Annotated in this window: 57 protein-coding genes and 1 tRNA gene (2 of these 58 running past the window's edge); 26 read left to right on the top strand and 32 right to left on the bottom strand. The window is 66.4% G+C overall.

All coding sequences use genetic code 11. From position 1 onward, the window contains the following. On the bottom strand, positions 1-1504 hold the 5' portion of the coding sequence (locus SK854_RS17565; RefSeq protein WP_319976180.1) for a bifunctional metallophosphatase/5'-nucleotidase. It extends 209 nt beyond the left edge of the window; only the first 1504 of its 1713 coding nucleotides appear in the window; it begins with the start codon at positions 1502-1504; its stop codon lies off the left edge, out of view. A gap of 164 nt (positions 1505-1668) precedes the next feature. Here SK854_RS17565 and SK854_RS17570 point away from each other — a divergent pair, with 164 nt between their 5' ends. Together SK854_RS17570 and SK854_RS17575 are read left to right on the top strand one after the other, a co-directional pair. Continuing rightward, positions 1669-2100 (top strand): MarR family winged helix-turn-helix transcriptional regulator, encoded by a 432-nt coding sequence (locus tag SK854_RS17570; protein WP_319976929.1) that lies wholly within the window; start codon positions 1669-1671, stop codon positions 2098-2100. Between the two features lie 28 nt (positions 2101-2128). Further along, positions 2129-2213: transfer RNA gene (locus SK854_RS17575), tRNA-Ser, on the top strand. A gap of 76 nt (positions 2214-2289) precedes the next feature. Here the strand turns inward: SK854_RS17575 and SK854_RS17580 are convergent. The 8 genes from SK854_RS17580 to SK854_RS17615 all read right to left on the bottom strand — a co-directional run bounded on the left by SK854_RS17580 (position 2290) and on the right by SK854_RS17615 (position 8299). Next, positions 2290-3567 carry a tyrosine-type recombinase/integrase gene (locus SK854_RS17580; protein ID WP_319976181.1) on the bottom strand — a complete coding sequence of 426 codons (1278 nt, stop codon included), beginning with the start codon at positions 3565-3567 and terminating at the stop codon, positions 2290-2292. After that, complete coding sequence (locus SK854_RS17585; protein ID WP_090074583.1) at positions 3567-3746, bottom strand: helix-turn-helix domain-containing protein; 180 nt, start codon at positions 3744-3746, stop codon at positions 3567-3569. Before SK854_RS17585 ends, SK854_RS17580 begins: the two co-directional genes overlap by 1 nt. 18 nt (positions 3747-3764) lie before the next feature. Continuing rightward, complete coding sequence (locus SK854_RS17590) at positions 3765-5375, bottom strand: replication initiator (protein ID WP_319976182.1); 1611 nt, start codon at positions 5373-5375, stop codon at positions 3765-3767. After that, positions 5372-6727 (bottom strand): FtsK/SpoIIIE domain-containing protein, encoded by a 1356-nt coding sequence (locus tag SK854_RS17595; protein ID WP_319976183.1) that lies wholly within the window; start codon positions 6725-6727, stop codon positions 5372-5374. Before SK854_RS17595 ends, SK854_RS17590 begins: the two co-directional genes overlap by 4 nt. Before the next feature lie 104 nt (positions 6728-6831). Then, the gene (locus SK854_RS17600; protein WP_319976184.1) at positions 6832-7116 is read right to left on the bottom strand and encodes a hypothetical protein; all 285 of its coding nucleotides are present in this window, start codon (positions 7114-7116) and stop codon (positions 6832-6834) included. Positions 7117-7272: 156 nt separating this feature from the next. Beyond that, positions 7273-7539: an AMED_5909 family protein gene (locus SK854_RS17605; protein ID WP_319976185.1), complete on the bottom strand. Its 267-nt coding sequence runs from the start codon at positions 7537-7539 to the stop codon at positions 7273-7275. Between the two features lie 2 nt (positions 7540-7541). Then, entirely contained in the window at positions 7542-7820 is a 279-nt protein-coding gene (locus tag SK854_RS17610) for a hypothetical protein (protein WP_319976186.1), read from the bottom strand. A 2-nt stretch (positions 7821-7822) separates the two neighbouring features. Beyond that, positions 7823-8299: a hypothetical protein gene (locus tag SK854_RS17615; RefSeq protein ID WP_319976187.1), complete on the bottom strand. Its 477-nt coding sequence runs from the start codon at positions 8297-8299 to the stop codon at positions 7823-7825. A 249-nt stretch (positions 8300-8548) separates the two neighbouring features. On the opposite strand from SK854_RS17615, the gene SK854_RS17620 reads away from it, so the two are divergent. Further along, positions 8549-9391: a GntR family transcriptional regulator gene (locus SK854_RS17620; protein WP_319976188.1), complete on the top strand. Its 843-nt coding sequence runs from the start codon at positions 8549-8551 to the stop codon at positions 9389-9391. Beyond that, positions 9388-10095, top strand: coding sequence for an HAD family hydrolase (locus tag SK854_RS17625; protein WP_319976189.1), 708 nt, complete (start codon positions 9388-9390; stop codon positions 10093-10095). The genes SK854_RS17620 and SK854_RS17625 overlap by 4 nt, the downstream gene beginning before the upstream one ends. On the opposite strand, the gene SK854_RS17630 is transcribed toward SK854_RS17625, so the two are convergent. The 4 genes from SK854_RS17630 to SK854_RS17645 form a co-directional block, all read right to left on the bottom strand. After that, positions 10092-11444: a hypothetical protein gene (locus SK854_RS17630; protein WP_319976190.1), complete on the bottom strand. Its 1353-nt coding sequence runs from the start codon at positions 11442-11444 to the stop codon at positions 10092-10094. The genes SK854_RS17625 and SK854_RS17630 overlap by 4 nt on opposite strands. A 37-nt stretch (positions 11445-11481) precedes the next feature. Further along, positions 11482-12495: a hypothetical protein gene (locus SK854_RS17635; RefSeq protein ID WP_319976191.1), complete on the bottom strand. Its 1014-nt coding sequence runs from the start codon at positions 12493-12495 to the stop codon at positions 11482-11484. Between the two features lie 43 nt (positions 12496-12538). Next, positions 12539-13096 (bottom strand): hypothetical protein, encoded by a 558-nt coding sequence (locus SK854_RS17640; RefSeq protein WP_319976192.1) that lies wholly within the window; start codon positions 13094-13096, stop codon positions 12539-12541. A 110-nt stretch (positions 13097-13206) separates the two neighbouring features. Further along, complete coding sequence (locus tag SK854_RS17645) at positions 13207-15186, bottom strand: AAA family ATPase (RefSeq protein WP_319976193.1); 1980 nt, start codon at positions 15184-15186, stop codon at positions 13207-13209. An 853-nt stretch (positions 15187-16039) separates the two neighbouring features. Here SK854_RS17645 and SK854_RS17650 point away from each other — a divergent pair. Next, positions 16040-16483 (top strand): hypothetical protein, encoded by a 444-nt coding sequence (locus SK854_RS17650; protein ID WP_319976194.1) that lies wholly within the window; start codon positions 16040-16042, stop codon positions 16481-16483. Positions 16484-16539: 56 nt separating this feature from the next. Here SK854_RS17650 and SK854_RS17655 read toward each other — a convergent pair whose 3' ends face one another. Together SK854_RS17655 and SK854_RS17660 are read right to left on the bottom strand one after the other, a co-directional pair. Continuing rightward, positions 16540-18048 carry a M28 family metallopeptidase gene (locus tag SK854_RS17655; protein WP_319976195.1) on the bottom strand — a complete coding sequence of 503 codons (1509 nt, stop codon included), beginning with the start codon at positions 18046-18048 and terminating at the stop codon, positions 16540-16542. A 78-nt stretch (positions 18049-18126) separates the two neighbouring features. Continuing rightward, on the bottom strand, positions 18127-18759 hold the full coding sequence (locus SK854_RS17660) for a GNAT family N-acetyltransferase (protein WP_319976196.1): 633 nt from the start codon (positions 18757-18759) through the stop codon (positions 18127-18129). A 45-nt stretch (positions 18760-18804) separates the two neighbouring features. On the opposite strand from SK854_RS17660, the gene SK854_RS17665 reads away from it, so the two are divergent. Further along, positions 18805-19770, top strand: coding sequence for an NAD(P)H-quinone oxidoreductase (locus SK854_RS17665; RefSeq protein WP_319976197.1), 966 nt, complete (start codon positions 18805-18807; stop codon positions 19768-19770). Here the strand turns inward: SK854_RS17665 and SK854_RS17670 are convergent. Both SK854_RS17670 and SK854_RS17675 read right to left on the bottom strand, forming a co-directional pair. Beyond that, positions 19754-20398, bottom strand: a complete 645-nt coding sequence (locus SK854_RS17670) for a class I SAM-dependent methyltransferase (protein WP_319976198.1) — start codon at positions 20396-20398, stop codon at positions 19754-19756. The genes SK854_RS17665 and SK854_RS17670 overlap by 17 nt on opposite strands. Positions 20399-20415: 17 nt before the next feature. Next, entirely contained in the window at positions 20416-21615 is a 1200-nt protein-coding gene (locus SK854_RS17675) for a cysteine desulfurase-like protein (protein ID WP_319976199.1), read from the bottom strand. Between the two features lie 81 nt (positions 21616-21696). Between SK854_RS17675 and SK854_RS17680 the strand changes: the two genes are divergently transcribed. From SK854_RS17680 to SK854_RS17720, 9 genes are all read left to right on the top strand, one after another. Then, the gene (locus SK854_RS17680; RefSeq protein ID WP_402903606.1) at positions 21697-22182 is read left to right on the top strand and encodes a bacterial proteasome activator family protein; all 486 of its coding nucleotides are present in this window, start codon (positions 21697-21699) and stop codon (positions 22180-22182) included. A gap of 56 nt (positions 22183-22238) precedes the next feature. After that, positions 22239-23090 (top strand): class I SAM-dependent methyltransferase, encoded by an 852-nt coding sequence (locus SK854_RS17685; RefSeq protein ID WP_319976200.1) that lies wholly within the window; start codon positions 22239-22241, stop codon positions 23088-23090. A 59-nt stretch (positions 23091-23149) separates the two neighbouring features. Beyond that, the gene (wzm, locus tag SK854_RS17690) at positions 23150-24064 is read left to right on the top strand and encodes a galactan export ABC transporter permease subunit Wzm/RfbD (RefSeq protein WP_319976201.1); all 915 of its coding nucleotides are present in this window, start codon (positions 23150-23152) and stop codon (positions 24062-24064) included. A gap of 17 nt (positions 24065-24081) precedes the next feature. After that, entirely contained in the window at positions 24082-24900 is an 819-nt protein-coding gene (gene wzt, locus SK854_RS17695; protein WP_093594700.1) for a galactan export ABC transporter ATP-binding subunit Wzt/RfbE, read from the top strand. A gap of 3 nt (positions 24901-24903) precedes the next feature. Beyond that, the gene (gene glfT1 / locus SK854_RS17700; protein WP_319976202.1) at positions 24904-25806 is read left to right on the top strand and encodes a galactofuranosyltransferase GlfT1; all 903 of its coding nucleotides are present in this window, start codon (positions 24904-24906) and stop codon (positions 25804-25806) included. A gap of 76 nt (positions 25807-25882) precedes the next feature. Beyond that, entirely contained in the window at positions 25883-26077 is a 195-nt protein-coding gene (locus SK854_RS17705) for a hypothetical protein (RefSeq protein WP_319976203.1), read from the top strand. 40 nt (positions 26078-26117) lie between these two features. Further along, the gene (locus SK854_RS17710; RefSeq protein WP_319976204.1) at positions 26118-27347 is read left to right on the top strand and encodes an ABC transporter substrate-binding protein; all 1230 of its coding nucleotides are present in this window, start codon (positions 26118-26120) and stop codon (positions 27345-27347) included. Further along, entirely contained in the window at positions 27344-28222 is an 879-nt protein-coding gene (locus tag SK854_RS17715; RefSeq protein WP_319976205.1) for a carbohydrate ABC transporter permease, read from the top strand. The genes SK854_RS17710 and SK854_RS17715 overlap by 4 nt, the downstream gene beginning before the upstream one ends. Beyond that, positions 28219-29031 (top strand): carbohydrate ABC transporter permease, encoded by an 813-nt coding sequence (locus SK854_RS17720; protein WP_319976206.1) that lies wholly within the window; start codon positions 28219-28221, stop codon positions 29029-29031. Before SK854_RS17715 ends, SK854_RS17720 begins: the two co-directional genes overlap by 4 nt. Here the strand turns inward: SK854_RS17720 and SK854_RS17725 are convergent, their stop codons facing one another. From SK854_RS17725 to glf, 3 genes are all read right to left on the bottom strand, one after another. Beyond that, on the bottom strand, positions 29032-29775 hold the full coding sequence (locus tag SK854_RS17725) for a class I SAM-dependent methyltransferase (RefSeq protein ID WP_319976208.1): 744 nt from the start codon (positions 29773-29775) through the stop codon (positions 29032-29034). It lies immediately after the preceding gene. Between the two features lie 85 nt (positions 29776-29860). Then, positions 29861-31765 carry a glycosyltransferase gene (locus SK854_RS17730; protein WP_319976209.1) on the bottom strand — a complete coding sequence of 635 codons (1905 nt, stop codon included), beginning with the start codon at positions 31763-31765 and terminating at the stop codon, positions 29861-29863. A gap of 171 nt (positions 31766-31936) precedes the next feature. Next, on the bottom strand, positions 31937-33121 hold the full coding sequence (glf, locus tag SK854_RS17735; protein WP_319976210.1) for a UDP-galactopyranose mutase: 1185 nt from the start codon (positions 33119-33121) through the stop codon (positions 31937-31939). Between the two features lie 189 nt (positions 33122-33310). Between glf and SK854_RS17740 the strand changes: the two genes are divergently transcribed. Continuing rightward, positions 33311-35278 carry a DUF6541 family protein gene (locus tag SK854_RS17740; protein ID WP_319976211.1) on the top strand — a complete coding sequence of 656 codons (1968 nt, stop codon included), beginning with the start codon at positions 33311-33313 and terminating at the stop codon, positions 35276-35278. Here SK854_RS17740 and SK854_RS17745 read toward each other — a convergent pair. After that, a complete protein-coding gene (locus SK854_RS17745) occupies positions 35268-36173 on the bottom strand; it encodes an LLM class flavin-dependent oxidoreductase (protein ID WP_319976212.1) in 906 nt (301 codons plus the stop codon). The two genes, SK854_RS17740 and SK854_RS17745, sit on opposite strands and share 11 nt — an antisense overlap. Before the next feature lie 54 nt (positions 36174-36227). Between SK854_RS17745 and SK854_RS17750 the strand changes: the two genes are divergently transcribed. Then, positions 36228-37040 (top strand): HAD family hydrolase, encoded by an 813-nt coding sequence (locus tag SK854_RS17750; protein WP_319976213.1) that lies wholly within the window; start codon positions 36228-36230, stop codon positions 37038-37040. 52 nt (positions 37041-37092) lie between these two features. On the opposite strand, the gene SK854_RS17755 is transcribed toward SK854_RS17750, so the two are convergent. Then, the gene (locus tag SK854_RS17755; RefSeq protein WP_319976214.1) at positions 37093-38106 is read right to left on the bottom strand and encodes a lysylphosphatidylglycerol synthase domain-containing protein; all 1014 of its coding nucleotides are present in this window, start codon (positions 38104-38106) and stop codon (positions 37093-37095) included. Between the two features lie 228 nt (positions 38107-38334). Between SK854_RS17755 and SK854_RS17760 the strand changes: the two genes are divergently transcribed. The 8 genes from SK854_RS17760 to SK854_RS17795 all read left to right on the top strand — a co-directional run bounded on the left by SK854_RS17760 (position 38335) and on the right by SK854_RS17795 (position 47073). After that, on the top strand, positions 38335-39432 hold the full coding sequence (locus tag SK854_RS17760) for a DegT/DnrJ/EryC1/StrS family aminotransferase (protein WP_319976215.1): 1098 nt from the start codon (positions 38335-38337) through the stop codon (positions 39430-39432). Next, entirely contained in the window at positions 39429-40409 is a 981-nt protein-coding gene (locus tag SK854_RS17765; RefSeq protein ID WP_319976217.1) for a Gfo/Idh/MocA family protein, read from the top strand. Before SK854_RS17760 ends, SK854_RS17765 begins: the two co-directional genes overlap by 4 nt. 4 nt (positions 40410-40413) lie before the next feature. Continuing rightward, positions 40414-41616, top strand: a complete 1203-nt coding sequence (locus SK854_RS17770) for a glycosyltransferase family 4 protein (protein ID WP_319976218.1) — start codon at positions 40414-40416, stop codon at positions 41614-41616. 1 nt (position 41617) lies between these two features. Beyond that, on the top strand, positions 41618-42799 hold the full coding sequence (gene lhgO, locus SK854_RS17775; protein WP_319976219.1) for an L-2-hydroxyglutarate oxidase: 1182 nt from the start codon (positions 41618-41620) through the stop codon (positions 42797-42799). Positions 42800-42937: 138 nt separating this feature from the next. Then, entirely contained in the window at positions 42938-44302 is a 1365-nt protein-coding gene (locus SK854_RS17780) for a C40 family peptidase (protein WP_319976220.1), read from the top strand. Positions 44303-44329: 27 nt separating this feature from the next. Beyond that, positions 44330-45727: a glucosaminidase domain-containing protein gene (locus tag SK854_RS17785; protein WP_319976221.1), complete on the top strand. Its 1398-nt coding sequence runs from the start codon at positions 44330-44332 to the stop codon at positions 45725-45727. A gap of 180 nt (positions 45728-45907) precedes the next feature. Further along, a complete protein-coding gene (locus tag SK854_RS17790) occupies positions 45908-46456 on the top strand; it encodes a hypothetical protein (protein ID WP_319976222.1) in 549 nt (182 codons plus the stop codon). Between the two features lie 26 nt (positions 46457-46482). Further along, the gene (locus SK854_RS17795) at positions 46483-47073 is read left to right on the top strand and encodes a hypothetical protein (protein ID WP_319976223.1); all 591 of its coding nucleotides are present in this window, start codon (positions 46483-46485) and stop codon (positions 47071-47073) included. Between the two features lie 58 nt (positions 47074-47131). Here the strand turns inward: SK854_RS17795 and SK854_RS17800 are convergent, their stop codons facing one another. From SK854_RS17800 to serS, 8 genes are all read right to left on the bottom strand, one after another. Continuing rightward, the gene (locus SK854_RS17800) at positions 47132-48358 is read right to left on the bottom strand and encodes an acyl-CoA reductase (protein ID WP_319976224.1); all 1227 of its coding nucleotides are present in this window, start codon (positions 48356-48358) and stop codon (positions 47132-47134) included. Beyond that, positions 48355-49410, bottom strand: coding sequence for a LuxE/PaaK family acyltransferase (locus SK854_RS17805; protein WP_319976225.1), 1056 nt, complete (start codon positions 49408-49410; stop codon positions 48355-48357). The genes SK854_RS17800 and SK854_RS17805 overlap by 4 nt, the downstream gene beginning before the upstream one ends. Beyond that, the gene (locus SK854_RS17810; RefSeq protein ID WP_319976226.1) at positions 49407-50780 is read right to left on the bottom strand and encodes an AMP-binding protein; all 1374 of its coding nucleotides are present in this window, start codon (positions 50778-50780) and stop codon (positions 49407-49409) included. Before SK854_RS17810 ends, SK854_RS17805 begins: the two co-directional genes overlap by 4 nt. Continuing rightward, positions 50777-51511 carry an SDR family NAD(P)-dependent oxidoreductase gene (locus SK854_RS17815; protein ID WP_319976227.1) on the bottom strand — a complete coding sequence of 245 codons (735 nt, stop codon included), beginning with the start codon at positions 51509-51511 and terminating at the stop codon, positions 50777-50779. The genes SK854_RS17810 and SK854_RS17815 overlap by 4 nt, the downstream gene beginning before the upstream one ends. Next, the gene (locus tag SK854_RS17820) at positions 51504-51743 is read right to left on the bottom strand and encodes an acyl carrier protein (protein ID WP_319976228.1); all 240 of its coding nucleotides are present in this window, start codon (positions 51741-51743) and stop codon (positions 51504-51506) included. The genes SK854_RS17815 and SK854_RS17820 overlap by 8 nt, the downstream gene beginning before the upstream one ends. A gap of 29 nt (positions 51744-51772) precedes the next feature. After that, complete coding sequence (locus SK854_RS17825; RefSeq protein WP_319976229.1) at positions 51773-52471, bottom strand: UDP-N-acetylglucosamine acyltransferase; 699 nt, start codon at positions 52469-52471, stop codon at positions 51773-51775. 110 nt (positions 52472-52581) lie between these two features. Then, positions 52582-53952, bottom strand: a complete 1371-nt coding sequence (locus tag SK854_RS17830; protein ID WP_319976230.1) for a hypothetical protein — start codon at positions 53950-53952, stop codon at positions 52582-52584. A gap of 97 nt (positions 53953-54049) precedes the next feature. Next, entirely contained in the window at positions 54050-55297 is a 1248-nt protein-coding gene (gene serS / locus SK854_RS17835; RefSeq protein ID WP_319976231.1) for a serine--tRNA ligase, read from the bottom strand. Positions 55298-55445: 148 nt separating this feature from the next. Here serS and SK854_RS17840 point away from each other — a divergent pair, with 148 nt between their 5' ends. After that, entirely contained in the window at positions 55446-55904 is a 459-nt protein-coding gene (locus SK854_RS17840; protein WP_319976232.1) for a hypothetical protein, read from the top strand. A 54-nt stretch (positions 55905-55958) separates the two neighbouring features. Here the strand turns inward: SK854_RS17840 and SK854_RS17845 are convergent, their stop codons facing one another. Next, positions 55959-56411 (bottom strand): DUF350 domain-containing protein, encoded by a 453-nt coding sequence (locus SK854_RS17845; protein WP_319976233.1) that lies wholly within the window; start codon positions 56409-56411, stop codon positions 55959-55961. Between the two features lie 21 nt (positions 56412-56432). Beyond that, a protein-coding gene (locus SK854_RS17850) for a glutathionylspermidine synthase family protein (RefSeq protein WP_319976234.1) crosses the window boundary here: on the bottom strand, positions 56433-56486 show its 3' portion. 1110 nt of this gene lie beyond the right edge of the window; 54 of the gene's 1164 nt are visible here — the last part of the coding sequence; the start codon falls outside the window, past its right edge; it ends in the stop codon at positions 56433-56435.

Consider the following 56486-nt stretch of genomic DNA (forward strand, 5'->3'; position numbering starts at 1 on the left):
TGATGCCGGAGATCTTCGAGCCGATCGGCGCGGACAGCGACCAGCTGTAGGTGAAGCCGGACGAGGGCTGCAGGATCGTGGTCTTGCCCACGACGAACTGCTGCTCCAGCGCGGTCTTGATCTGCGCGCCGGTCAGCGTGACCGTCTGCAGGATGTTGCTGAACGGCTGAACGCTGAACGCCTCGTCGTACGTCACCACACCAGGGCCCTCGGTGCCCTTCGGCGCGTAGGTGAGGTCGGCGCGCACGCCACCGGGGTTCATCAGCGCGATCACGGCACCGTTGGACTTGGTGGCCTCGAGCTGGGAGTCGGCGATCAGGTTGCCCAGCGGCGAGTCACCGGAGGCGGCCGCGGCCCGGACGATGTCCGCGCCGATCGAGCCGATCGGCCGGTTCGCGATCGGGCCGGACTTCGTCTTGGCCAGGTCGATCACGGACTGGATCACCGGGTCCGGCGCGACCGTGCGCGTGACGATCTTGTTGTCGGCCTTCGTCTCGCCGCGGACGACGTCGCGCGTCCGGCGGTCGATCTTGAGGTCGACGACGCTCAGCTCACGCCCGAAGGCCAGGCCCTCGATGAACGGCCGCGGGTTGCCGGCCGGGTCCTTGACCACGCAGTTGTAGTGCTGGTGGCTGTGGCCGGAGAAGACCGCGTCGATCTTCGGGCTGACGTTCGTCGCGATGTAGCTGCCGGGGTTCTCCGGAGCCACGTTGCACGCGTTGGGGCCGCCACCCGTGGACGTGACCTGGTCACCCTGGTGCACGAGCAGCACGATCGACTTCACGCCGATGGCGTCGAGGAGGTTGGCGTACTTGTTGGCCGCCTTCACCTCGTCGCCGAACTTGATCTCCTTGATGCCGTTCGGGTCGACCAGGATCGGCACGTCCTTGAGCGGCATGCCGATGAAGCCGATCGGGATCCCGTCACGGATCTCCACCCAGAACGGCGGCAGAGCAGGCAGCCCGGACTTGGCGTGCGTGACGTTCGCACCGAGGATCGGGAAGTTCGCGCCCTTGTACTTGTCGCGGAACTGGCAGCCGTCCACCGGGTGGCAGCCACCGCGCTGCATGCGCAGGAGCTCCTTGTAGCCCTCGTCGAACTCGTGGTTGCCCGCCGCGGTCGCGTCCATGCCGACCTCGTTGAGCACCTCGATCGTCGGCTCGTCGTGGAACAGCGCCGACACCAGCGGCGATCCACCGATCAGGTCGCCCTGCCCGACGATGACGGAGTTCTTGACCTCCTTCTGGAGGTTCTTGATGTGCGTCGCGTTGAAGGCGGCGCCACCGGCGTCGACGGTCGTGCCGTCCGGCAGGATGACGCGCCCGGACGAGCCGGTGGGCGGCTCGAGGTTGCCGTGCAGGTCGTTGATACCGATCAGGCGCACGTCAACCGTGCCCCGACCGCGCAGTGACTGGGCATCGGCCTGGGCTGCCCCGGTAGAGCTGATGACAGTGGCCGCGGCGGCGGTGATCGCCAGAACGGAAAGCCGTCTGAACGAACTCATGCAAGGAGCCTTTCGATGGCGTGGTTAACGCGCGTGTACGGCGCAGGAGTCTGCCTTCCGAAGGCCACGTTTTCCAGAGCAATGACTGGATCGTCATGCTCAGGACTAACCTTGTTCCCGTGACACCAAGTGAGCAGGAGCCGCACTGGCTCGACGAGGGCGAGATGCGCGCGTGGCGCACCTACGTGAACGGTTCGTCCATGCTCATGGACCGCCTGCACCGAGAGCTGCAGGACACCCACGGAGTGTCACTGGCGGACTACGAGATTCTGGTCAGGCTCTCCGAACAACCGAACCGGCGCATGCGAATGACGCAGCTCGCCGAAGACGTCGCCTCCTCGAAGTCACGCGTCTCCCACCAGGTGGCGCGCATGGAGAAGGCCGGCCTCGTCTCCCGCCGCGAGTGCACAGAGGACGGACGAGGCGTGCTAGCCGAACTGACCGCCGCCGGCATGGCGCAGCTGGTCGCGGCCGCCCCCACGCACCTGAGCGGGGTCCGGGAGCACATCGTCGACCTGATCACGCCCGAGGAGGGTGAGGTGCTGGCCAAGGTGTTCGACCGGGTCATGACACACCTGCGGGAGTCGAACGGCTAGGCTTTGGCGCTGACACCGGTGGTGTCGGGGAAGCGTGGCAGAGCGGCCGAATGCACCCGCCTTGAAAGCGGGAGACGGGCAACCGTCCGGGGGTTCAAATCCCTCCGCTTCCGCAGTTCAGAGGGGGTGTGACCGGCCGTTGAGGCTGGTCACACCCCCTCTGGTGTAGCAACGGGTGTAGCAACGACCTCAGCCCAGCTCGTCCGTGAGCCGTTTCAAGGCCTCCCGCTTGTCCTCAAGGGAGACGGCCGCGTAGATCATCATCGTCACTTCAATGTTCGAGTGGCCGACGATGTCCCGGACGATGTGCGGCGGTACGCCGAGCCTCAGCAGCAGCGTCACGCACGAATGCCGGATGTCGTGAAAGCGCACGTTGTCCAGGCCCGCGCGCTTCCGGATCGGATACCAACTCGACCTCAGGTAGGTCGGATCGATCGGCCCGCCGGTGACCGTGGCGAAGATCAACCCCGACTCCTCCCACTTGTCGCCGGCCGCCTCCGCTTCGTCGTCCTGTAGGTCCCAGTGGTCGACCAGCGCCCAGGCCACGAGGAGCGGCAGGGGCATCACCCGCTCTGACCGGTCCGTCTTCGGCGGGACGAACACGAGCTTGGTGCCGACCCGCTGAAGGGTCTGCCGGATCTGCAATGTCGGGAAGTGCTGCCCCGCGCAGTCCTCACAGAAGTCGTCTCCGTGTTCTGCGCATGGCTCGTCCCACTTGTCCCAGTCGATGTCCTTCCACCGAAGGCCGAGCAACTCACCGCGCCGCATTCCGAGGTAGAGCGCCAGGACGTACAGCGCCTTCAGCCGATCGTTTTCCGCAGCCTTTAGTAGCGCCTTTGCTTGATCGGCGTCCAGACCTCGGTTCACGTCATACCGAGGCGACCTGACCTGAACGAGCCTGGCGACGTTGCGCGGCACGACCTCCTCCCGCATTGCGTGCGCCAGCGCATTCCTCAGAACAGCATGGATCTGCTGAATGGTCCGGTCGGAAAGAACCGTCTTGCAGCACTTCCCCTTGGCACAGCAACGCCGTGCATCCTTCGGCCGGTTGGCGTCGATCTTCTCCGCACAGCACCGGCAGTCGTTCCGCAGCCGCGTGATGAACGTCCGGACGTCCTGGGCCGACAACCGATGGAGCTTCTTCGCCCCGAGGTTGGGCACCAGGTGCCGCCGCACGACCACGCCGTACCCCTCGACCGTCCGAGGCCTCTTCGTCGCGGCCACAGTGGACAGCCAGTACTTGAGATAGCTCTCCAACGTCCACGTCTCCGCCGCTACCGGGATGCCGGCATCGGAGTCCGTGATCTTCTTCCTGAGCTTCTTCCAGGCCTCCGACTCCGTGGTTGCCGAAACAGTGACGCGCTTGCGGTGCCCGGTCGTGGTGAGCACGTAGGCCGCGCCGACCCACAGCCCATCCTTGCGCTGGTAGACGGAGCCCTCACCGTTGGACCGCTTGCCGCCCGCCATTACGCAGCCTCCGCGATCAGCCGAGACAGGTACGCCTGCACCGACGAGGCCGGAACCCGACGACTCCCGCCGATCTTGACAGACACCAGCTCACCGGCCCTGATCAAGTCGAACACCTTTGTCCGCCCCACCCGAAGGGCCCGAGCGACTTCCTCAACGCGATACGCGATGTCGTTCATGTCTTCCCCCTTGGTTGATCAGGCCGCAGTTGCCGAAAGATCTGGAGGCCCAGCCGCGAGTAGCGCGCGGTCGTACTCGGCCTTCCACGTCACGCGTTGAGCGATCGCATGCATGAGCAGATGCGCCCGTGGCGGCACGTTCGGGTCACCAGGCCGAACCTTGTGCCAGACGAGCCGAGCCGGGTCCTTTTCCGGCTTCTCGATCCCCACGGCCTTGAGCGCCTGGACCACGAACCGCTTCCGATCGGCCTTGTGATCCGCGAGCGTCTTCCCCGACCACTTGCGGGACACCAGAACCCGCCGCCCAGGCAGTCCGAGCGTGGCCCTGCGGTGAGCCCTTCCCTTGCACCGTCCTGGGCTCATGCGGGAGTTCGCTCCGCGAGGCTGGACGCCGTAGAGGAGCCAGTTCGCGCACCTGTCCGAGCAGGGCGTGACGGCCAACTCATCGGCCAAGCGGTCCGCATGCCGGCGTTGTCGCTCGGTGTCCTGCTCGACCACCTCACCGATGGACTTCGTGAGGTACTTCGTCAGGTAGCCGATGTGCCGCCCAGCTTCCTCAGAGCCGCCGAGGATGCCCTTGGAGTGCACCTGTCGCCCGAACTTCGCGACGTGCGCCGGTTCCTCGACCTCCGCGTCTTCCCAGGTGGTCAAGGCCCTTCGGGTGTCGGGGTCGATGAACGCCTTGGCGTCGAAGTCCCAGACCGGCAGCCGGTCCACGTAGACGCGTTCGTCGTGGTTGGGCCACCACACCTGGTGGTAGGTGGCCGCCGTGACCAGGCGAATCAGCTCGTGAGGGATTGAACCGCGGAGTGCTGCGTGCAGGTGCGGAGCAGCGCGTTTCTGGGGCTCGACCGTGGCGAAGTACTGGACGTCCCAGCCAGCCACGCGCCGCAGGTTCTGCCACCACCGGTCAATGAGGCTTGCGAAGTGGACCGCATCCCTTGCCGCACGGCGGTAGTCGTAGCTGTCCGGGTCAACGGGCGTGCCGTCGTCGCGCACCTTGCCGTAGGTGTCCAGCGTGAGCGTCACGAACATCGAGGGACGGAAGGCTCCCGCGAACTCCCGTCCAACCGTTCGCTTTTCAACCCGCCGCCGAGGCAGGTCCGGCGCATCCTGCCGACGCTTCGTCGAGCGCTTCACGGGCCGCTTGCCGGGATCGTCCGGCGAAGGCAGGCGACCACGGACGCCGAGTTGCCGAAGTTCGTCGTCGACGCTGTGGATCTCCTCCCGCAGCTCGTCCGCTTCAGCCGAGTTGCCTTCCTCCTTGAAGGCCTTCATGAGGTCAGCGCGGTACTCCAGCAGCTCCGTCTGGTCCTTTGTGGGCGGTTCCGGGGTGAAGTCGGGCTCCACTTCCATGTGCCAGCCTTCGCGGCACTGAGCCATCCGCAAGGCCTTGGCCTTCTTGGCGCAGGGCTTGCAGACGCTCTCGATCGTCGAGCCACACGGCACCGCGACGTAGCGAACCTCGTAGGACTCGTGGTCTTCGACTTCCATCGTGAACGGCCGCACGCACACGCCGTGCTGTTCAGCGGCAGCCTTGGTGACGTCGAGCGCGGCCGGTTGCCTCATCCGTTCCGCGCGCGTCTGGCCTGCAACATCGCCGGGAAACGTGGTGACGTTCGTGCTCATGCCGCCTCCCTCTGGTCGTGGCTTGCAGGGAACTCGTGGACGGTCGCCGGGGCGAGGAACAGCCCGAGCTCAACCAGGTCCGCATCCGTGACGTGAAAGGCCCGAGCCCGGTCCGGTTCGCGCTGTCCGTCTTCCTTGAGCCACGCGACGCCGGGCGTGTTCTCGCTGATCTCGTGAGCTGCCGCGCCGCGTTGCCGAACGCCATCGCCAAGCACCATGTCGACCTGGATCGGCTCGTCGAGACGCAGCGCCACGCGAGTCGTGAACAGGTGCCGGAAGCTCACGATCTCCTTGCGCGGGTCCTGCACCAGGGCCACCGTCGCGACACCGGGAGCGCGTCCCTGCGAGCTGATCGTCTGGACCGCACGAGATGCACGCTCCCGAAGCTGCTTGTCCTGCTGGTAGGCGATCAGGTCCGCCAGCTCGTCCACCACCAGGACCGTGAACGGCTCACCGGCGCTACGCGTCCACAGGCGACGAACACCCCGGTACCGCGAAGCCCGCGCCTTGACCTCCGCCGCGATCTCTTCCAGCAGCTCGACCGCGTCCGGCCCGTTGTCGTAGACGACCTTGTCGAAGGCGTCCGGACACTGGCCCAGCTCCATCCCGCCCTTGGGATCAATGCCGACGAGACGAACCAGGCCGGCACGAATCGCGGGAGCGAGCTGCCAGACGATCGACCAGAGCACCGAGCCCTTGCCCGCACCGGGCACGCCGACCACGAGGACCTGCGAGCCGAGGAGCTTGAGCCGCCAGGGCTTACCGGTCTCCGTGCGTCCGACCACCAGCTTCTTGAGGTCGACGTCCGCGGAGTCATCGAGCCGCGGGACGGGTACTGGTCGGGCGAGCGGGTCAGCGTGGATGAAGTCGAGTTCGAGCAGCCGAGGCTTCAGCACCCTCACACGGCACGACCGAGCGTTGAAGGAATGCGCCAGGTTGTCCCGCCGCGCTTCCCACTGCTCTGGAGACTGCGCCGGAATCATCCGCACCCGGACCTTGTCCCGCCAGCCCTCAGCACGAACGCGCCGCAGAGCAGGCCGGTACTCCTTGCCCCGGTGTTCCTTAGCGAGGTCCGCCAGCCGCATCACGGTGCGCCACTTCGGCACGTAGACCGTTGCTCGCCGCCATTCGGTGACGACGCGGTACCAGCAGTGCCGCAGGTACGACCGCCGATGAAGCCCGTACCAGACCAGCAGCCCAGCCACGAGCGTGAGCAGCGCCAGCACGAGCGGCGAGAGCCCGAACCTTCGGTACGCGGCGAGCCCGAGGAAAGCCACGCCGGCCGCGACCGGGTAGCGCAGTCCGACGAGGACCAGGCGGACACCGAGCCACACCGCGAACCCCGTCAGCACGAACGGTGCGGCAATGACCTTCGCCCACCGGGGAAGCCAAATCCACCAGGGAAAGCGAGGCCGAGCCCCCTCGAACGGAGCCGGATCAACCCACTTCGTGCCGCTCATCGCGCACCGCCTGAGCACGCGACGCACTCAAAGACGGTGCCCACACTCGGGATGCGGCCGACCGGCCGGAACGCTCCCTGACCGGTCTCACACTCACGCTTGCACGACAGGCACTCAAGCCCTTCTGCCTGCGCCTGAGTCAGGTCGAGGCTGACGAGTTCTCCGTTCTCAAGCATCACGGCGAACGTCGACACGGTCTGCTTGCTGGCGATCAGCCGATCCCAGCGTTGTTGTTTCAGGGCCTTGTCTGGCGCACAGGTACGCCCAGGCTCTACGCTCATCGTTGTTCACTCCCACGTTGGAGGGACAAGCGCAGGAGCGGCGTGGTTGGTAGCCGGTTTCCGCTTCTGCGCCTACGTTTCCCTTACGCCGCAAGAAGACATGCGGCATCGCCGCGTGACCTGACAAGATCACACGCTCCGTCTAAAAAGGACTAACTAGGCCTTCGCGGACTTCTTCCCGGCGAGTTCACGGTCGATCGCTTCAGCCTTCTCCCGCTCGCGAGTGGCCCAATAGAGGGCTTCGTGGTGGTGCGCCCGATCGATCTCAGCGATCCGTGCGTACACAGCCGCGGAACGGACGTAGAAGTCCCGCATCACCTTGGGCGCAGAGTTCGGCGCGGGCATCAACTTGCCCACAACGTCGTGCGCCTCCATCAGCGTGCGAGCCTCCTGCGCAGGCACCCACTGCTCCGGCTTCGACATGCTCATTCCTCGTCCTGATCAGCCAGGGCAACCCGCGCCTGCTCAATGCGCGCCCGGCGGTCGAATTCCTCTGCCGCAATGGAGCAGGCATGCCGAGCCCACAAGGGCACCGCTAGATCGGCGGCCAAGATCCGCCATGCCTGCGCCACTGCCGAATAACCGAGAGCGAGACGGACCACCGCCCGCGCATCCCCGATGCTGGAAGCGGCGAACAGCGCCGCCGTCTGCTCCGCGTACGCGGTGTTCCAGCGGGCGACCGCCTCACGCGACGGCCGCGCCACCGTCAGGCCGCCGTCTTCTGCTCGCTCTGGCCCTGCTGACCAGCAGGCTTGCTCTCGCGCTTCGGCGGAGTTCCGACCTGGAGCGAAGCAATGCCCGTCGCCCGGATGATGAAGCCCTGGTACTTGAACCGGTCGCCCATGACGCGCGGCTCGACCGTCAGCCCCTCGAACGCGACCGGCCTCACCTCGACGCCGGGCATGACCTGCACGGCCTGCGGCGGGACGGGCTGAACGTCCGCGAGCACGGTGATCGTGACCGATGCGTCCCGCTCCTTCTCTGCCGACGGGTCGGTGACGACGACCTTCCACTGCCGCTTGCCGGAGCGTTCGTCGATCTTCTGCTTGGCCTGCTTACCGCGGGCCTTGTCCTCCTGGCTCATGTACTCCATGTCCGGAGCGACCTCACCGACCATCAGCGCACCCATCGGAAAGACCTGGTCAAACGCCGCTTCGAATCGCGTGCCGTACGGAACCGCCATGACAACCTCCGTAGCTTGCTAGGTCGCCTGTCCGACCTAGACAAGTTACAAGCTAGCTAGGTTGTCTAGCCAAGTCAAGCAAGTCAGTCTGCAACTGAGTGAGCTAGCTCCCTAGGCGGGCTAGACAGGATCTCCGCACCCTTGGAGACTTGGTTCGTAACCGCAGGCCTGGTTCGTAACCACGCGCGCGGTACGTACCAAGTAGTGGTTGGCAAACCGGCAAGCAACGCTAGGCAGAAGAGGAACCCGATGGCTCTCGACCCGGATGACCCGCGACCGCCTTACGTGCAGGTGGCGAACGCTCTACGGGCTGCCATCCTCACCAAGGTCTTCAAGGCAGGGGACAAGCTGCCATCGCGCGCCGAGCTGGCGAAGAAGTACGAAGTCGCGCCGATGACCGTGCAGAACGCGCTGCGCGAGCTGCGCGACGAAGGCCTGATCGTCTCCCGACAGGGCAGCGGCGTCTTCGTCCGCGAGCGCACCGAACGCCCGGTAGGACTCCGGCCGCACATCGAGCGCGCCTTCGAGGCCGAGCACGTCACCATCGACTTCTCCGGTTTCTCCGGCGAGACCCTGCAAGGCGTCATGCAGGAGCCACTGGACAAGATCCGAATCGGCCGGCTGACACCCACCTCGATCAACATCCGGATGCTCGTCCCGGATACATCTCAGCCGTGGGCGATCCCGTGCCAGGTCGAGGACTTGCAGGACAGCCCAGGCTTCCGCAAGCGCATGGACGAGATCATGCGCCGCCACACCCTCGCGATCGTGGACAACGTCGAGGAACTCGGAGACCTCGGCCTGGTCAAGGACGTCTCCGTCGAGATCAAGGTCCACCGAGCGGCACCGCTGTTCAAGCTCTACCTGCTCAACAACGAGGAAGCCTTCTTCGGCTTCTACCCGGTTCGAGAGCACGTCATCCGCTTCGACGGCGACCCGAAGCCGATCTACGACCTGGTCGGCAAGGAAGCCATCCTCTTCCACCACAGCGTCACTGACGACGACACGAGTACCGGCAGCCAGTACGTAGAGCAGGCTCGTATGTGGTTCGACTCCATGTGGGGAACAGTCTCCACGGAGTACAAGCGGTGAAGGATAACCGCGTTCGTCTGAACGATATCGAAGCGCTACGCAAGCTCTTTATCGGCACCAAAGCCCTGCTTCTGGACTTCGACGGTCCTATCTGCGACGTATTCGCAGGGTTTCCCGCCTCAGTAGTGGCTGACCAACTACGTGGCATTCTGGCAGATGAAGGGCACGGCGAACTGCCATCTGACATTCGGACAACTCGTGATCCGTTCGACGTACTTAAGTGCGCTTCGCGGATAGGAAGGGATGAAGCCAGGTATGTAGAGGCAGCACTTCGCGCACACGAGGTCGAAGCAGCAAGAAGCGCCAAGCCGACGCCAGGAGCGCATGAGCTAATTCGAGCGTTCAGAAAGACAGGGCGCACGATCGCCGTCGTAAGCAATAACTCTGCCGCGGCCATCGAGGCGTATCTAGGGATATGGGACCTTCAGCGAGAAGTGAACCTAGTCAGCGCTCGCACTCAGCCAGAGCCAGACCTTCTCAAGCCAAGCCCACACCTACTGATTGAGGCAGTGGCAGGAATCAGTGCTGATGTCCGTGCGTGCACATTCATTGGCGATTCCGTGACGGACATCCAGGCAGCAAACAGCATCAGCATGCCCGTGGTTGGGTTCGCAAATAAAATCGGAAAGCTCGAAGAGTTCCGCGCTTTGCACCCAGCAGCGATCGTTACCCAAATTGAAACTTTGACCGATCTGGCGCGTTAGGCATCATTTCGAAGAAGCACTACACTCTCCCGCAGGTGATCAGAAGTGTGGCCGCGGCGACGAAGGTTTCTCGCCACCCGTATTTCTTCAACGGTCCAGCCGGCGATCTCGCCCAGGCGAGCCAGCATCACATCTGCGGCGATAACTAGGCTGCTCTCTTCCGAGCCGTGAACAGAGTTTCCAACCACAAGTGCGCACCGTCCACCTGCGGCACTGATGTTTCGTAGACCGAGCAGGACCTGCAGCATGTCATCTGCGTAACCGGCGACGACCTGCCTCCTGCCTACGGCGTAACGATCGTCAGCGATCGCATCCAGGATAGGATCCACTAGCCCATCAACGGCCTGCTTCAGTGGAGAATCTTGATAGGCGTATTTGTCAGGGAATCGAATACTCGGGTGGCTTCGGAGAGTGCCAAGCCGTTGGGAGCGCATATCATCCAAGTTTTGGTACACCTCGAGTGCCCAAGACTCGGTCTTATAAACCTCCGTATAGTCGATGTTGTTCGGGTATGGAGGAGAGCATATTATCCAGTCAAACTTACTTGACGACGCGTGAGACTCTACGTCTCGAGCGTCACCGAGAACCGCATTGGCCTCGATATCACATTCCGAGGGAGAAAGTGACGCCAGATCCTCGAGACACTTCGTCATAGCTTGACGGAATGCGCTAGTTGGATCAATCGGCGTTCGGCCTGGAGCAAAACGTAGGGCGCGACCGTCTCGTCTCAGCATCCCTGATGGTTCTACAGCAGCCGCAATACACCCCTTATAGATGCATCGGACCACATCGTCTTCGATGCTATCCGCTGCGCGGTTCATGGCGATCAAAGCGCGTACATGATTAGGCGGAAAATAAGCTTCGTTGTTCAGAGTTGTCGAAATCGTGGCGAGAGATCGCCAGCTACGACGAAAGTCTTTGTATCGGTTCCAGAACATCGGCTCGTGGAGCGTCACGTCCGCGCCAAGAGATCGACCGATACTAATTCCAGCTACCTTAGCGGACGCGATAGTATGGATAGCCGGATTTCGTTCCACTCCCAAACATCGAGCTGGCAAGCCTAGCTCACGAGCAAACTTTAGAGCGCTGACAAGAGTGGTCCCGCTTCCGAGGAACGGGTCGCAGATCGATAGCTGATCTGTAGGAGAGTAAGCGGCATCCTTGAAGAGCCTTGCCAGTAGCGCCCACGAGTAGCCTTCTTTGAAATGAAACCATCTATGAAACGGTTCATCGGCGTTCCCTGTGGGGGTTACCAGGGGGCCGTAATCCGCCTGGCGCTCGCTGATCGTCCACTTTGACTCAAGTGAACGGTAGTGGGCCGACAGCTCTTCTCCGGCCACGTCAGACACGTCGGCAGACCCTCCACAGTCTCACAAAATTGATGGATCACGATACCTTAGCACGTCGGTATGCCTTTGAAGACGCGAAGATATGCCATGACCTCAGTTCAACGCTGAGCCGGGCGGCGAGGTCTCTGACGTTATCAAAGCAGCTATCACCGGTGTATTCGACACGCATGTCAAAGCAACAAAGAGCAGCCAATCGTGTACCTCGCTCATCCCGGTACGTGGCCGCCTGCTCAACACCGCTCCTTGTCCAGTCATCATTCTCGCGATCGCTAACGCTTGCCCCGGTTGACCCAAAGTCGCGAAGAACCTTTAGCTCCAAAACGACGTGACGTGTTATCTGTGATCGATCGAACGGCGACGCTTCTTCGATCTCGATGTCAAGCCGACCGGACGCCTGCGGCTGCTCGGCCTTAACGTCGCAGCCAGGAAAGTGGCCAGTAAGCCCTGCTCGCAACACGCCCTGAATCAGGTCTTCGGCCTTACTTGAGGTGAAGTGCTTGTCAGCCTTCTCCCACAGCGCCATTGCCTTTTGCTGAACGTTCGGTGTGCACAATTGCTGTTCATACAACCGGTCGATGACAACGAATACTTCTTCTAGCGTTATCAGGTTGCCGAAGACCTTAATGAAGCGGAAGTTGTCAGCGTTGGCCAAACCTTCCGGATAGTACCTTGTTTCAGGTGTAGGTGTACGAGCGTCAAACACGACCGCGGGCACGTGACCGGCCTCGAGCTCGTTGACCGCTAGCTGAAGCAACTGCTCGTCATCCTCGTCTGGATCAAGGTGAACTGCAGTGCCATTGCTTGCTGTCTTGTTTACAAACCACATACGGCCAGATACTCCACGTAGACCGTTGTCAAGCATCCATACTTGGCTGGTCTCGCGGCTACCTGACAAGTCGAGAGGTTGAGGATGCAAAAAGAATATTGCTGGAGACTGCTCAGATACCTCACCTTGATCGATTCGCTTTCGAATCAATTGAGTGACGCTAGTTAGAAACCGAACATCGTCCGGCAGGTCGGTATTTCGCCCGACACCGAGGAAGTTCTTCAAGGTTTGTTCGAGTTTAGAGTCGGCCCAGGGACCAGATGTGTCGCTAGAGCGCATCATCATCAGCCCCAATCAGACCATACAAGTGGCGCACGTACAGATGAGTCAGCTCCGCGTCACTGAGAGCCCGCTCTGATGCCATCAGCTGCGTGAAACGCTGACTCACCTGAACAGTTCGCGTCGGCTGGGCGTCCTCAGGGGACAGGTCAACGACACTACCGAAATCCACAAGCGGGTCTGAATATGTGGCATCAACGAGGACAGCTTGATTCATTCCCGAAATTCCGAGGCCAGAAAGTGCGAGCGTAACTTCGAGTACAAAACTGAGTTCCCTCGAGAACTGCTCGTCTGAAGATATAGCCGCGAGAATCCTGGCCGAGAACGTCGGATTGAGTGCATACTTTGCATCGATTCGTCGACCGCTTGATACCGTCAAATAGTGGACCGAAGACGGCATGAGCACGCCCCGACCGACTAGCGAGTCGATGTCAGCCTGTATCTCAGGATTGGATGGAACATCGACCTTTTTGAGCAGTCGACTTTCGAGAACCGGTATGTTCCAGATGGGCGCTAGCGCATCCGCAAAGTAGGCGACAGTGTGCACCACCTGCAGGGGGACAGGTGAAATACCGGTCCGGGCACATGCATGAACGATTGCCACGAGCCGTACAGCGATTCTGGCGTGTTGGGCGAGGTTGCGATCTAATTTTGTGATCACAGATCCCCTCCGTCGAACAAGTCCATCAGCGCTTCGTCGTATTCTGCGCGGAGGTGTGTTAGCGCGGCCGTCGGAGAGGCTATTTCAAAAAGATTGATAAGCCTGGAGTCTTCTCTTGAAACTATTCCAGAGGACCGCAGGAGAGTGGGAATCAACTTGCCCTCGACGAGATTTGAGGTTAGGATAACCCGATTCTGCTGAGGCGGTGCACAGAACTGAGCGAGAACCTTAGCTGCCCTCGGAGCGAAAACCGCATCCAAGGACGATTCAGGGGCATCCATAACAAGCGTGCCAGTTCCGCCTTCGCCGGCGACAGCGATCAATGCCATTCTGAAAGCCAGGTCGATAAACTCTCTCTGGCTTTCTGAAACTTGCTCAGCTCCTCGCCGTCGCACAGGAGAGTTGAAGTCGCTTCCTGTCATGTCTACTTCAAATACGGCAAACTCTACCGGGCTTCCCTGCTGGCCCACTTTTTCTTTGCGAATACCCCAAGCCAGCTCGCACGTCTCGAGTAGGAATTCCACCGCGTGGCTATCGAAGGCAGCCTTAACCTCTTCTTGGCGCGTCGAAAACTTGTGATTTGCAGCGTCAATCAGATCGGTGTACGACGCCCGGATAACTTGCAGTTCGGCTGTGAGCTCCCGTTGCTGCGATCGAAGTGAATTTAGCTCGGATCGCCGTTCCCGGATCTTGTGCTCCGATTGCGGGAGCTGACTAACAAGTGCGTCTATTTGGGTTTCTCGACGCGCGAGAGACGCCCGCAGTTCCTGCGCGGTCCTGACGGACCGCTTGTATTGCTCTTGAGCTTCCTCCGTAGCCGCGCGCGTCAGGTCGCGATGCTCGTCAGCGTTCTTGAGCATGTTAACCGCGCGGGTCATATCGAACTCATCGGTTGCGATTGACAACGGCTCGATAGGTGTTGAGCACACCACGCATTTCGAGTGATCTAGCCGGCTTCGGAGTTCTTCCGCGAAAGATGGAACCTCGGTTGAACAGGCAATACATGTGTCCGCAGACAACAACTGACTCAAAATATAGGCACTGCTCTCCGCTGTGGACGGAAAGGATCTATGTATCTGTTCTAGACGTTTGTATTCGACGTTGCGGTACGCCGACTCTCGTTCCTCGGCTGCGCGGAGAGCTGCAAGCTTCGCGGATTGCAGCTCAGAGTCCAGAAGGTTTAGCTCTGATTCCAGTCGCTCCAGCTGTCCTTCTTCGGCGTCCTGCTGTGCAGCGAGATCATTAATTGCTTGCTCAAGTGCCGATCTTGAGGCGCTCGTCTTTTCTAGGTTCTTGAGTGCCGACTCTTGCTTGAATAGAGTTGCCGAAAGGTTTCTAACGGTGCTGTCTTTGCTCAGCAGCTCTGCCTCGAGCTTGAGGTACGTTTCTGTTTCTGCAGGAGAAAGAAACAGAAGGCGCAGAATCTGACGCTGCGCGGTAGTATCCCAAACGAGCGACCTTCGATCTTCGAAGTAGAAGACGAGGTATCGAAGTATCAAGATCCAGTCCTCGAACCCGTGTACGCCTGCCGCCTCGGTGATGGCCCTTTTGTACTCGTCTTCCGTCGGGGAAAGGGGTTGCCCGTCGACCATAAGAGTCAGCAGAGTTAGGTTACTCAGATCGCGTTCTACGAGAAGCTCAGTTTCGCCGAGACGAAACTGAAGAGTCGCCGTCGCGCCTGCAGCCCCATCGTGAACCCTGGCAGCGAAGGTCTTTCGATCTGCGCGAGGTATGCCGCTGGTGTCGAGCTGTCGAGACCCCAGCTCCGGGCGAGAGGCTACGCCGGCGATGTCGGTTGTGCCGGAACACAGCCTGTACAAGAGCAACACAAGCGTGCTCTTCCCAAGGCCGTTTGCTCCGAGTACCAACGTGAGGCCAGGCTCGAACTCTGCGGTTAGTCCAGGACGTTGGTCAGTGCCTGGATACAGGCCGTATCGATCCACGGAGAGGCGTTCGAAAATCGGAAACCTGATCATGGCTACCTCAGTTGGGACGGACTGCCGGCCAGTGCCTCGACCTTAGCTAGGTGTGTGTCGGGCTGTGGCAGCTTCGCGTTACGCCGATAGGGTCGAATCTGCGTCTGGTTCCCGAAGGACGGGATACGACGCATGCCGCAGGACATCGACGTTTCCGGAAGACTGAGTGCTCGTTTAGTGCACATGGCCTGGCCCGATCGTTACTGGAGCGGGGAAGTAGCGCTGTGCGGCTTATGGAAGCGCGGCGATCGAAAGAGAAGCGTGGTGTTCATAGGTATTGACTGTTGCTGAACTTGGCTCTATGGGATCAAGGCGCGCCGCCGTCGGCGGCGCGCGCGGGGCCTGTCACGTTGGCACCGGCTCCCCATCCATCCCGGCACGCCGGGCTCCCGCTTCGCTCCGCCCGTCGGCCGTGCGGCGCGGCCGGCGTCCATCCACGGCAGCGCGCCACCGACGGCGACGCGCAGGAGCTCCCAGCACCCAGGCGTCAGGACGATCGCGCGATCCAAGACCTGACCGAGCCGGGCACGGCGATCGACGCCCGCCAACGCTCCGCGTCATCGGCCACCGGACATGCCAAAGCCGCCCCACCGAGGACCAGCGGGACGGGACAGGTACCAGGCAAGCCCCAGGACGAGGTATAGCTACGGGTGTAGCAACGGTCCGGGACGGGTTGGGACGGGACAGCACCCCTGACCAGGCAACACCGACAACTGCGGACTAGCCCGAACAAGCCTGGACAGCCAGATGCAGCCTTGAAAGCGGGAGACGGGCAACCGTCCGGGGGTTCAAATCCCTCCGCTTCCGCAAGTGATCGTTTGGTATTAGTCGCGGCATGCAGACGCAGACACAGGTGTGGCCCGCGATCCTTTCTCTGGTCGGAGTGCTGTTCGGCGGTGGTCTGTCCTTTCTGGTGCAGACGACCGTGCAGCGTCGCGTCGAACGCAACGAACAAAGCAAACTGGCCGCTGAGCGTGCCGATGCGCGGCGGGTGGAGCAGCTGGAGCTGTTACGGCAGTTCATCCGGGCCGGGCAGCAGGCCGAGCGTGCGGCTGAGGATCGGGACGACACGGCTGTCTGGAGGACGGCGGCCCTGGATGTCGTCGACGAGCTGTGGGTGTGCGAGCGGATGATCCACGTGCTGTTCGCCTCGTCGCTGCACGAGTTGGCGCGTGCGTACGTCAAGGCTCTCGATCACGTTCTGTGGCAGGAGCCCGTCAGCGGCTCGCTGTGGGACCACCTCAAGGGGCCCAAGGTCGCGTTTCTCGCCGCGGCGCGGGACGAGATGAGCCGCTGAACGAAACGGCGGCGGTACCCGAAGGCACCGCCGCCGTCCTGGAGCTGATCAGCGGGCTACGAGACGGCCAGGTGCGTGTGGTCGTCGTGCGACGCGGTCTTCATGAGCGCCGCGGACTTGCGGGCTTCGGCGCGCTTCGCACGTGGTGGCACGCCGTTGACGTCCTCGGTCGAGACGCCGTAGGCCGCGGTCACGAACGCGATGGCGCCCGCGTTGCGGCCGAGGGCGACTCGGTCGATGTTGCCGAGGTTGTCGCACTTCGAGTGGTAGCACGGGTCGTAGGCGATGCCTGCCGTGCCGCCCCACTTGGCTGCCTGTGCGGCGGTCTTGACGCCTTCGGCGCCGGTGAAGAGGCCGCCGGCCGGGATGCCCTGCGCGATGAACTCGCCGTAGTCGGAGCGGCCCGAGAAGTCGGTGCCTTCGGTGGGGACGCCCTTGGCGGCGAAGTAGTCGGCGAAGGCCTTTTCGATCTGGGCCGAGCCGTACGGGCCGGGGCCCGCGCCCGTGGCGTCGGAGTCGTCGCCGTCGTAGATGAAGTACGCGGCGTTCGGGGAGCCGACCATGTCGAAGTTCAGGTACAGCGCGATGTCGAGCTGCTGTTCGAACGTCTGCTGGCGGACCCATTCCTCGGAGCCGATCAGGCCGCGCTCTTCAGCACCCCACCAGGCGAACCGGATGGCGTTGTCGACCTTCGGGCGGGAGCCGAGCTGCAGGGCGGTTTCGAGCAGTGCCGCGGAGCCGGAGCCGTTGTCGTTGATGCCGGCGCCCAGTTCGACGCTGTCGAGGTGCGAGCCGGCCATGACGACGTTGTTCTTGCGGCCGGTGCGGGTCTCGGCGATGACGTTGCGCTCGGTGCGGGACTCGGTGTGCGAGCGCATGTCGACGGTGACGGACGCGCCGGCCTTACCGGCGAGCGTGGTGCCGTCTGCCTGGGAGATGCCGCCGGTCGGGATCTTGCCGGGGTTGGTCAGCGTCACGTTCGACAGCGGGCCGGCGGTGTTGTTCGCGACCAGCACGGCGATGGCGCCGGCGGCGAACGCGTTGAGGTGCTTCTGCTCGAACGTGCACGCGCCTCGGCGGATCAGGGCCACCGAGCCGGTGAAGTCCTGGCCGGCGAAGTCGCTGGCCTCGCAGCCGGGGGTGGCGTCCTCCGGGACCACTCGCAGCGGGCCGGTCACGCCGCCGACCGGGGTCTGCGGCGACTGGACCAGGATCAGCGACTGGTAGTTCACGCCGTCCACCCGGGCCGTCTCGGCGTCGTTGACGTTGATGTCGTACGTGAACGTCGGCGTCGTGACGATGAAGCCCTCGTCGCGGAGCTTGCCCGCCACGTAGTCGACGCTGGCGTTGTAGCCGGGCGTCAGGGCGGCGCGGTTGCCGCCGTTGCGGTCGGCGAGACGCTGGAACGCGATCAGGTGCCGGTTGACACCCTCGACGGTCACCTTCTTCGCGAGCTTCTTGGCGAGTGCGGGGCCTGCCGGTTCGGCGGCGGACGCCGTGGCGGTAGGGGCTGCGACTAGTGCCGAGATGGCAAGCACAGTCGCCAGCTTGGTTCTGCCGGACATGAACGTTCCCCTTCGTTCGAGATGGCTGAACCCTCACAAAAGGGAGACCCACGACACAATCCGTCGGTCGGCGGGAGTTCAGCTGGTGATCAGCTGAACACACTCCGCTAGCCCGTCGACGGTGACCTTCCACTCCGGCCGCACGAAGTTCGCCTCGTCCAGACGCAATCGCACGTGCTCAAGGCGTTCGCCGCGCGGTGCTGCGCCGATCGTGCCGTCGTGCACGTAACCGAGCTTGGCGCTCACACGGTTGGACGCGTGGTTTCCCTGCCAAGCCGCCGAACGAGCGATGTGCGCGCCCAGGTGGTCGAACGCGAACTGCAGCACGGCGACACGCATCTCAGTGCCGAAACCGTTGCCCTGGAACTCCCTGCCGAGCCACGAGCCGGTGCCCACCTCGCGCAGCACGCCGAAGTCGCGCGCGCCGACGTCCTGCACGCCGATCGCCCTGCCCTCGTGCCGGACGATGAAGCTGATCACCCAGTCGTTCGCGGCGAACTTCGCGCGCTGCCCCCAGAAGTGCTGGAGCAGGCCGAACCCGCGGTCGTCTGGAAGCGTGTCGGTCCACGGCACGTAGAACGGCATCTCGGCCGGGTCGTGCACGCCCGCGAGCGCCACGTCGATGAGTTCGAACAGCCCGGAGTCGTCGTCCGGGCGCAGCTCCAGGCGCGGGGTGCGGAGGACCAGATGTCGTAGCGGCCAGGCGTCCATGATCCGATGGTGCCGGACGTGTCGAACGGTATTACGGTCGACTGTATGCGTGCCATCACTGTTCGCGAACCCGGCGGCCCGGACGTGCTCGAGTGGACCGAGGTCGCAGACCCGGTGCCCGGCCAGGGCGAAGTGCTGATCGACGTCGCCGCGAGCGCGGTCAACCGCGCGGATCTGTTGCAGCGGCAGGGTTTCTACCCGCCGCCGCCCGGTGCGTCGGACATCATCGGACTGGAGTGCTCCGGCACGATCTCCCAGCTCGGCGAGGGCGTGACCGGCTGGAACGTCGGCGACGAGGTGTGCGCGCTGCTCGCCGGCGGTGGCTACGCGGAGAAGGTCGTGGTGCCCGCGGCCCAGCTGCTGCCCGTCCCCCAGGGCGTCGACGTCGTCACCGCCGCCGCGCTGCCCGAGGTCGCGTGCACGGTCTGGTCGAACGTCGTGATGGACGGCCGGCTCAAGCTCGGCGAGACGTTCCTGGTGCACGGCGGCGCGGGCGGCATCGGCACGCACGCCATCCAGGTCGCCAAGGCGCTGGGCGCGACCGTCGCGGTCACCGCGGGATCGGACGAACGGCTGCGCAAGTGCACCGAGCTCGGCGCGGACATCACGGTCAACTACAAGACCCAGGACTTCGTGGCCGAGGTCAAGAGCGCGGACGTCGTCCTCGACAACATGGGCGCCTCCTACCTCCCCCGCAACATCGACGTCCTCGCCCCCGACGGCCGGTTGATGATCATCGGCATGCAGGGTGGCGTGAAGGGTGAACTGCCGATCGGCAAGCTGCTCGCGAAACGGGCGTCGGTGATGGCGACCGGGTTGCGCGGCCGCAGCGTCGACAGCAAGGGCGCGATCGTGGCGCAGGTCCGCGAGCACCTGTGGCCGTTGATCGAGAGCGGTGCGGTCAAGCCGATCGTCGGCCAGGTCGTGCCGATGTCGGACGCCGCGCAGGCGCATCGCCTGCTGGAGGCCAGCGACGTCTTCGGGAAGGTCCTGCTCAAGCGGGAACGGTAGCCATGGCCAGCGAGGTCCGGGGAGCCGTGCGGAACTCCAGCCCGAACTCCTCGGACCACCGCGCCAGCACCGCCTGTTCGTCCGGCCGGTCGACGTCGTCGGCCAGCACCGTCGCCCCCGGCGCCAGCACGGCGCGCAGCACGGGCAACGCCGGATAGCGCGAGTCACCGAACCCCGGCCCGTCGACCAGGAGCAGGTCCACCAGACCGAACCGCTCGACGTACCCGAGCACTTCGTCGTGCACCTGCTTCGGCGCGTACCACTGGCCGTGCCGCGACAGCGCCGCCGGATGCCGTGACAACGGCGCGTGCACGACACGGGCGACCGAGCCCAGACCTTCACGTCGTAGTTGCGAGGCAACGAAAGCAGCCATGCGTTCGTCGTGCTCGATCGACAACAGGTGCCCGAAACCGCGCTGCTGCAACAAACGCGCCAGCAGAACCGAAGAAGAGCCGCAGCCCAGTTCGACCAGGACGGTCCGCGCGCCGAGCACGATCTCGTCCATCACCGCGACGAGCGCGGCCGGGCGCAGATCGCCGGACAGGACCGGCAGGTACTCGGTGTTCAGCGAACCGATGCGGTGCAGGGCCGAGAGATCAGCGAGCTCGCGGGCGAGCGAGTCGTCCAAGAATGATCTCCAAGCTCTCAGCCCAGTTCGGCCACCGCCCGCACCAGGTCGTCCATCTCGACGGCGTTCGTGTAGTGCGCGAGCCCGATGCGGATGGCGCCGCCGATCTCGCCGACACCCAGCACCGAGAACACCCCGTACTGGCCGGGATCGGCGAACGCGCAGACGCCCCGCGAAGCGAGGTGTTCGACGCCGTCCTCCGCCTTGACCCCGGCGATCGAGAACGCCAGCGCGGGCACCCGCCGCATGGCGTCGCCGATCACCATCACGTGTCGCAGCGAACGCAGTTCGTTGATGAGATTAGCGAGCAGCCCGGCCTGGTAGGCCTTCACCGATCCCAGCGACGTGAGCAACCGCTCACGGCGCGTGCCGGACGCCGCGTCGTCGAGGTCCGCGAGGTACTCGACGGATGCAACGAGACCGGCGAGCATCGGGTACGCGTGCGGACCGAGCTCCAGCCGTTCCGGGCCACGCGCCATCGGGTCGACCGAGACCGACGGCAGCCGTTCCAGCACCGACGGGTCGCGGAACACGAGCGCGCCGACCGGCGGACCGCCCCACTGGCCGGCGGAGAGAGCCACGACGTCAGCGCCCATGCCAACGATGTCCAACGGCACGAAAGGCGCCGCGGCGGACGCGTCGACCACCATCAACGACCCGTGCGCGCGAGCCACCGCGGAGATCTTGGCGAGGTCAGGGCGGGTGCCGACCACGCCGGACGCCGCCGTGATGGCGATCAGCTTCGTGCGGTCGGTGACCAGCTCGTCGAACTGCCAGCTCGGCAGTTCGCAGGTCTCGATGTCGATCTCCGCCCATTTGACCGCGCTGCCGGTGCGCTGGGTCGCCCGCAGCCACGGCGCGATGTTCGCCGGATGGTCCAAACGGGAAACCAGGACCTCGTCACCCATGAACCAGTCATCGGTCATCGCGTCCGCGAGGCGTTGCAGCAGCACAGCGGAGGAGGGCCCGAGCACGACACCGGCGGGATCAGCGCCGACGAGGTCCGCGACGGACCTGCGGGCGGCGTCCACGATGCCCTGGGCCCGCTGGGAGGCCGGGAAGATGCCACCGGGTCCGGAGACCGGGGCGCGCAGCGCGGTGGAGACGGCGGTGGCGACCTGTTCGGGCACCTGCATGCCGGCCGGTGCGTCGAGATGGACCCAGCCGTCGCCGAGCGCGGGGAAGAGCCCTCGTACCCGTGCGACGTCGAACGCCATGACACACACCGTACGTATGCGAGCAAACACAGCAACGACCAGCCCCACCCGCTTTAGGGTCGAAACGCGAATCACGCGAGGATGGAGACCATGAACCAGGAGCAGCCCGTCGTAATCGTCGGCGGACAGGACGGCGACATCGCCGACCTCGTCGAACAGCCGGCCAAGGTCATGCGGATCGGCACGATGATCAAGCAGCTGCTGGAGGAGGTCCGGGCGGCGCCTCTGGACGAGGCCAGCCGCAACCGTCTCAAGGAGATCCACAAGCGGTCCATCGAGGAGCTCGAGGACGGCCTGGCGCCGGAGCTGCGCGAGGAGCTGGAGCGGCTGTCGCTGCCGTTCACCGAGGACGGCACCCCGTCCGACGCGGAGCTGCGGATCGCGCAGGCTCAGCTCGTCGGCTGGCTGGAGGGCCTGTTCCACGGCATCCAGACGGCGCTGTTCGCCCAGCAGATGGCGGCCCGCGCCCAGCTGGAGCAGATGCGCGGCCGTGCCCTGCCCGCCGGCAGCGGTGGCGAGGGCGCCGAGGGTGGCATCACGGGCAAAGGCACCGGCCAGTACCTCTAGCCGGGACACCCGGGGGTGGTTCTACGATGCGCTGAACTTCCTGGAGAGGAGCCATCGTGCTCGAGCAGGTGCGCCGTGCCCTGTCGGCGAAGCAACTGCGCCACAAGATGCGTGTGAAGGCGATCGAGATCGTGGCGGACGCCGTGGCCCCCATCCGCGCGCAGGTCGACGAGCTGCAACGCCAGGTGGACGACCTGGGCAAGCAGGTGCGCGACGAGATCCGGCACCAAGGCGACCGGGCCGTCGACCAGGCCCGTCAGCTGGAGATCCGCACTCGCCGCGACCTGGTGTTCGCGGGTGAGCAGGAGGCGGCGCTGCAAAGCGCCAGGTTCGTGCGCGACAACATGCCGCACGCCCCTCAGTTCGGCCACCCGCACGAGACGCTGGAGCACGCGCTGACGCTTGCCCCCGAGGGCGGGCTCGCGCTGGAGTTCGGCGTCTACCAGGGCACCACGCTGAAGATCATCGCTACCGCGCGCGGCGGTGAGGGCGTCTTCGGCTTCGACTCGTTCGAGGGCCTGCCGGAGAACTGGCGCAACGGCTTCCCCGCCGGCGCGTTCAACGTCGACGGCCTGCCGGAGGTACCCGGTGCCGAGCTCGTCGTCGGCTGGTTCGACGAGGTGCTGCCGGAGTTCCTGGAGTCCAACGAGGGCCCGGTCACGTTCCTGCACGTGGACTGCGACCTCTACTCCTCGACGAAGACCGTGCTGGAGCTGGTCGGCCCGCGCCTGGTCGAGGGCAGCGTCGTCCACTTCGACGAGTACTTCAACTTCCCAGGCTGGATGGAACACGAGCACAAGGCGTGGACCGAGTACGTCGAGCAGACCGGGATCGAGTTCAGCTACGAAGCGTTCACCTACGACAACGAGCAGGTGACCATGCGGGTGACCAAGATCCCCGCTCGTTGACCACTCCGTGACGTACCGGCGTCCAGGTCCGATCTGAGACGCCGGTACGCTCAGTCCTCGTGCAAGCCACCAGTACCCTCGACCACCCCGAGGCGCCGCCTGCCATCAAGTCGCGCAGCTTCAAGCGCGCGTTCGCCGATGTGCGTGAGGCGTGGGACCACCGCGAGCTGTGGGGCCACCTCGGCTGGCAGGACATCAAGCAGCGCTATCGCCGATCGGTCATAGGTCCGTTGTGGATCACGATCTCGATGGGCACGACCGCTCTCGCGCTCGGCTTGCTGTACTCCGTGCTGTTCGACACGAACGTTCCGACGTTCCTCCCGTACGTCACGGTCGGCTTCATCGTCTGGAACTTCATCCTCGGCTGCATCACCGAGGGCACCGACGTGTTCATCGCGAACGAGGGGCTCATCAAGCACCTCCCCGCGCCGATCACCGTCCACGTGATGCGCATGGTGTGGCGCCAGGTGCTCTTCCTGCTGCACAACCTCGCGGTCTACGCGATCGTGCTGGCGATCTTCTTCACCTCGCTCAACCACCAGTACACGATCAGCGAGGGCGGCCCCGTCCATCCGGGTCTGAGCTGGACCATCGTGCTCGCGATCCCCGGTTTCGCACTGCTCGCGATCAACGCGGTGTGGGTCGCGCTGGCGTTCGGCGTCATCAGCACCCGCTTCCGCGACATCCCGCCGGTCGTGACCAGCTTCATCAACCTGGTCTTCTTCATGACGCCGATCGTCTGGGACGCGGGCGTGCTGCAGAAGGTCACCGGCGGCGGCAGCAACGACTGGCGCATCCTGATCGCCGAGCTCAACCCCGTGTACCACTTCGTCGAGGTCGTCCGCGCCCCGCTGCTCGGCCACGAGGTCGACTGGCACCACTGGGCGATCGTCGGCGGCTTCACCGTGGTCGGCTGGGCGCTCGCGATGGTCATCCTGCGCAACTACCGCGCCCGCGTTTCCTACTGGGTCTAAAGGAGGTCGGCTAAACCATGGTCAGCATCGACGTCTGGAACGCATCGGTCGACTTCCCGATCTTCGACGCCAAGTCGAGGTCGCTGAAGAAACTCGCGTTCGGCAAGGTCGGCGGCAAGATCGGCTCCGAGGGCCGTGTCCCGATCATCGAGGCGCTGCACGACATCTCGTTGTCGCTCAAGGACGGCGCGCGCGTCGGCCTGGTCGGCCACAACGGCGCCGGCAAGTCCACGCTGCTGCGCCTGCTGGCGGGCATCTACGAGCCGACGCGCGGTCAGTCGCGCATCGTCGGCAAGGTGGCGCCGGTCTTCGACCTCGGCGTCGGCATGGACCCGGAGATCTCCGGCTACGAGAACATCATGATCCGGGGCCTGTTCCTCGGCATGACCCGCAAGCAGATGGAAAAGCGCGTCGACGACATCTCGGAGTTCACCGAGCTCGGTGACTACCTGCAGATGCCGCTGCGCACCTACTCGACCGGCATGCGCGTGCGGCTCGCGCTCGGCGTGGTCACCTCGATCGACCCCGAGATCCTGCTGCTCGACGAGGGCATCGGCGCGGTCGACGCGGCGTTCATGGCGAAGGCCCGCGACCGCCTCAAGGACCTCGTGGCCCGCTCCGGTCTGCTGGTGTTCGCGAACCACTCCGACGAAACGCTGCTGGACTTCTGCGACAGCGCGATCTGGATGGACGAAGGCCGTGTCAAAATGCACGGCGGTCTCCGCGAGGTGCTCACCGAGTACAAGGGCTTCGACCCGTTCGAGCGGATGAGCACCGACCAGCTGGCCAGGCTCGGCTACTCCACTCCCGTCCTCAGCGGAAACGGCGGCGAATAGACAGTGAACCTCGAGGCACTGCCCAAGGGCTCCGTCGTCGCGGTGGTGGTCACCCGCCACCGCAGGGAGCTGCTGGCCGAGTCGCTGAAGGCGCTGGCCACCCAGACTCGCGTCCCCGACCACCTCGTCGTGGTCGACAACGGCCCTGACCAGCCGGTCAACGACCTGGTCGAGCAGTGCCCGCTGCCCACTACGTACCTCGCGTCGCACCGCAACCTCGGTGGCGCGGGCGGTTTCGCGCTCGGCATCCTGCACGCGCTCTCGTTGGGCGCGGACTGGGTGTGGCTGGCCGACGACGACGGCCGCCCGGCCGACGAGAACGTGCTGGCCGTCCTGCTCGAAGAGGCCGAGCGCCGCAACCTCGCCGAGATCTCGCCGGTCGTCACGAACATCGAGAACCCGGACAAGCTCGCGTTCCCGATGCGCCGCGGCCTCACGTGGAAGCGCTCGGCCGCCGACCTCGGCACCGACTTCCTGCCGGGCATCGCCTCGCTGTTCAACGGCGCCCTGTTCCGCGCCACGACGCTCGACGTCGTCGGCGTGCCGGACTACCGCCTGTTCTTCCGCGGCGACGAGGTCGAGGTCCACCGCCGCCTGGTGCGCAGCGGGCTGCCGTTCGGCACCTCGCTCAAGGTGGCCTACGTGCACCCGGACGGCTCGGACGAGTTCAAGCCGATGCTGGGTGGCCGGTTCCACGCGCAGGACCCGGAGAACCAGATCAAGCGGTACTACACCTATCGCAACCGCGGGTACCTGCTGTCGCAGCCGGGCATGCGCAAGCTGGGCGCCCTAGAGGTGTTCCGCTTCGGCCTGTACTTCCTCGCGGTGAAGAAGGACCCGAAGGCGTTCGTCGAGTGGTTGAAGCTCGTGCGCCTCGGTCAGCGGGAGCGCTTCTTCCGCAAGTGACGTGATCTGCCGAGGGCGGAATCGCTGCGAGCGGAACCGCCCTCGGCACGGCACCGGAACGCGGTTTGCTGAACGCATGAGCCGACTCGTGCTGTTCCTCGCCGCCAATCCGAACCCCATCAGCCTCACGGTCACCGACGAGACGCGCGACGACCTCGCGCCCCGGTTGACGCAGATCGTCCGCAACGGCCACACGCAGCCGATCCCGGCACCGGACGGCCGTGAGTACGTCGTGAACTTCTCCAACGTCGTGGTAGCGCACTTCGAGTAACCGGTCGCGCACGCGAGGTGATCGGAGTAAGACGAGATGAGTGATCTCCCGACGCAGACTTCTCTCCCTGGCCGGCGCGAGCGCACTGCTCGCGGCGTGCGGTTCGAACACCGGCAGGGACGGCAACGGCCAGGCCCTCAAGCAGTGGTACCACGCGTACGGCGAGCCCGGCGTCCAGCAGGCGGTGGAGCGCTACGCCAAGGCGTTCACCAAGACGCCGGTCGACGTGCAGTGGAACCCCGGCGACTACGACTCCAAGCTCGCGACGAGCCTGCTGTCCGGCGACGGACCGGACGTCTTCGAGTCCACCCCGCAGATCAGCTCGGTCCGGGCGGGTCAGCTCGTGCCGCTCGACGACGTCTTCGGCGACGCCAGGAACGACTTCACCGACTCGATTCTCGCGACGCACACCGTCGACGGGAAGCTCTACGGCGTTCCGCAGGCCGTGGACATGCAGATGCTGTTCTACCGCAAGAGCTTCCTGCAACAGGCCGGGGTTCAGCCACCGTCCACTGTGGATGAACTGATCGACGCGTCCCGGCGCCTCACGAAGGACGGTGTCAAGGGACTCTTCGCCGGCAACGACGGTGGCGGCGGCGTGCTCGGCGGGCCCGCGCTGTGGTCGGCGGGGTTGGACTACGTGCGCGACCACCAGGTCGGGTTCGACGATCCCGTTGCGGCGCAGGCGATCGGCAAGCTGCGCGAGCTCTACTCCAGCGGCGGCCTGCTGCTCGGCGCGGTGAAGGACTGGGCGGAACCGGACGCGTTCACGCAGGGGCTGGTCGCCATGCAGTGGACCGGGTTGTGGACCGTGCCCGCGATCCAGAAGGCGCTGGGCGACGACTTCGGCGTGCTGCCGTTCCCGAAGTTCTCGTCGTCCGGCAAGGCCAGCGTTCCGGTCGGGGCGTTCGGCGCGATGATCAACGCCAAGTCGAAGCGGATCGACGAGGCCAAGGAGTTCGTGAAGTGGCTGTGGATCGAGCGGACCGACTACCAGGAGGACTTCAACCTCAGCTACGGCTTCCACATCCCGCCGCGCAGGAGCATCTCGGAGAAAGCCTCGAAGCTGACCACGGGTGCGGCGGCTGACGCGGTGAAGTTCGTGCGGGACAACGCGAAGGCGTCCAACCCGCCGGACTGGACCTCGGTCATGCGGACCGCGTTCAACGACGCCGTGTCGCGGGTCGTGCGGGACGGCGCTCCGGCCGACGCCGAGCTCAAGGCCGCCGCGGACAAGGCACGGGACGAGCTGAAGCGCCTGTACGGATGAGGCACGGACGCGCGTTCTGGTTGTTCGTCGGGCCGTTCGCTTTGGGGCTGCTCGTGTTCGTGTACGTGCCGATCGGGTGGAGCCTGCTGCTGTCGTTCTTCGACGCCCGCAACACGGTGACGCCCACATCGTTCGTCGGCCTGCGCAACTACGCGGACATGCTGACCGACGAGCCTTTTCTGCGCAGTCTCGGCACGTTCAGCGTGTTCGCGGTGTTCATCGTGCCGCTGACCTTTGTGCTGGCGCTGGCGCTGGCGTTGCTGGTGAACCAGATCAGCTTCATGAAGGCGTTCTTCCGGTCGGTGTTCTTCCTGCCGACGGCCTGCTCGTACGTCGTGGCGTCGCTGGTGTGGAAGCTGTCGATCTTCAACGGCGTGCGCTTCGGCCTCGCGAACACGGTGCTGGGGTGGTTCGGCGCCGAGCCGATCGCGTGGACGGTGTCGACGTCGCCGCCCTGGTACTGGCTGGTGCTCGTGACGTTGCGGCTGTGGCTGCAGCTCGGGTTCTACCTGATCCTGTTCATCGCCGGCCTGCAACGGATTCCGCAACACCTCTACGAGGCCGCGTGGATCGACGGCGCGTCACGTGGCTGGCAGACCCTGCGGTACATCACGCTGCCGCAGCTGCGCACGACGTCGATCGCGGTGCTGTTGCTGCTGCTCATCGCGGCGTACCAGGCGTTCGACGAGTTCTACAACGTGCTGGGCACCGACCGCGGCTACCCGCCGTTCGCGCGGCCACCGTTGATCTACCTCTACTACACGGCGCTCGGGTCCGGCGGGCAGGACTTCGGACACGGCAGCGCGGGCGCGGTGATCCTGACCTTGCTGATCGCGGGCGTGACGTTGTTGCAGGGCAGGGTGATCACCCGATGAAAGCCGTCCGGTACCTGGCGCTGTCGCTGGCGGCGGTGCTGTTCCTGATCCCGTTCTACCTGGTGCTGCGCAACGGTTTGGCGACCGAGCAGGAGATCACCGCGCCGGCGTGGACGTTCTGGCCCAGCGAGATCCACTGGGAGAACTTCGCCGCGCTGTTCTCGAACCCGGCCGTGCCGATGGTGCGCAGCATGGTCAACTCGCTGGTCGTCGCGGTGCTGCAGACGGCAGGGCAACTGCTGCTGTGCGGGCTGGCGGGATACGGGCTCGCGCGGATTCCGTACCGGTACTCGAATTTCGTGCTGTACCTGGTGATCGCGACGCTGATGATCCCGGCCGCGGTCACGTTCGTGCCGACGTTCGTGGTCGTCTCGACGCTGGGCTGGGTGTCCGACCTGCGCGGGCTGGTGATCCCGGGGCTGTTCAGCGGGTTCACCACCTTCCTGTTCCGGCAGTACTTCCTGAACTTCCCTCGCGAGCTCGAAGAGGCGGCGCGGATCGACGGGCTCGGCCACTGGGGCACCTACTGGCGGGTCGTCGTCCCGAACTCGAAGGGGTTCTTCGCGGCGCTCGGCGTGATCGCGTTCGTGACCAGCTGGAACCAGTTCCTCTGGCCGTTGGTGATCGCGCAGGACCAGGACTCGTGGACAGTGCAGGTGGCGCTGTCCACGTTCCTGACCTCGCAGTCGATCGACGTGACGCAGCTGTTTCTGGCGGCCGCCGTCTCGATCACGCCGTTGGTGGTGGTTTTCGTTGCGTTGCAACGGTTCCTGGTGCGCGGCGTGACGGAGACGGGGATCAAGGACTGATCAGTGGGTGACCAGAAGGAAGATGCTCGGCCCGAACCTCATCCTGGCCAGTGCGGGCTGGGCCGCCTTCTCGATGCCGAGCAGCACCCGGTGCGGCACGACCCTCTTCAACGCGCCTGAGCGCAGGTTCGACACCGAGAGCGAACGTTCCACCCGCAGTCCGGCCTCGGAGAGCTGCCTGGTCACGGTGTCGAGGTTGTGGTTGACGAACGGGATCTCGTCGTCGTGCCGGTTCTCCGGTGACCGGATGTCCACGGGCTCGGTGGGGATGCCCCTGCCGAGCCGGCGCAGGCGGTTGCGGGCGTGCCCGAGGTTGGCGACCTCGATGACGGCGGTGCCCTTCGGGGTAAGGATCCTGGCGATCTCGGCCAGTTCCGCCGCCGGGTCGGGCAGGTGGTGCATGACGCGGATCATCGTCACCAGCTCGATCGAGCCGGTCGCGAACGGCAGCCGCGCGGCCTGCGCCTGAACCCGCTCGATCCCCTTGTCGAGGAACCTCGCCGCGATGTCGAGCTGGCGGCTGCTCGGCTCGGCCAGCGTCACGTGGTCCGCGTACCTCGGCAGCAACGCGGTGATGCGGCCGTAGCCCCCGCCCACGTCCACCGCATTCGCGAAGTGCCGGCCGGTCAGCAGCCGGTCGATCGCGATGCGCTCCGCGGCGTGCTCGTAGTCACGGCCCTTCCAATAGCCCAGGTAGTCGTGGGCAGGTCCGTCGTAGAAATCTGCTCTCTTGATGTCCCCCATGCATCCCGGACGTCCGACCACGAGGTGAGGTTGCGCAGCAAAAAGGCCCCCGAAAGTTCGGGGGCCTTTTCGCACAACCAGAAGATCAGCTGTTGGCTTCGAACACCTTGCGCCACGACTCGACCGAGGTCAGCTCGGGCAGCGCGTCGCGGTACACCTTCTGCATGCGCGGCCACTCGGCCGACAGGCGGCGGTAGTTGCGGACCGCGCGCTTCATCAGCTGGCGGAACTCCTTGGGGTCGCGCTTGCGGAACGCGACGCCGCTGCCGTCGGCGTTGGACACGGTGGCGCTGTCCAGGTTGCCGAGGAGGAACCAGCGGGCGTTGGACGCCGGCACGTTGATCTGCGGACGCTCCGCCGTTGCCGCCTGGGGCTCACGCAGGTTGTGCATGAGCGCCTTGGCCGCCTCGGACGCGATGGTGACCGGGTTCGTGGGCGGCGTCAGCATCTGCTCGGCGCGGACCATGTCGAACGTCGGCGCCGGGAACTCGCGCGCGGACGGGAGGACCTGGGCGTCCGAGTAGTGCTTGCGGAGCTCGCGGATCTCCGGCAGGGCCGTGCGCAGCGAGTCGAACAGCTTCGACGGGCCGGCCAGGAAGTCCTCGATCGCCTTCTGCTGGATGGCGACCGTCGAGTACTCCATCGAGAGCAGGTGCCGCAGCGACAGCTTCAGGCCCTGCTTGAGCAGCGTGGAGCGGACGTCGTACGGGCTGTGCAGCGCGGCGAGGACGAGCCGGTTGCGGGTGTGGAAGTACGCCTGCCAGTCGGTGGCGTCGTTCTTGTCCGTCCACGGCATGTGCCACACGGCCGAGCCGGGCAGCGAGACCGTCGGGTAGCCGCGCTCCAGGGCGCGCAGCGAGTACTCCGCGTCGTCCCACTTGATGAACAGCGGCAGCGGGTAGCCGGTGCGCTGGACGACCTCACGCGGGAACAGGCACATCCACCAGCCGTTGTAGGTGGAGTCGATGCGGGCGTGCAGTTCCTCGGTCTCGCGCAGCGACTCGGTGCCGAAGTCGTGGTCGGTGAGCGCGCCGGGCGCCGCGCGCCAGTAGCAGGTGCCCAGGTCGACGACCTCGCCCATGCTGTGCAGGCGGGAGCGGGCCTGGAGGTTCAGCATGTGCGAACCGACGATGACCGGCTGGGCGGCGGCGCGCGCGAACGCGTTCGAGCGCAGGACGGCGTCCGGCTCCAGGCGGATGTCGTCGTCCATCAGCATGATCTGGTCGGCGTCGGTGTGCTCGATCGCCTCGTACAGACCGCGGGTGAAGCCGCCGGAGCCACCGAGGTTGTCCTGCTCGATGATCTCCAGCTTGTCGCCGAGGGCCTTGACGGCCTCGTCGTAGCCGGGGGTGTCGCGCACCTTGACGGAACCCTGGTCGGCGACGAAGACCTTCTTCAGCACCGCGAAGACGGCCGGGTCCTCACCGAGGGCGCGCAGCGCGATGACCGCGTCGACCGGGCGCATCGTCGTCATGCCGATGGCGACGGTCTGCGCCGGCAGCGGCTGCTCGGTGGTCCACGCGGCGTCGTCGATCTCCATCGTGGTGTCGTCGGTGAAGACGTCGAACCAGATCCAGCCGCCGTCCTCGAACGGCTTGAGCGACACCGTCAGCGCGACGTCGAACCACGCCTTCGGGCTGCGGATGACCTGGCCGTCGAGGTGGATGATGTCGCCGTTGGGCTTCGAGCGGTAGACGTCGATGCGACCGGCGCCGCGCACGCGCATGCGCAGCACGACTTCCTCGACGATCGTCCAGCGCTTCCAGTAGCTGGCGGGGAACGCGTTGAAGTACGAAGCGAACGACACCTTGGCCGAGGTCTGAACCGTCACCGCGCGGCGGCCCGAGACGTGGCTGTGCACGTTGGTCGGCTCGTCGAGGTAGAGCGGACGCACGTCCAGCGGGTCCTCGTCCCGCGGCATGATCACCCGCTGCAGGACCTGGGTCGGGTTGATCTTGGTAGCGCTTGCGGCTTTGGCCTGCTCGGTCACGTGCTTCCTCCGGCGAACCGAATTCGGGCGGTTCGGGTCAGCTTCATGGATGGCTACCGCCACAGAGAGTGTCGTGGCGCGGCGCGTCAAGCGCCCATAGTACTCATTGTTCAATGACGAACGCCCGGCCGCACAGGTTGTACGGCCGGGCGAAATGCGTCTAAACCGACATCAGTCGAGATCGCCGTTGATGGCGGAACCCTCGGTCAGGTGAGGCGCGATCTTGTTGTCGAACGCGCTGAGAGCGGCGCCGATCGCCATGTGCATGTCGAGGTACTTGTAGGTGCCCAGACGACCGCCGAACAGCACGTTCTTCTCGGCGGCTTCCTTCTTCGCCAGCACGCGGTACCGCTCGAGCTTCTCGCGGTCCTCCGCGGTGTTGATCGGGTAGTACGGCTCGTCGTCCTTCTCCGCGGCACGGGAGAACTCGCGGACGATGACCGTCTTGTCCTTCGGGTAGTCCCGCTCCGGGTGGAAGTGGCGGAACTCGTGGATGCGGGTGAAGGGGACGTCCGCGTCGTTGTAGTTCATGACCGGCGTGCCCTGGTAGTCGCCCGTCTGGACGACCTCCTGCTCGAAGTCGAGCGTGCGCCAGCCGAGCCAGCCCTCGGAGTAGTCGAAGTAGCGGTCGACCGGACCGGTGTAGACGATCGGCGTGCCCGCCGGGATCTCGTCCTTCACGTCGAAGAAGTCCGTGTCGAGGCGGACCTCGATGTTCTCGTGCTCCGCCATCTTCTCGAGCCACGCGGTGTAGCCGTCGACCGGCAGGCCCTCGTAGGTGTCGTTGAAGTAGCGGTTGTCGAAGTTGTAGCGGACCGGGAGGCGGCTGATGACCGCGGCCGGCAGCTCCTTCGGGTCGGTCTGCCACTGCTTCGCGGTGTAGTCGCGGATGAAGGCCTCGTACAGGGGACGGCCGACCAGCGAGATCGCCTTCTCCTCGAGGTTCTTCGCGTCCTTGCTGTCGATCTCGGACGCCTGCTCCGCGACCCACGCGCGAGCCTCGTCCGGGGACAGGTAGCGGCCGACGAACTGGGTGATCAGTCCGAGGCCCATCGGGAACTGGTACGCCGTGCCGTCGTGCATCGCGAAGACGCGGTGCTGGTAGCCGGTGAACTCGGTGAACTGGTTGCAGTACTCCCAGACCCTCTTGTTCGAGGTGTGGAAGAGGTGCGCGCCGTAGCGGTGCACCTCGATTCCTGTCTCGGGCTCAGCCTCCGAGTACGCGTTGCCACCGATGTGGGAACGACGTTCCAGAACGAGCACCCGCTTGTTCAGCTGGGAGGCGGTGCGCTCGGCAACGGTCAGCCCGTAGAAACCGGAACCGACGACGATGAGGTCAAAACCAGCGAAGCTCACGAACGTGGAGGGTACCGGCCCTCCCAGGCGTGTTCCCAACACCCCCTCCGCGAACCGCACTGCCCTTGATCAGCTAAAACGCGTGCGACAGGCCGTCGGCGGGCGATCAGCCCGTTCGGGATAGCCTTGCCGGTGTCATTCGCGGGGGCATCCCGCACATCCACTTGCTGAGCAACCATGGGTGGTCTTGTGCCGACCGAAGCGAGCACGTTGCTGACCGTGGCGACGATCGGGACGTATCTCGCCGTCCTGTGGTTGCCGGGCGGACTCGCCGCCGCGGCCGCGGGTGTGCGCGGGTGGGCGCTCGCCGCCAGCGCGCCCGTGTTCACCTACCTGATCGCGGGCCTGGCCGGTCCGTGGCTGTGGAAGATCGGGATCCCGTTCAACGTCTGGACGTTCCTGGTCACCACGGTGGTCGTGGTCCTGCTGTTCGCCGCCGCGCGCTGGTTCGTGGTGCGCCGCAGCGGCCCGATCGAGCGCACGCCGTCGCCGTGGAACCGAAGCGCGCACGTCGCGGTGGCCGTGACGCTGCTGGCCGCCGCCGTCGTCGGGTTCGCCGTGCTGATGGCCGCGATGCGCTGGGACCTCAACTCGATCCCGCAGGACTGGGACGCCGCCTACCACGCGAACGGCATCCGCTACATCGCCGAGACCGGCGAGGGCAGCCTCTACGCGACCGGCAAGGTCAACTGGTACGAGCTGCCCGACGGCGTCTTCTACCCGAACGCCTACCACCTGGTCGGCGCGCTCGTGTTCAAGCTGACCGGTGCCGCCGTGCCGGCCGTGCTGAACGCCAGCACGATCATGTTCCCCGGCATCCTCGCGCTGACCCTGGTCGCGATGATCCGGCACTTCAACGGGCGCGCGGTCACCGCCGCGTTCACCGCGCTCGTCACCGTCGCCTGCACCAGCGCCACCTACGACAACCTGTGGCGCGGCCCGCTGCTGACGTTCACGCTCGGCATCGCGGTCATGCCGGTGCTGGCCATCGCGATGGACGCGTACCTCAAGCGGGCGGCACTGGACACCGGCATCTTCTTCGGCGGTGTCGCGGTCGGCCTGCTCGCGATCCACTCCAGCACGTTGTTCGGCGGCATCCTGTTCGTGCTGCCGCTGTTCATCCAGCGCTGGTGGGGCCACCTCGGACTGATCTGGCGGGACGCGCTCAAGCTGATCGTCCCGGCGGTCGTGGCGATCGTCGTGACGCTGCCGCACCTGCTCGGCGCGCTCGCGGTCGGCGGCAAGATCGCGATCGTGGACTGGCCGTCGACGTTCCCGGTGAGCCAGTCGGTCGGCTCGCTGCTCACGTTCCAGCACGTCATCGCGCTGCCGCAGTACTGGCTGGCGCTCGCGCTGTGGGTCGGCCTGGTCTTCGCCTCGCGCCTCGGCGAGCTGCGCTGGCTGCTCGGTTCGGCGGCGTTCTTCGGCGGGGTGTGGGTGCTGACCGCGTCCTACTCGCAGCCGTGGGTCGCGAAGCTGACCAGCCCGTGGTGGAACGACCAGTGGCGCCTCATCGCGCTGGCGTGCGTGCCGCTCGTCGTCGTGGCCGGGCACGGCCTCGCGCAGGTGTACGACTTCGCGAAGGTCGGCGCGGCGCGTGTGAAGGTGCCCGCCGGCATCGGTTCGTACGTCGCGGGCGGCCTGGTCATCGCGGTTTTCGCGCTGGTCAGTCAGGGTCTGTACTTCAACCTCAACGCGAACCAGGTCAAGCAGGGCTACGGCAACCAGCCCGGCGCCGACCGGCACAACATGGTGGTCAGCCCGACCGAGGTGCTCGCGTTCCAGGAACTGGCCAAGCTGGTCAAGCCGGGCGAGCGGGTGCTCAACGACCGCAGGGACGGCACGGTCTGGATGTACGCGCTCGCGGGCGTGCAGCCGGTCGTCGGCCACTACGACGGCTCTGCCGAGTCGCCGGCGGTGCACACGCTGCAGGCCGAGTTCAACGACTACGCGAACGACCCCGCCGTGCGTGACGCGGTGAAGCACCTCAACGTCCGCTACATCATCGTCGACGTCGGCTACGTGCACGGCGGCAAGGATCGTGTGGACGGCCTGGAGAACCTCGACGGCAAGCCGTTCGTGCAGAAGGTCTTCTCGAACCAGGACTCGACGATCTACAAGCTGGTGCCGGAGCCGGGCGCTCCCGTCAGTCCCTGAACTCGAAGTCGACGAGGCCGGGGAGGACGTCCCCGGCCACCTGCTCCAGCACGGTCTCGTGGCCGAAGTAGACGCCCTCGCTGCGCGGCCAGTGCACGATCAGATCGGTGAACCCGAGGTCGCGGGCCCTGCCGGCGGCGTCCTGGAACGCCTCGACGCTCGTCAGCGAGTACACCGGCGCCGAGTCGAGGTTCAGGTACCTGTCGATGGTGCCCTTGGCCCGGTTGATCGAGGCGAGCTCCTCGTCGAACCGCTTGGTCACCTTCGCGACGCCCCGCCACCAGGTCTCGTAGTCGGGGCTGTCGAGCTGCCGCGAGCCGGTGGTGATCCAGCCGGTGCCGTAGCGGGCCGCGATCCCCATGGCCTTGGGCCCGTCGGCGGCGATGACGAACGGGACGCGCGGCCGCTGCACGCAGCCGGGGTGCCCGCGGGCCTCGTCCGCGGTGAAGAACTCGCCCTTCCAGGTCGTCTTGTCCCTGGTCAGCAGCAGGTCGAGCAGCTCGACGAACTCGCCGAACCGCTGCGTGCGCTGCGGGGCCGTGAGCTCGGGGGCGCCGATGGCGTCGGTGTCGTAGCTGCCCGTGCCGCCGGAGCCGATGCCGACGTTCAGGCGGCCATCCGACAGATCGTCAAGAGTCAAGATCTCGCGCGCGAACGGCACCGGGTGCCGGAAGACAGGTGAGGCGACGAGCGTGCCCAGCCGGATCTTCGACGTGACCATCGCCGCGGCGGTGAGCGTGGGCACCGCGGAGAACCACGGGCCGTCGACGAGCGTGCGCCACCCCAGGTGGTCGTACGTCCACGCGTGGGAAAAGCCCAGCTCCTCGGCCGCACGCCACTTCGGTTCCGCCACCCACCAGCGGTACTCGGGGAGGATCACCACACCAACTCGCACCGGCTGACATTAGCGAACGAGTTACGTCGACCGGCGAATCCGCCATCAGCGAGGATGGACGTCGTGGAGAAACCGGCACTGGTGGCATCGGACGTCGACGGAACGATTCTCGGCACGAACGAGCAGGTGAGCGAGTACACGGCCGGGGTGGTGGGCAGGGTGCTCGCGACCGGCACGCCGTTCGTGCTGGTCAGCGGCCGTCCGCCGAGGTGGATGCCGCGCATCGCGAACGCACTGGGAGCCAACGGCTACGCGGTCTGCGCGAACGGCGCGGTGCTCTACGACGTCGGCGAGGACCGCGTGATCTGGCAGCGCGGCATCAGCCCGGTGCGGCTGATCGACCTGGTCCACGCCCTCGACACGGCCATCCCGGGGTGCGCGGTGGCCGCGGAACGGGTCGGCGAGCGGGCCGCGGACGTCCAGACGTTCGTCGCGGAGAAGGAGTACCGGCACGCCTGGCCGGAGGCGCACGACCTCGCCCCCCGGGCCGAGGTGCTCGGGCACCCGGCGATCAAACTGCTGGTCAGGCGCGTGGAGATGACCAGCGCCGAGATGGCGTCCGCGGCGACGGCCGTGCTGGGTGACGAGTTCGCCATCACGTACTCGACCAACGCGGGCCTGATCGAGGTGTCCGAGAAGGACGTGACCAAGGCCACTGGCCTGGCCGATGTCTGCGCACGGCTGGAGGTCGCGGCTGAGGACGTCATCGCGTTCGGGGACATGCCGAACGACATCCCCATGCTGCGGTGGGCCGGACACGGCGTCGCCATGGCCAACGCACACCACGAACTGCTCAAGGTGGCCGACGAGGTCACCGGTACCAACGACCAGAACGGCGTGGCCCAGGTCCTGGAGCGCTGGTTCTAGATGCAGAAAAGCGCCGCACCCGGTGAGGTGCGGCGCTTCTCGTCTTGTTCGCTCAGTCCTCGGCGGGAACCGGCACCGGAACGCCGCGGCGCTTCTGCACGTAGGCCACGAGCGTGGCCGAACCGGCCGCGGCCAGGTCGGCGATGGTGAACATGAGGCGCGAGACCAGGGCCAGCGCGATGGCCTGCGGCAGGGGCAGCACGGTGGCGATGGTGCCGGTGATGACGAGCTCACGGGCGCCGATGCCCGACGGCAGGAAGAACGCGAGCAGGCCCGCGGTCATCGACAGCGCCATGGCGCCGGTGGACAGGATCAGCGTGTCCCAGCGCGGCGAGCCGAGCGAGTTGACCAGCAGCCACAGGTGCACGCCGTAGCAGAGGTAGATGGCGACGGCCGTGCCCAGCGCCTTGAGGATCTCGATGCCGGTGAAGCGGCGCTCGATGGGCGCCTTGCGCAGGACCTTCAGCACCAGGTTGACCGACCACGTCAGCAGGCGCGGGTGCAGGAACGGCAGGCCGACGAGCAGCAGCAGGAACAGCCACAGCAGCTGGTTCGCCTCTGGACGGCCGGACAGCATCACGGGCAGCGCGGCGAGGCCGGCGATCAGCGACGCGAGCACGCCCATGCCCGTCGCGACCAGGCCCGCGGTGAAGCTGCGCGCGCGGTTGACGCCCGCCTCACGGGCGAGCTCCATCGAGAGCAGAACGGCCCAGACGGCGCCGGGGACGTACTTGCCCAGCTGGCCGACGAGGTAGAACTTCGACGCGTCGGCGAACCGGACCGGAGCGCCCAGGTCGGACAGCACGATCTTCCAGACCAGCGGGCCGAGGAAGATGCCGACGAACACCGCGACCAGCGACAGCACGACCGACTGCCACGGCAGCTTGACCAGTTCGGGGTAGACCTTGTCCCACTGGGAGTAGACCGACCACGCGGCGGCGGCGAGCACGGCCACGATGAGCACGCGCTTGGCCCAGGCGATGACGACTGTCTTGCGGGTGGTGGCCGGAGCCGGAGGTTCGACCTTCTCAGCGTCGGTGGCAGCCACGTCGGGCTCGACGGTCATCGGTTCTCCGCTTCCTGCTTCGCTTCCCAGCGACGAGCCGGGCACGGCGGGCTGGGCGTCCATGAGGGGGGTCGTACTTCCTACGACGCGGATCCACAACGGACCCTGAAAAGGATCACTCCATCAGGCAGGTAGCCTGTGGTCCGCGCCTGGTCTGCACCTGGCAGTAACACCGGGGTAACTGTACCGGACGCATCCAACCGTCTCCGGAAGTGGAAAGTCTGCTGCATGATTCCGATTACCGTCGTCGACGTCCAGGACGCCGAGCCGCTCGTGCTGGAAGTGCTCCGCTCCGGTGTCATCGCACAGGGACCGATGGTCAAGCGGTTCGAGGATGCTTTCGCCTCCGTTGCGGGTGTGCCTCACGCGGTCGCCGTGAACAACGGCACGACCGCGCTGGTCGCGTCCATCCAGGCGCTCGACCTGCAGCCCGGTGATGAGGTCATCACCACGCCGTTCACCTTCGTGGCCACGCTGAACGCGATCCTCGAAGCCGGCGCCACCGCCCGGTTCGCCGACATCAGCGCGGTCGACTTCAACCTCGACCCGGAGAAGGTCAGCGGCGCGGTCACCGACCGCACCAAGGTCCTCATGCCGGTCCACCTGTACGGCCAGATGGCCGACATGGGTCGTCTCGTGCCGCTCGCGCAGCAGCACGGTCTGACGATCGTCGAGGACTCGGCGCAGGCGGTCGGCGCGACCTTCGAGGGCAAGCCCGCCGGCTCGTTCGGCATCGGCTGCTTCTCGCTGTACGCCACCAAGAACATCACCACCGCCGAGGGCGGCGTCATCACGACGTCGGACGACGCGCTGGCGGACAAGCTGCGCGTCATGCGCAACCAGGGCATGCGCGCCCGCTACCAGTACGAGATGGCGGGCCACAACTACCGCCTCACGGACCTGCACGCGGCGCTGGGCATCCCGCAGCTGGAGAAGCTGCAGCAGCTCACCGACGCGCGCCGGCACAACGCCGAGGCGCTGTCCAAGGGCCTCGACGGCGTGACGGGTCTCACCGTCCCCGCCGTGCTGCCGGGCCGTGAGCACGTGTGGCACCAGTACACGATCCTGGTCGGCGACGACGCCCCGGTGACCCGCGACGAGCTCGCGGCGAAGCTCACCGAGAAGGGCATCGGCAACGGCATCTACTACCCGAAGCTCGTGTTCGACTACGACTGCTACCGGGACAACCCTCAGGTCATCGCCTCCGACGTGCCGGTCGCGCAGAAGGTCGCCGAGCAGGCGCTCTCGCTGCCGGTGCACCCGAAGCTGACCGACGCAGAGCTCGAGACCATCGTCTCGTCCGTCCGGGAGGTGTTCGGCGCGTGACCGCCCGTCCCAAGGTCGCCCTCGTCGGCGCCGGCACGATGGGCTCGCTGCACGCCCGCGTGCTGTCGCAGTCCGACCGCGTCGACTTCAAGTTCGTCGTGGAGCAGAACGCCCAGACCGGTCAGGCCATCGCCGACCGCTTCGGCATCGAGCACACCAGCTCGCTGGACGGGCTGAAGGACGTCGACGCCGTCGTCATCGCGGCCGCCACCGAGGCGCACTACGCCATCGCCAAGCAGGCGCTGGAGCTCGGCAAGCCGCTGCTCATCGAGAAGCCGCTGGCCGCGACGTACGCGCAGTCGGAGGAGCTCGTCGCCGAGTCGGAGAAGCGCGGCCTGCCGCTCGTCTGCGGCTTCCTCGAGCGCTTCAACCCGGCGATCCTCACCGCGAAGCAGTTCGTGGGCGAGGTCGTGCAGATCAACGCGATGCGGCACTCGCCGTTCGTGCCGCGGATCAAGACCGGTGTCGCGGGCGACCTGCTCATCCACGACGTCGACCTCGCGATCCGCTTCGTGGGCAACGCCCCGGCCGCGGTGAAGGGCTCGTTCGGCTTCTTCCACAAGCAGTCGCAGGACAACGGCTCCGAGGACTCCGCGGACGCGACCATGTCGTTCGAGAGCGGTGCGCTCGCCACGATCTCGGCGTCGCGGATCAGCCAGCGCAAGGTGCGACAGATCTCGGTGCTGGAGATCGACCGCCTGATCGAGATCGACCTGCTGCGCCGGGACATCACGATCTACAAGCACGTGGCGGACTCGCCCGCGGCGGACGGTGTCGGCTACCAGTCGCAGACCGTCATCGAGCTGCCGACGATCCTGCAGAGCGCCGAGCCGCTGGCCGCGCAGCTGAACCACTTCCTGAACCTGCTCGAGCTGGGCGCCGGTTCGGACGAGGTGACCGCTGAGCGCAACGCGATCCTCCCGGCGCACAAGGTCGTGCACGAGGCGACCCTCTCGGCCACCAACGGGAAGGCCTGACGCGATGCGCATCGCGATCATCAACAACTTCTTCCCGCCCCGGATGGGCGGCAGCGCCTACGTGTCGGACACGCTGGCGCGGTACTACGCGGCGCAGGGCCACGAGGTCCTGGTCATCACCGCCGCGTACGGCGGCGCGCTGCCGGTGGAGGAGCGCGACGGCATCAAGATCGTGCGTCTGCCGTCCTGGACGCTGCCGGAGACCCGCATCTCGTTCAACTTCGACATCACGTTCGCGTTGAAGTGGGGCAACCGCAAGAAGGTCTTCAAGCTGCTGGACGGCTTCAAGCCGGACGTCGTCCACCAGCACGGTCAGTTCTTCGACCTGACCTGGCAGAGCGGTCTGTGGGCGCGCAAGCGCAACGTGCCGTCGGTGCTGACGCTGCACACGCGTCTGCAGAGCCCGATGAAGCCGATCCACGCGATCTTCCGCATGCTCGACGCGATCGTCGTCAAGCCGATCACGTCGTACAACAAGCCGACCAAGCTCGTCGCGATCGACACGATCTTCTACGAGTACATCAAGAAGCGTTACAAGACGCCGGACGAGCGCATCGAGAAGCTGGCCGTCGGTGTCGAGCTCGACCGCTTCCACGACCTCGACCACGCCACCGAGCGCGCGAAGATGCGCGAGCGGTTCCCGGAGGTCGGGGACGGCCCGGTCATCGCGTCGCTCGGCCACGTGATCCCGGTCCGCGACCGGATCAACCTGGTCAAAGCGCTGCCCGAGGTGCTCAAGAAGCACCCGGACACCAAGGTCCTGGTCATCGGCGGTCTGTACAACACGCAGTTCCTGGACATCGCCAAGCAGCTGGGTGTCGAGCACGCGGTGATCTGCACGGGCACGCTGCCGAAGGCGGAGATCCCGGGTCTGCTCGCGGGCGCCGACATGGAGGTCCACGACCTGCAGGGCTTCGGCATCGGCATCGCGTCGCTGGAGGCGATGGCTGCGGGCGTCCCGACCGTCATGGCCGAGCGGGCCGACTACTTCCCGAACGCCGTGATCACCAACGGCACGGAGTCGCTGCTCACCAAGCCGGGCGACCACTCCGCGCTGGCCGAGTCGATCAACCGGCTCATCGAGGACGAGGGCGTCGCCAAGAAGATCGGCGAGGCCGGCCGTCAGTGGGTCTTCGACAACTTCGACATGCCGAAGATCTGCGAAGCCAACCTCGACATCCTCAAGAAGATCTCGGGTAAGGCCTGACGTGAGTCACGTCGTCGTGATCGGCGGAGGGATCCTCGGACTCTCCGCCGCTCACGAACTTCTCCGGCGCGGTCACGACGTGACCGTGCTGGAGAAGGAGTCGCACTGGGCGGCGCACCAGACCGGGCACAACAGCAACGTCGTGCACGCCGGTCTGTACTACAAGCCCGGTTCGCTCAAGGCCCGCATGTCGGTGGCGGGCAACGCTTCCATGGTGGCCTTCGCCAAGGAGCACGGCGTCCCCGTCGACGTCTGCGGCAAGCTGGTCGTGGCTACTTCGACCGACGAACTGCCCCGTCTGAACGCCCTGGCCGAACGTGCTGAAGCGAACGGCGTTCCCGCCAGGCTGATCTCCCCCGCCGAGGCTCGTGAGTACGAGCCGGAGGTGTCCGCCGTCTCCGCCCTGCGCGTCGAGTCCACGGCGATCATCGACTTCCCGGCCGTCTGCCGGGTGCTCGTCGGCCTGCTGTCCGGTGCCGACCTCCGCCTGAACTCCCCCGCGCTCGCCATCCGCTCCACGGACACCGGTGTCGCGGTGGCCACGCCGCAGGGCATCGTCCGCGCCGACGCGCTGGTGAACTGCGCCGGCCTGCACAGCGACCGCGTGGCCAGGCTCGCCGGGCTGCGTCCCAAGGCGACGATCGTCCCGTTCCGCGGCGAGTACTACGAGCTGCGTCCCGAACGGCGTGAGCTGGTGCGCGGCCTGATCTACCCGGTACCGGACCCCGCGCTGCCGTTCCTGGGCGTCCACCTGACCCGGATGCTGGACGGTTCCGTGCACGCGGGCCCGAACGCGGTCCTGGCGCTGCGCCGCGAGGGCTACCGCTGGGCCCAGGTCAACCCGCGTGACGTGTTCGACGTGCTGCGCTTCCCCGGCACCTGGAAGCTGGCCGCCCGGTTCGGCCGGACCGGCCTGGACGAGGTGCTCAGGTCGTTCTCCCGCAAGCGTTTCGCGGCGAGCCTGGCCCGCCTGGTGCCGGCCGTCGGTGAGGACGACATCGTGCGCGCCGAGGCGGGTGTCCGCGCCCAGGCGATGCTGCCGGACGGCTCGCTGGTCGACGACTTCCTGATCGAGTCCGCACCGCGCCAGGTGCACGTGCTGAACGCGCCCTCCCCCGCCGCGACCAGCGCGCTGGAGATCGGCCGGCACATCGCCGACGAGACCGTCGCCACGCTCGTTTGACCTGGTCAACACACCTGTAAAGGTCCTGTAGGCCGCCTGTAGATCCTGTCGCAGCCAACTTGCAGATGACTTGCAGGCGCTGCCCGCAGAGTTCGTGCTGTCAACAGAACAGCCCGAAATTCTGGGGGGGCGAACGAAATGCGACTGCGACGGATGGCGACCCTGCTCGCTCTGGTTGCGACGGCGGTGACGTTGCTGGGGCCGATCGCCGGACAGGCGGCACCGGAGCCCGGCACGCTGGTCACCGATGGCGGGTACGCCAAGCAGGGCAAGGAACCCGAGCCCGGCTTGCGGATGGCCGCGAACAACCCGATCGCGAGATCGGAGGTCATGAAACGGGCCGAGACCTGGCTCAAGGCGCGGGTCCCGTACAGCCAGACCTCCTGGTACGCCAACGAGTACGGCAGCTACCGCGCGGACTGCTCCGGCTTCACGTCGATGGCGTGGGGCATGGACAACAGCTACACGACCTACTCGCTGCAGCCGTTCATGCACTCGATCGCCAAGTCGGAGCTGAAGCCCGGCGATGTGCTGTGGAAGCACAACAGCGACCAGCAGCACATCGCGATCTTCGTCCGCTGGGCTGACGGCGCGCAGACCCAGGCAGTGGTCTGGGAGGAGTGGGACTTCGGCCAGGTCGCCGAGCAGCGCACCTGGAGCGCCTCCTACACGGCCTCCTACGCGGCCAAGCGCTACAACAACATCGTCGAGGACTCGGTGGGTCAGACCGGTTCGTCCTTCTCCGGTGACGCGAAGACCGACGTCGGGTTCATCTCCGCGGACGGCAACGTGAAGATCTGGCGCAACGGTCGTGGCTTCGCGGAGAACCCGTGGGACGCCGACGCCGTCGTGGCCTCCGGTTTCACCGACGAGAACGCCCACTTCGCCGACCTCGACGGCGACGGTGACAAGGAGATCATCACCGTCCTGCCCGACGGCCAGGTCAAGGCCTGGCGCAACGGCCGCGGTGTCACGGCGTCCCCGTGGGACGGCGAGGCGATCATCGCGTCCGGCTTCACGAACCAGTCGCTGCACTTCGCCGACCTCGACGGCGACCGCAAAGCCGAGATCATCACGGTTCTCCCCGACGGCCAGGTCAAGGCGTGGCACAACTACCACGGCTTCACGAACAGCCCGTGGGACAACGAGGCCATCATCGCCTCCGGCTTCACCAACGACTCGCTGCACTTCGCGGACCTGAACGCGGACGGCAAGGCCGAGATCGTCACGGTCCTGCCCGACGGCCAGGTCAAGGCGTGGCGCAACTACTGGGGCTTCAAGGCGAACCCCTGGGACAACGAGGCCATCATCGCCACCGGGTTCACCAACCAGTCGCTGCACTTCGCCGACCTCGACGGCGACGGCAAGGCCGAGATCGCCACTGTCCTCCCCGACGGCCGTGCGAAGGCCTGGCACAACTACCACGGCTTCGCGAACAGCCCGTGGGACAACGAGGTCATCTTCGCCACCGGCTTCACCAACGCCAACCTGCACCTGATCTAGCCCGACGCGAGTCCGGAAAGGACAGTCATGAAGAAGCTGACCGCAACCCTGCTCGCCACGGCGTTCGCAGGTCTGGTGACCGGCACCGCCTACGCCGCACCGCCGGAAGCCGAGTCACAGCAAGAAAACCGGGACAGTGCCCTGAACACGATGGTCGCCGCGGGGCTCCAGGACGACTACATCAACGTCGCCGGCCCGGCCGCTCAGGCCGTGCAGGCCGAGTTCCGGATCCCGGCCTCGGTGACCACCTCGCAGTCGATTCTCGAATCCGACTGGGGCCGCAGCAGCCTCTCCACCAACGACAAGAACTACTTCGGCTTCAAGTGCGTGAACTCGTCTAGCCCAGGCCCGATCGCGATCGGCTGCCACGCCTACCAGACCACGGAGTGCACGCCGACCTGTCATCCCGAGACCGCGTACTTCCGGGTCTACCGCTCGATGACCGACTCGTTCCGCGACTACGGCCGGCTGATCACCACGAGCGGCATCTACGACAGCGCCCTGCCGTACCGGGAGAGCAACCCCGACCAGTTCATCCGCGAGGTCGCGAAGAGGTACGCGACGGACCCGAACTACGCGAGCAAGAACATCTCGTTGATGCAGAACTACAACCTCTACCGCTTCAACACGGGTGGGCCGACCGCGACGGCGGGGTCCTCGTTCTCGGGTGACGCCAAGACCGACATCGCGTTCATCTCCGCCGACGGCAACGTGAAGGTGTGGCGCAACGGCCGCGGCTTCGCCCAGAACCCGTGGGACGCCGACGCCGTCGTCGCCAGCGGTTTCACCGACGAGAACGCCCACTTCGCCGACCTGGACGGCGACGGTGACAAGGAGATCATCACCGTTCTGCCCGACGGGGCCGTGAAGGCGTGGCGCAACAACGGCACGTTCGGCCCGAGCCCGTGGGACGCCGACGCCATCATCGCCACCGGCTTCACGAATCAGTCGCTGCACTTCGCCGACCTCGACGGGGACCGCAAAGCCGAGATCATCACCGTCCTGCCGGACGGCCAGGTCAAGGCGTGGCACAACTACCACGGCTTCACGAACAGCCCGTGGGACAACGAGGCCATCATCGCCTCCGGCTTCACCAACGACTCGCTGCACTTCGCCGACCTGAACGCGGACGGCAAGGCCGAGATCGTCACGGTCCTGCCCGACGGCGGAGTGAAGGCGTGGCGCAACTACTGGGGCTTCAAGGCGAACCCCTGGGACAACGAGGCCATCATCGGCTCCGGGTTCACCAACGAGGGCCTGCACTTCGCCGACCTCGACGGTGACGGCAAGGCCGAGATCGTCACGGCGCTTCCGGACGGTTCGGTCAAGGCGTGGCACAACTACCACGGCTTCGCGCAGAACCCTTGGGACAACGAGGTCATCTTCGCGACCGGCTTCACCAACGCCAACCTGCACCTGATCTGACGACCGCTCCGAAACAAAGGCCGCACCGGACGTCCGGTGCGGCCTTTTCGCAGCTCAGCAGCCCTGCAGAAGATTTGCAGATGATTTGCAGGCGTGCCCGGCAGAGTTCGTGTTGTCAGCAGCGTCGTGCCCGCCCCGCTGGGGGTGGGGCGGGCACGGCAGCATTCCGAGGGGGAAGAAATGAGCCGCTCACTCGTCTTCGTCATCATCGCCGCCGCACTCGGCCTGGCCGCGTGCACGTCCGCACCCGCGCCGAACACCGCCGCCGAGCGGCCCGCCGGCACGGCCGCGACCACGATCACCGACCAGCCGAAGAACGTGGTGAACACCGACACCCGCCTCGGCTACGGCTCGCTCAAGCTGGGCATGACGCTGGAGGACGCGAGGACCACCGGCCTGACCGACCTGACCTGGGACAGCGAGGGTGACGGCGCCTGCGTGGGCGACGACGCGGTCGCGATCTCCAAGCGGTACGGCGTCGTGCGCATCACGCTGCCGGCGGAAGCCAAGACCTCCAAGGGAATCGGCATCGGCTCGACCTACGCCGCGGTGAAGAAGGCCTACCCGACCGTCTCCGCGTTCCGCGCGGGCTGGTCGGCGAGCATCGCCGAGAACGCCGGCTACTCCTTCATCGGCAGCTCCGAGACCGACCAGTTCGCCGACACCGACAAGGTCGTCCACATCAAGCTGCACACGTACAACGCCGACTGCTCGATGTACCTGCTCTGAGCCGGGAATCCCTGGGGGGAAGAAAGATGAACCGCTCGCTCGTCCTGGTCACCATCGCCGCCGCACTCGGCCTGGCCGCGTGCACGTCCACGCCCGCACCGGACACCGCCGCCACCGCCACCGCCACGTCCGTGCCGTCCAGCACGACGCCACCGCCCGTCCAGGTGGTCACCACGGTCGTGACGCAGACCGTGACCAACCCGCCGCCTCCACCGGCCAACCCGGTGATCGGCTCGTTCGGCTACGGCGACCTCAAGCTCGGCATGACGCGCCAGCAGGCACTGGACGCCAAGCTCATCGGCCCGGACATCTCCGGCTTGTCTGGCGCGTACTGCACGTTCCACGACATCATCGGCACCGGCGGGCGGGCCTACGTATCCAAGGCGAAGGGCGTCTCGTCGATCTTCTTCGGCGCGGACATGTCGTCAGACGGCGTCGGCTCCGGCGCGACGGAAGAGAAGCTGAAGGTCGAGTACACCAACCTGAAGCCCTCCATCGGCACCTCCTACACCGCCAGCGCCGACGGCAACTCGAACGCCTACTTCCACTTCCTGGTGGACAAGGGCATGGTCACCACGGCCGTGCTCAACATCAACGGCCAGGACTGCCACAGCTAGCCCGGAAACGACGAAAGCCGCACCAGGCTCCAGTGCGGCTTTCGTCCTCTGTGGACTGTCAGCTTTGGACGGTCACCAGACGGGTGAACTCCGCGGGCAGGTTGAAGCCGTCCCAGTGGTCGGAGAACGTCAGCGCGTTGCCGAACGGCACGATGCGGTCGATGCCGCGTCCGGCCAGTTCGTGGGCCAGTGCCTCCAGTTCCTCCTGCGAGAAGCCGAACACCGACAGCGTCTGGTCCTTGCGCTGCACCATGGGCACCAGCGCGGACAGCGTCGGCAGCGTGGCGAACGGGAAGGTGCCCGCGCCCAGCCACTCGCGCGGCACGTCCGCCGCCGCCGTCAGCTCCAGGGTGGCGACCGCGTTGCCGTCGAACGAGATCGACTTCGCGTGGCCGTCCGCCGCGACGCCGTAGGCGGAGACGCGCTTCTGCACGGCCATCGCGGGCTCGACGACGTGGTTCTTCGATTCGAGCACCGCGGTGAGCTCGGCCCGGAACTCGGTCCGCGCCTGCTGGCCAGCGACCTCGTCACCGACCCAGAACAGAGCGCGCGGCGACGAGCAGGCGGCCTGGTCGAACCAGTACGAGTCGTTGTAGAAACCGACAGCCACGTCGCGCTTCTGCTCCGGCGTCGCGGAAACCCAGCCGTCGACGGAGATCAGGGCGAACGAGGCGCGGTCGGGGAACGTGACGTCGCGCGCGTGCGGTGCGAGCGGCATCTTGCGCACCTCGTTGACGGCGCGGTCGCCGCCCCAGATGACGCGCAGGTCGCACGCCGCGGACAGTGCCGCGGTCACCTTGTCGTCGCGGTCGTAGGTGACCATGACCTGGGTCTGCGCGACGGCCGGGTGGGCGTCCTTCAGCGCGTCGTTCAGCGCCTCGACGACGGCTTCGGCCGCACCGGCCGAACGCGGCGAGATGCGCACGACGTTGCTGTTGCCTGCCAACGCGGACAGCGCCCACGAGTACACGAAGATCGTGTCGACGTTGGCGGGCGGGATGTGGAAGACGAGGCCGCGGCCGAAACGCAGCACGCCCTGCGGGGTCTCCAGCTGGCGCAACACCTTGTTGATCTCGCCGCGGCGCAGGAAGAAGCCGAGCGACGCGAGTTCCGGGTAGCGGCGGGCCATCTGCGGGGCGAGCAGCTTGCGCGCGAACTTCACCAGGAAGTCGACGATCCGCTCGTCGCCGACCTTCAGCCGGCCGTCGGTGGGCTCGCCGGAGATGCTCGCGAGGAGCTCGTCGACCGAGGAGACGTCAGATCCTGCCGGGAAACGGCGCTTCATGAGGCCACAGCTCCAGAGAAGGTGTCCGAACAGCCGCGCGCCTCGGCCCGCGGGAGCCTGCCGAGCACGGAGAACCGCTTGCCGGGCCAGTCGCCGTCGTCGACGCCGTGCACCACACCGAGGTCCTCGGTCAGCAGCACGTGGCCCGGGTAGCTGCGGGGCAGCGTCGAGACGACCTCGATGACACCGGGAACGCCGACGGGCTGCTCCTCCCAGGTCTCCGGGTTGCGGATGATGACGTCCGCGAAGTCCGGGCAGTACAACGAGTTCCCGGAGCGGCCTTCGAGGAAGACCGTGCCGATCTGCTCGATCATCCCGTAGTAGTTGTAGATCTGGGTCAGGCCCGTGTCCTCGGCGAAGCGCTTGCGGAACTCGGCGTTGTCGACCGCGATGTCGATGAGCTTCTTCCAGCCACCGGAGTGGATGAGGATGCCGTTCGACAGGTCGAGCTTGTGCTCACGCGCGACCTCGTAGAGGTACTGCCACACCATGAAGGTGAAGCCGAAGATCAGGAACGGCTCGGAGCCGTGCTTGGCGAGGAACTCCTTGACCGCCTCGACGTCCGGCTGGTCGTTCTCGTCCAGCGCGTAGACGTGGCTGCGGCCGAACGTCGCCATGCCCAGCACGCCGGCGCCGCGAGCGGAGAACGAGCGGCGGTTCTTGATGATGCCGACGGTGTCGGCCATCAGCATCGGCAGCCGCTTGCCGCCGAGGACCTCCTGCAGCGTCGCGCCGAGCTGCCGGGTCTGCACCGCGGCGGCGTCCTTGTCGAGGTAGATCCGGGACGCGCCGCCGCCGGTCGTGCCGGACGACGTGAGCACCTTGAAGACCTCGGAGTCCGGAATGGACTTCAGCTCGTGCGTCTTGAACATGCGCACCGGCAGCCACGGCAGGTCGTTCAACGACCCGAACTTCTCGCCGGACTTGTGGCCGAGCGACGACAGGATCCGGTCGTACTGCTCGGAGTTCGCGCGGTGGTGCTCGGTCAGCTCGGTCAGTTCGGCCAGCAGCGCGGTCTCGCGCTCGGCCTGACTGCGTCCGAAGACGCTCATACCTGTGCCTCCAGTGACCGGTAGTCGATCTTGCCGCTGGGCAGTTGCGGGAACCCGTCCGCCGGACGCACGTCGAAGCCCGTGACGTGCAGGTGCAGCGTCTCGGACAGCAACTTCGCGGCCTGCTTGCAGGTGTCCTTCTCGGCCCTGTCGAGGAAGACGACGACCTTGTCGCCCGCGGGCACGGCGGCGGCTGCGCCGAAGCCCTTCACGATCTGCTCCAGGTCGTCCAGGTTGACCCGGTTGCCGAACACCTTGCCGATTCGCTTGAGCCGGCCGGTGATGTAGAGGAACCCGTCGGCGTCGAGGTAACCGAGGTCGCCGGTGACGAGCACGCCGCCGGTCTCGTCGCCGAGAGCGAGCTCGGCTTCGGACTCGGCGTAGCCCATCATCACGTTCGGCCCGCGGTACACCACCTCACCGGCAACACCGGGCTCGGTGATTTCGTTCCCGGCCTCGTCGCGGATCGCGAACGTGCCGCCGGGCAGCGCCGGGCCCGCGGAGCCGAGCTTCTCGGTGAGCCGGTCGGCCGGCACCGTGGCCATCCGGGGCGCGGCCTCGGTCTGGCCGTACATCACGAACATCTGCCCGCCGGCGGCGCGCATCTTGTCGTTGAACTCGGTGACCAGGTCGGTGCGGAGCTTGCCGCCCGCCTGCGTCAGGGTGCGCAGCGTGGGGTACTTGGCCGGGTCGAACCGCAGCCGGCGCAGCATCTCGTAGTGGTACGGGACACCCGCGAGCGACGTCACGCCGTACTGCGTGACCGCGTCCCAGAACGGCCGCGCCACGACGCCGGAGCCCTCCAGCAGCACCGTCGCGCCCTTGCGCAGATGGCTGTTGAGCACGGACATGCCGTAGCTGTAGTGCAGCGGCAGGCTGGTCGGCGCGACCTCGTTCTCGTCGATGCCGAGCACCTCGGCGATCGCGTCGGCGTTCGCGAGGATCGCCGAGCGGGACAGCCGCACGAACTTCGGGTTACCGGTGGAGCCGCTGGTCGGCAGCATCACGGCCAGGTCGGGGTGCGGGGCGACGCCGTCCGCGTCCTCGCGCACCCAGTCCTGGGAGTACCCCGGCGCGGGTTCGTCGTCGATGCCCAGCACGGCCGCGGGGCGGAAGCGGGACACGAGCCCGTCCAGCACCTCGCGGTCCTGCGCCGGGTCGAGCAGCGCGACGGCGCGTCCGGCCTCGAACGCACCCAGGTACCGCAGCACGCTCGTCAGGTCCAGGCCGACCCGGAGGAACAGCACCCCGGACGGCAGATCGGCGAGTTCCTTCGCCGCCTCGGACACGCGTCCGGCGAGCTCGGCACCGCCGAGCAGCTCACCGGTCGCGGCGTCACGCAGGCGGGCCTGAGCGTGCAGCAGCGTCACAGCACCAAACCTCCGTCGATCCCGAGCACCTGACCGGTGACGAACGAGGCGTCGTCACTGCTCAGGAATCGGATCACCTTGGCCACTTCTTCCGCGGTGCCGAGCCGGCCGAGGGCGGTGTCGCCCTTCACCCGCTCCAGCACCTCGTCGGACTGCTCCGAGATCAGGTCGGTCTGGATCACGCCGGGCGCGACCGCGTTGACCCTGATCCCGTGCCTGCCGAGTTCCTTCGCCGCGGACTTCGCGGCCGCGACCAGCGCCGCCTTGGACGCCGCGTAGACCATCTGGCCGGCGTTGCCGCGCTCGCCGACGATCGAGCCGATCAGCACGATCGAGCCGGTGCGCTTGCGCATCATGGCCCGCGCCGCCGCCTGCACGGAGTTGATCGTGCCGGCGACGTTCGTGGTCAGCGTCCTGGTGACGTGCTCGTCGGTGAGCATGCCGATGAGGCCGCCCTCCAGCACGCCGGCGCTGGCCACGAGCACGTCGATGCGCCCGTGCTCCTTCGAGATCGCCTTGAAGACGTCCTTGATCGCGGCGGAGTCGGCGACGTCGAGCGCCATGCCGTGAACGCGTTCACCCAGCTCGGCGGCACGCTTCTCGGTCGTCTCGCGATCGCGGCCGGTGATGACGACGGTCGCGCCCGCCTCGGCCAGCGCCGCGGCGGTGGCGAAGCCGATGCCACGCGTGCCGCCGGTGACGACCGCTACCTTGCCGGCGAAGTCACTCACCAGCGCCGAGGCCCTTCAGCATGTCGACGGCGACCTTGAAGCTGCTCATGTCGATGACCTGCTCGGTCTCGAACTCGACGTCGAACTCGTCCTCGATGGCGGCGACGAGCGCCATGTGGCCGACCGAGTCCCACTCATCGATGTCGCGGTACTTCAGGTTCTCGACGTCAACCGAGTCGTCGAGCTGGAGGGCGTCCACGAAGACACCACGAAGACGGTCGTTCAGGGACATCGTTCTCTCGTTCTCTCGGACGGTCTGGGTCAGTGCTCGTTCGAACGCTCGGTCCACGCCTTGAGCAGCGCGGCGAGCTCCTCCGGCAGGCCGGCGGGAACCTCCGCCTCCTTGCCGGTCAGGAAACCGGTGAGAGCGGCGATCGCGGCCTCGTCGCAGCCGCGCCGCGACAGGCCGATGACGTTGACGCCGGTGGTGCGGGCCGGGTTGCCCAGGGTGATGGTGAACGCACCGACCTCCTTGCGGATGGCCGAGCCGAGCCCGATCATCGCGCCGGGGCCGATCTGCACACCCTGGTGCACGACGGTGCCGAGGCCGATGTTGGAGCCGCTCCACACGTGGCAGTGGCCGGCGATCTGCACGGCGCTCGTGATCACGACGCTGTTGTCGATCGTGCAGTCGTGCGCGACGTGCGCGCGGCCCATCACGTAGTTGTCGCTGCCCAGCGTGGTCGCGTGGCTGACGCCCTGGTTGATCGTGACGAACTCGCGGATGCGGTTGCGGTCGCCGATCACCACGCCGGGGCCGTCGTTCTCGCCGTCCCAACCGGCCAGGTGCGGCGCGCTCAGGTACTCGGCGGGGCCGCCGATGCTGACGTGCGGGCCGATGAAGTTGCCGTCACCGATCCGGGCGGGCCCGGCGATGACCGTGTACGGCCCGATCACGTTGTCGTCGCCGATCTCGACGTCCTTGCCGATGATCGCGGTCTCGTGAATGCGGTTCGCCACTGATCCCTGTCCTGCCCGTGAGTTGATGTGTAACCCACGTCACCAGGGCACTTCCACCCGACGGGGCCGGTAGGCCACTCTACTTCACGGGCAGAACAGGGCCTGACCGGCTACGAGTTCAGGAGACCCAGGCTCGCGTCCATGACGATCCGTTCAGTGGTGCCGGCGGCGGGCACCGCGGTGTCCGAGAACTTCAGCGGGCCAGGCCACGCGTAGGAGACGCAGTAGCTGTTGATCCCGGCGATGGCGTTGTCGCCCTGGTTCCACCCCGCCTCGTAGCCGGCGTGCAGGTTGCCGCCGGAGCGCAGCGTGTCGTTGTCCGCGACGTAGCCCTCGCACTCGTTGGCATATCCCATGACCCAGAGGTTTCCGGGGAAGGCCGCGTGCAGCTTCACGTCGTAGGCGGACACCGGCTCGTGCGCGAGGGCCAGGACGCTCAGGCCGCCGAACCGCCAGCGCTGGATCGGCATCGGCATCGAGGTGGGCAGCTGGCCCCCGTCGATCAGCTTCACCATCAGGGCGGCGTGCCGGCGGTTCGGGTCCGTCTGCGGCATCACCTTGAGCCGGAGCTTGTACTTCGCGCGGACCGCGGCCAGCACGTCCGGGTTGGCGGTGTTGGTGTGGAACGGCAGGTCGACCTCGGTCATCGCCGTGGCGACCGGTCCCGTGACGGCGTCGAACCCGTCGTCGCCGAGGACGTCGAGGACCGCCTGGCCCAGGACGGTGCCCAGCTGCTCTGTGGTGGCCGGGACGTGCGGGTTGTTCGCCTCCTGGTCGCCGCACGCGCCCTGGACGAACAGCGCGGGCACGCCCAGCTCGTTCTCGATCAGTTCGGAGGCGACGGCCGGGAACTCGCCGTCGAACACCTCGTCGTTGCCGCGCGAGACCGGGTGGCACGCCGCTCCGAACACGACCGCGAACAGGTCGCCGTCGGTGTTGTCGAGGCGTAGCACCGGCACGGTGTCCAGTACGGAGAAGTCGTCCGCCACGCGGTTGTGGCCGATCTTGGCCTCGCCCTCGGCGTACGACAGCGTGACGTCGGTCCGCTCCAGGTTCAGCGTGTCGCGGACCAGCTGCACCAGCGCGTCGGTGATCAGCCACGTCGTGCCGTTGACCGCGTCGACGTCGGCCTGGCTCAGGCCCATCATCACGTGCGGGCTCGGCTTGGTGTCGCCGTACAACGGGCCCGAGTGCGTGTGGCTCGCCAGCAGCATCAGGTCGTTCGCGGCGACCAGTCCCTCGGCTACGAGGGTCCCCCTGATCGCCTGGTTGACGTCCCTCGGGATGCTGATGAGGTCCGCGCGCAGCAGGACCTTCGGCACGCCGCCGTCCCAGAGCACGAGGCACTGGGCGCGCAACCGGCGGGCGATCGCGCCGTGGTTGCCGCGCGGGCCCCACCCGTACCCGCCCATCCACAGACTCGGATAGGGCGGGTTCTCCGGAGTGATGTCGACTTCGCCGACCGCAGCTTCGAATGACATGACAACTAACCCCCTGCTTGCCGACACCACACCCCCATGTGGTGTTCTGCAAGGAGGACGCCGTCAGGCCCGGCGAAATACAGGTTTTGGAAAAGTTTTACCTGAGAACTTCCAGGCCGCCCATGAACGGACGCATCGCTTCGGGGACGACGACGGAGCCGTCGGCCTGCTGGTGGTTCTCCAGGATCGCCACGATCCACCGGGTGGTGGCCAGCGTGCCGTTGAGCGTGGCCGCGATCTGCGACTTGCCGTTCTCGTCGCGGTAGCGGATGTTCAGGCGGCGCGCCTGGAACGTGGTGCAGTTCGACGTCGAGGTCAGCTCGCGGTACTTCTGCTGCGTCGGCACCCAGGCCTCGCAGTCGAACTTGCGGTGCGCCGACGTGCCGAGGTCACCCGTCGCCGTGTCGATGACGCGGTAGGGCACCTCGATCTTGGCGAGCATCTCCTCTTCCCACCCGAGCAGCCGGGCGTGCTCCGCCTCGGCGTCCTCGGGCTTCACGTAGGAGAACATCTCGACCTTGTTGAACTGGTGCACGCGGATGATGCCGCGGGTGTCCTTGCCGTACGAACCCGCCTCGCGGCGGTAGCACGACGACCAGCCCGCGTACCGGCGTTCCCCGTCGAGGATCTCGTCGGCGTGGTAGCCGGCGAGCGGCACCTCCGACGTGCCCACGAGGTACAGGTCGTCGTTCGGCAGGTGGTAGATCTCGCTCGAGTGCGCGCCGAGGAAGCCGGTGCCCGCCATGATCTCCGGCCGCACCAGCGTGGGCGTGATCATGAGCTCGAACCCGTTGGCCGTGGCCTGCGCCGCCGCCATGTTGAGCAGCGCGATCTCGAGCTGCGCGCCGACGCCCTTGAGGAAGTAGAACCGCGAGCCACCGACCTTCGCGCCGCGTTCCATGTCGATCGCGCCGAGCTTGGTGCCCAGGTCGAGGTGGTCCTGCGGCTCGAAGTCGAACACGCGCGGCTCACCGACGGTCTTGACGACCACGAAGTCGTCCTCGCCGCCGACCGGCGCGTCCGGGTGCACCAGGTTCGGGATCTTGGCCAGGAGTTCCTGGACCTCGTCGTTGGTGGCGTGCTGCTCGGCCTCGGCGGCCTTGACCTCCGCGGCCAGGTCCTTCGCCTTGACCAGCAGGGCCGTGCGATCGTCGCCCTTCGCCTTGCCGACCTCCTTGCCGAGCACCTTCTGCTCGGCGCGCAGGGTGTCCGCGCGGGAGATGGCGGACCGCCGGCGCTCGTCCGCGGACAGCAGGCTGTCGACGACGCCCTCGTCCTCGCCACGAGCACGCTGCGACGCGCGCACTGTCTCCGGGTTCTCGCGCAACACCTTGAGGTCAATCACCCTGCGAAGGGTAGTCCCCGGAGGATTCCCACTTCACGCGGATATCCGGTTCGGGCTGCTCAACGAATGCCCGTGGCCCGGCGTTGGAGCAGTGGAAGGCTTGTCGTGCTCAACGACTGGTTCGAGAACTGGGGGCAGGCGATGCGCCGTGGCTGAGTGGCTACCGCCAGACCCGGACGACCGGGCGCACTTCGAAGGCGAGGCCAGGCGGAACCGCGCGCTCGCCGCGGTCGCGGTCGTCATCGGCGTCGTGGCGCTGGGCTTCTGCCTGCCGGCGCTGCCACGCGCGCTGGCGACGGAGTCCCCCGGCTACTACGTCATCGGCGACGTGCCCGACTGCCGCGCCAGGACCTACTGCCTCTCCCGCACCGGCACGTTCACCAGCGACGACCGCCAGGTGATCGGCAAGCCCGTGAGCATGGACGATCCGTTGCCCACGTCGCTGAGACAGGGCGACAGCGTTCGGGCGTACGACATCGGCGCGGCCGACGTGTTCACCCAGACGAAGCGCAAAGGCGTGAAGTACGAGTGGCCGATCATCGCCACCGTCCTGGCTTCGATCGTGATCGCGGTCGGGGTGCAGGGGTTCTCGCAGAACCGGAAGTGACCGAACTCCGAGGGACCCGGCGCCTGAGCACCGGGTCCCTCGGCGAAGCGGGTACTAGATGATCGCGACGGCCACCACGAGGCCGAGCGCCACGTGCGCCGCGGCCACGACGACGGAGGCCGGGGCGAAGCGGTCCGACTCGATCAGCGAGCCGATGTCCAGACGGGTCACCCACTCCAGCAACCGGACGGCCGCCACCTGCACGATGATGCCGAGAAGGCCGTAGATCAGGGAGGAGAGCAGGCCCTCGTCGAGCTTGCCCGCCGAGCTGTAGATGGCGACGACGACGATCAGCGCCATCGACACGAGGCCGGAGGCGGTCACGATGACGGCGTTCGGGGCCCCGTTGCGGACGAGGGCGGACAGCTTGCCCGGCGTCGTCCAGTCGATCGCGTAAAAGCCGAACACCATGAGGATCAGACCGACGACGGCGTACAGCGCGATCGCGCCGATGCCCCGGCCGATGGCCGAGCCGAAGCCGGGGTCCAACGCGAGCGTGTAGTCCATTTCCCGTTCCCTTTCGGAGTCTTACTCAACAATTCGATGCGGCACGAACGCCGCGCCATCGTCGGTCACCAGACC

Source organism: Lentzea sokolovensis (assembly GCF_033949975.1).
Classification (GTDB): domain Bacteria; phylum Actinomycetota; class Actinomycetes; order Mycobacteriales; family Pseudonocardiaceae; genus Lentzea; species Lentzea sokolovensis.

What these genes read in the sequence shown, in the direction of transcription:
- SK854_RS17600 (WP_319976184.1), bottom strand. Translation starts at nt 7,116, where the DNA reads ATGAGCGTAGAGCCTGGGCGTACCTGTGCGCCAGACAAGGCCCTGAAA.
- SK854_RS17645 (WP_319976193.1), bottom strand. Translation starts at nt 15,186, where the DNA reads ATGATCAGGTTTCCGATTTTCGAACGCCTCTCCGTGGATCGATACGGC.
- SK854_RS17660 (WP_319976196.1), bottom strand. Translation starts at nt 18,759, where the DNA reads ATGGACGCCTGGCCGCTACGACATCTGGTCCTCCGCACCCCGCGCCTG.
- SK854_RS17785 (WP_319976221.1), top strand. Translation starts at nt 44,330, where the DNA reads ATGAAGAAGCTGACCGCAACCCTGCTCGCCACGGCGTTCGCAGGTCTG.
- SK854_RS17820 (WP_319976228.1), bottom strand. Translation starts at nt 51,743, where the DNA reads ATGTCCCTGAACGACCGTCTTCGTGGTGTCTTCGTGGACGCCCTCCAG.
- SK854_RS17795 (WP_319976223.1), top strand. Translation starts at nt 46,483, where the DNA reads ATGAACCGCTCGCTCGTCCTGGTCACCATCGCCGCCGCACTCGGCCTG.
- SK854_RS17675 (WP_319976199.1), bottom strand. Translation starts at nt 21,615, where the DNA reads ATGGCGTTCGACGTCGCACGGGTACGAGGGCTCTTCCCCGCGCTCGGC.
- SK854_RS17665 (WP_319976197.1), top strand. Translation starts at nt 18,805, where the DNA reads ATGCGTGCCATCACTGTTCGCGAACCCGGCGGCCCGGACGTGCTCGAG.
- SK854_RS17680 (WP_402903606.1), top strand. Translation starts at nt 21,697, where the DNA reads ATGGAGACCATGAACCAGGAGCAGCCCGTCGTAATCGTCGGCGGACAG.
- wzt (WP_093594700.1), top strand. Translation starts at nt 24,082, where the DNA reads ATGGTCAGCATCGACGTCTGGAACGCATCGGTCGACTTCCCGATCTTC.
- SK854_RS17585 (WP_090074583.1), bottom strand. Translation starts at nt 3,746, where the DNA reads ATGAACGACATCGCGTATCGCGTTGAGGAAGTCGCTCGGGCCCTTCGG.
- SK854_RS17780 (WP_319976220.1), top strand. Translation starts at nt 42,938, where the DNA reads ATGCGACTGCGACGGATGGCGACCCTGCTCGCTCTGGTTGCGACGGCG.
- SK854_RS17620 (WP_319976188.1), top strand. Translation starts at nt 8,549, where the DNA reads ATGGCTCTCGACCCGGATGACCCGCGACCGCCTTACGTGCAGGTGGCG.
- SK854_RS17590 (WP_319976182.1), bottom strand. Translation starts at nt 5,375, where the DNA reads ATGAGCACGAACGTCACCACGTTTCCCGGCGATGTTGCAGGCCAGACG.
- SK854_RS17655 (WP_319976195.1), bottom strand. Translation starts at nt 18,048, where the DNA reads ATGTCCGGCAGAACCAAGCTGGCGACTGTGCTTGCCATCTCGGCACTA.
- SK854_RS17705 (WP_319976203.1), top strand. Translation starts at nt 25,883, where the DNA reads ATGAGCCGACTCGTGCTGTTCCTCGCCGCCAATCCGAACCCCATCAGC.
- SK854_RS17755 (WP_319976214.1), bottom strand. Translation starts at nt 38,106, where the DNA reads ATGACCGTCGAGCCCGACGTGGCTGCCACCGACGCTGAGAAGGTCGAA.
- SK854_RS17790 (WP_319976222.1), top strand. Translation starts at nt 45,908, where the DNA reads ATGAGCCGCTCACTCGTCTTCGTCATCATCGCCGCCGCACTCGGCCTG.
- SK854_RS17800 (WP_319976224.1), bottom strand. Translation starts at nt 48,358, where the DNA reads ATGAAGCGCCGTTTCCCGGCAGGATCTGACGTCTCCTCGGTCGACGAG.
- SK854_RS17770 (WP_319976218.1), top strand. Translation starts at nt 40,414, where the DNA reads ATGCGCATCGCGATCATCAACAACTTCTTCCCGCCCCGGATGGGCGGC.
- SK854_RS17715 (WP_319976205.1), top strand. Translation starts at nt 27,344, where the DNA reads ATGAGGCACGGACGCGCGTTCTGGTTGTTCGTCGGGCCGTTCGCTTTG.
- SK854_RS17570 (WP_319976929.1), top strand. Translation starts at nt 1,669, where the DNA reads ATGCGCGCGTGGCGCACCTACGTGAACGGTTCGTCCATGCTCATGGAC.
- SK854_RS17720 (WP_319976206.1), top strand. Translation starts at nt 28,219, where the DNA reads ATGAAAGCCGTCCGGTACCTGGCGCTGTCGCTGGCGGCGGTGCTGTTC.
- SK854_RS17725 (WP_319976208.1), bottom strand. Translation starts at nt 29,775, where the DNA reads ATGGGGGACATCAAGAGAGCAGATTTCTACGACGGACCTGCCCACGAC.
- SK854_RS17760 (WP_319976215.1), top strand. Translation starts at nt 38,335, where the DNA reads ATGATTCCGATTACCGTCGTCGACGTCCAGGACGCCGAGCCGCTCGTG.
- SK854_RS17845 (WP_319976233.1), bottom strand. Translation starts at nt 56,411, where the DNA reads ATGGACTACACGCTCGCGTTGGACCCCGGCTTCGGCTCGGCCATCGGC.
- SK854_RS17750 (WP_319976213.1), top strand. Translation starts at nt 36,228, where the DNA reads ATGGACGTCGTGGAGAAACCGGCACTGGTGGCATCGGACGTCGACGGA.
- SK854_RS17615 (WP_319976187.1), bottom strand. Translation starts at nt 8,299, where the DNA reads ATGGCGGTTCCGTACGGCACGCGATTCGAAGCGGCGTTTGACCAGGTC.
- SK854_RS17830 (WP_319976230.1), bottom strand. Translation starts at nt 53,952, where the DNA reads ATGTCATTCGAAGCTGCGGTCGGCGAAGTCGACATCACTCCGGAGAAC.
- SK854_RS17580 (WP_319976181.1), bottom strand. Translation starts at nt 3,567, where the DNA reads ATGGCGGGCGGCAAGCGGTCCAACGGTGAGGGCTCCGTCTACCAGCGC.
- SK854_RS17605 (WP_319976185.1), bottom strand. Translation starts at nt 7,539, where the DNA reads ATGTCGAAGCCGGAGCAGTGGGTGCCTGCGCAGGAGGCTCGCACGCTG.
- SK854_RS17805 (WP_319976225.1), bottom strand. Translation starts at nt 49,410, where the DNA reads ATGAGCGTCTTCGGACGCAGTCAGGCCGAGCGCGAGACCGCGCTGCTG.